This is a genomic window from Arthrobacter sp. H5 (genome assembly GCF_000520595.1).
Classification (GTDB): domain Bacteria; phylum Actinomycetota; class Actinomycetes; order Actinomycetales; family Micrococcaceae; genus Arthrobacter_D.
On sequence record NZ_KI914978.1, the window covers coordinates 184,611 to 231,958 of the forward strand.

47 protein-coding genes and 1 tRNA gene are annotated in these 47,348 nt (G+C 63.0%); 18 read left to right on the forward strand and 30 right to left on the reverse strand.

Annotated features, from left to right (window positions below):
- From dop to Y708_RS0102660, 5 genes are all read right to left on the reverse strand, one after another.
- Positions 1–1,356, reverse strand: a 1,356-nt coding sequence (gene dop / locus Y708_RS22420; RefSeq protein ID WP_035775019.1) for a depupylase/deamidase Dop, incomplete at its 3' end; no start/stop codon positions are given.
- Between the two features lie 68 nt (positions 1,357–1,424).
- Positions 1,425–3,128, reverse strand: coding sequence for a proteasome ATPase (arc, locus tag Y708_RS0102645; RefSeq protein WP_155853638.1), 1,704 nt, complete (start codon positions 3,126–3,128; stop codon positions 1,425–1,427).
- A 157-nt stretch (positions 3,129–3,285) separates the two neighbouring features.
- Complete coding sequence (locus Y708_RS22425) at positions 3,286–4,383, reverse strand: tRNA (adenine-N1)-methyltransferase (RefSeq protein WP_051478486.1); 1,098 nt, start codon at positions 4,381–4,383, stop codon at positions 3,286–3,288.
- A gap of 57 nt (positions 4,384–4,440) precedes the next feature.
- Complete coding sequence (locus Y708_RS0102655) at positions 4,441–5,598, reverse strand: site-2 protease family protein (protein WP_028278723.1); 1,158 nt, start codon at positions 5,596–5,598, stop codon at positions 4,441–4,443.
- The gene (locus Y708_RS0102660) at positions 5,595–6,347 is read right to left on the reverse strand and encodes an HAD family hydrolase (protein ID WP_028278724.1); all 753 of its coding nucleotides are present in this window, start codon (positions 6,345–6,347) and stop codon (positions 5,595–5,597) included. Before Y708_RS0102660 ends, Y708_RS0102655 begins: the two co-directional genes overlap by 4 nt.
- 106 nt (positions 6,348–6,453) lie before the next feature.
- On the opposite strand from Y708_RS0102660, the gene Y708_RS0102665 reads away from it, so the two are divergent.
- Positions 6,454–7,341 carry a proteasome assembly chaperone family protein gene (locus tag Y708_RS0102665; protein ID WP_028278725.1) on the forward strand — a complete coding sequence of 296 codons (888 nt, stop codon included), beginning with the start codon at positions 6,454–6,456 and terminating at the stop codon, positions 7,339–7,341.
- Here Y708_RS0102665 and mshC read toward each other — a convergent pair.
- Together mshC and Y708_RS0102675 are read right to left on the reverse strand one after the other, a co-directional pair.
- On the reverse strand, positions 7,338–8,609 hold the full coding sequence (gene mshC, locus Y708_RS0102670) for a cysteine--1-D-myo-inosityl 2-amino-2-deoxy-alpha-D-glucopyranoside ligase (protein ID WP_028278726.1): 1,272 nt from the start codon (positions 8,607–8,609) through the stop codon (positions 7,338–7,340). The two genes, Y708_RS0102665 and mshC, sit on opposite strands and share 4 nt — an antisense overlap.
- A gap of 69 nt (positions 8,610–8,678) precedes the next feature.
- Complete coding sequence (locus Y708_RS0102675; protein ID WP_028278727.1) at positions 8,679–9,503, reverse strand: undecaprenyl-diphosphate phosphatase; 825 nt, start codon at positions 9,501–9,503, stop codon at positions 8,679–8,681.
- Positions 9,504–9,552: 49 nt separating this feature from the next.
- Between Y708_RS0102675 and Y708_RS0102680 the strand changes: the two genes are divergently transcribed.
- A complete protein-coding gene (locus Y708_RS0102680) occupies positions 9,553–10,488 on the forward strand; it encodes an aldo/keto reductase (protein ID WP_028278728.1) in 936 nt (311 codons plus the stop codon).
- Between the two features lie 25 nt (positions 10,489–10,513).
- On the opposite strand, the gene Y708_RS0102685 is transcribed toward Y708_RS0102680, so the two are convergent.
- The gene (locus tag Y708_RS0102685) at positions 10,514–10,765 is read right to left on the reverse strand and encodes a hypothetical protein (RefSeq protein WP_028278729.1); all 252 of its coding nucleotides are present in this window, start codon (positions 10,763–10,765) and stop codon (positions 10,514–10,516) included.
- Positions 10,766–10,806: 41 nt separating this feature from the next.
- Between Y708_RS0102685 and Y708_RS0102690 the strand changes: the two genes are divergently transcribed.
- Positions 10,807–11,040, forward strand: a complete 234-nt coding sequence (locus tag Y708_RS0102690; protein WP_028278730.1) for a DUF5703 family protein — start codon at positions 10,807–10,809, stop codon at positions 11,038–11,040.
- Between the two features lie 13 nt (positions 11,041–11,053).
- Here Y708_RS0102690 and Y708_RS0102695 read toward each other — a convergent pair whose 3' ends face one another.
- A complete protein-coding gene (locus Y708_RS0102695; protein WP_028278731.1) occupies positions 11,054–12,208 on the reverse strand; it encodes an acyl-CoA dehydrogenase family protein in 1,155 nt (384 codons plus the stop codon).
- A gap of 2 nt (positions 12,209–12,210) precedes the next feature.
- Entirely contained in the window at positions 12,211–13,512 is a 1,302-nt protein-coding gene (locus tag Y708_RS0102700; protein ID WP_028278732.1) for a M20/M25/M40 family metallo-hydrolase, read from the reverse strand.
- A gap of 87 nt (positions 13,513–13,599) precedes the next feature.
- On the opposite strand from Y708_RS0102700, the gene Y708_RS0102705 reads away from it, so the two are divergent.
- The 4 genes from Y708_RS0102705 to arfB are packed head-to-tail and all read left to right on the forward strand — an operon-like array spanning position 13,600 to position 16,130.
- The gene (locus tag Y708_RS0102705) at positions 13,600–14,319 is read left to right on the forward strand and encodes a histidine phosphatase family protein (RefSeq protein ID WP_028278733.1); all 720 of its coding nucleotides are present in this window, start codon (positions 13,600–13,602) and stop codon (positions 14,317–14,319) included.
- A gap of 9 nt (positions 14,320–14,328) precedes the next feature.
- Entirely contained in the window at positions 14,329–14,895 is a 567-nt protein-coding gene (locus Y708_RS0102710; RefSeq protein ID WP_028278734.1) for a DUF3090 domain-containing protein, read from the forward strand.
- A complete protein-coding gene (locus Y708_RS0102715) occupies positions 14,895–15,662 on the forward strand; it encodes an SCO1664 family protein (RefSeq protein WP_028278735.1) in 768 nt (255 codons plus the stop codon). The genes Y708_RS0102710 and Y708_RS0102715 overlap by 1 nt, the downstream gene beginning before the upstream one ends.
- A gap of 45 nt (positions 15,663–15,707) precedes the next feature.
- The gene (arfB, locus tag Y708_RS0102720) at positions 15,708–16,130 is read left to right on the forward strand and encodes an alternative ribosome rescue aminoacyl-tRNA hydrolase ArfB (protein WP_028278736.1); all 423 of its coding nucleotides are present in this window, start codon (positions 15,708–15,710) and stop codon (positions 16,128–16,130) included.
- A gap of 94 nt (positions 16,131–16,224) precedes the next feature.
- Here arfB and Y708_RS0102725 read toward each other — a convergent pair.
- The 6 genes from Y708_RS0102725 to Y708_RS0102755 all read right to left on the reverse strand — a co-directional run bounded on the left by Y708_RS0102725 (position 16,225) and on the right by Y708_RS0102755 (position 22,401).
- Positions 16,225–16,308: transfer RNA gene (locus Y708_RS0102725), tRNA-Leu, on the reverse strand.
- An 80-nt stretch (positions 16,309–16,388) separates the two neighbouring features.
- A complete protein-coding gene (locus Y708_RS0102730; RefSeq protein WP_028278737.1) occupies positions 16,389–17,624 on the reverse strand; it encodes a kynureninase in 1,236 nt (411 codons plus the stop codon).
- 90 nt (positions 17,625–17,714) lie between these two features.
- On the reverse strand, positions 17,715–18,671 hold the full coding sequence (locus Y708_RS0102735; RefSeq protein ID WP_155853639.1) for a trypsin-like serine peptidase: 957 nt from the start codon (positions 18,669–18,671) through the stop codon (positions 17,715–17,717).
- Positions 18,672–18,800: 129 nt separating this feature from the next.
- Positions 18,801–19,733: a MaoC/PaaZ C-terminal domain-containing protein gene (locus Y708_RS22430; RefSeq protein WP_051478489.1), complete on the reverse strand. Its 933-nt coding sequence runs from the start codon at positions 19,731–19,733 to the stop codon at positions 18,801–18,803.
- Positions 19,733–21,073, reverse strand: coding sequence for a 3-oxoacyl-ACP reductase (locus Y708_RS0102750; protein WP_028278739.1), 1,341 nt, complete (start codon positions 21,071–21,073; stop codon positions 19,733–19,735). The genes Y708_RS22430 and Y708_RS0102750 overlap by 1 nt, the downstream gene beginning before the upstream one ends.
- Positions 21,074–21,075: 2 nt before the next feature.
- Positions 21,076–22,401: an acetyl-CoA C-acetyltransferase gene (locus Y708_RS0102755; protein WP_028278740.1), complete on the reverse strand. Its 1,326-nt coding sequence runs from the start codon at positions 22,399–22,401 to the stop codon at positions 21,076–21,078.
- A gap of 65 nt (positions 22,402–22,466) precedes the next feature.
- Between Y708_RS0102755 and Y708_RS22435 the strand changes: the two genes are divergently transcribed.
- Positions 22,467–23,216 (forward strand): TetR/AcrR family transcriptional regulator, encoded by a 750-nt coding sequence (locus Y708_RS22435; RefSeq protein WP_173401495.1) that lies wholly within the window; start codon positions 22,467–22,469, stop codon positions 23,214–23,216.
- A 44-nt stretch (positions 23,217–23,260) separates the two neighbouring features.
- The gene (locus tag Y708_RS0102765) at positions 23,261–25,309 is read left to right on the forward strand and encodes an acyl-CoA dehydrogenase family protein (protein ID WP_253905667.1); all 2,049 of its coding nucleotides are present in this window, start codon (positions 23,261–23,263) and stop codon (positions 25,307–25,309) included.
- Positions 25,310–25,450: 141 nt separating this feature from the next.
- Here Y708_RS0102765 and Y708_RS31395 read toward each other — a convergent pair whose 3' ends face one another.
- Both Y708_RS31395 and glgA read right to left on the reverse strand, forming a co-directional pair.
- Positions 25,451–25,585 carry a hypothetical protein gene (locus tag Y708_RS31395; protein ID WP_275451097.1) on the reverse strand — a complete coding sequence of 45 codons (135 nt, stop codon included), beginning with the start codon at positions 25,583–25,585 and terminating at the stop codon, positions 25,451–25,453.
- Positions 25,586–25,796: 211 nt separating this feature from the next.
- The gene (gene glgA, locus Y708_RS0102775; RefSeq protein ID WP_035775102.1) at positions 25,797–26,990 is read right to left on the reverse strand and encodes a glycogen synthase; all 1,194 of its coding nucleotides are present in this window, start codon (positions 26,988–26,990) and stop codon (positions 25,797–25,799) included.
- Between the two features lie 88 nt (positions 26,991–27,078).
- Here glgA and glgC point away from each other — a divergent pair, with 88 nt between their 5' ends.
- Positions 27,079–28,323, forward strand: coding sequence for a glucose-1-phosphate adenylyltransferase (gene glgC / locus Y708_RS22440; protein WP_035775103.1), 1,245 nt, complete (start codon positions 27,079–27,081; stop codon positions 28,321–28,323).
- Here the strand turns inward: glgC and Y708_RS0102785 are convergent, their stop codons facing one another.
- From Y708_RS0102785 to Y708_RS0102795, 3 genes are read right to left on the reverse strand one after another with little or no spacing between them, the layout of a single operon-like run.
- Positions 28,324–29,175 (reverse strand): transglutaminase family protein, encoded by an 852-nt coding sequence (locus tag Y708_RS0102785; RefSeq protein ID WP_028278743.1) that lies wholly within the window; start codon positions 29,173–29,175, stop codon positions 28,324–28,326.
- On the reverse strand, positions 29,172–30,098 hold the full coding sequence (locus Y708_RS0102790; RefSeq protein WP_028278744.1) for an alpha-E domain-containing protein: 927 nt from the start codon (positions 30,096–30,098) through the stop codon (positions 29,172–29,174). The genes Y708_RS0102785 and Y708_RS0102790 overlap by 4 nt, the downstream gene beginning before the upstream one ends.
- Entirely contained in the window at positions 30,091–31,683 is a 1,593-nt protein-coding gene (locus Y708_RS0102795) for a circularly permuted type 2 ATP-grasp protein (RefSeq protein WP_028278745.1), read from the reverse strand. The genes Y708_RS0102790 and Y708_RS0102795 overlap by 8 nt, the downstream gene beginning before the upstream one ends.
- 81 nt (positions 31,684–31,764) lie before the next feature.
- On the opposite strand from Y708_RS0102795, the gene pepN reads away from it, so the two are divergent.
- Positions 31,765–34,392: an aminopeptidase N gene (pepN, locus tag Y708_RS0102800; protein ID WP_028278746.1), complete on the forward strand. Its 2,628-nt coding sequence runs from the start codon at positions 31,765–31,767 to the stop codon at positions 34,390–34,392.
- On the opposite strand, the gene Y708_RS0102805 is transcribed toward pepN, so the two are convergent.
- The 5 genes from Y708_RS0102805 to Y708_RS0102825 all read right to left on the reverse strand — a co-directional run bounded on the left by Y708_RS0102805 (position 34,377) and on the right by Y708_RS0102825 (position 38,304).
- Positions 34,377–35,453, reverse strand: a complete 1,077-nt coding sequence (locus Y708_RS0102805) for a lipoate-protein ligase LplAB (RefSeq protein WP_028278747.1) — start codon at positions 35,451–35,453, stop codon at positions 34,377–34,379. The genes pepN and Y708_RS0102805 overlap by 16 nt on opposite strands.
- 104 nt (positions 35,454–35,557) lie before the next feature.
- Positions 35,558–35,812 carry a type B 50S ribosomal protein L31 gene (locus Y708_RS0102810; protein WP_028278748.1) on the reverse strand — a complete coding sequence of 85 codons (255 nt, stop codon included), beginning with the start codon at positions 35,810–35,812 and terminating at the stop codon, positions 35,558–35,560.
- A gap of 108 nt (positions 35,813–35,920) precedes the next feature.
- Entirely contained in the window at positions 35,921–36,739 is an 819-nt protein-coding gene (locus Y708_RS0102815; protein ID WP_173401496.1) for a TrmH family RNA methyltransferase, read from the reverse strand.
- The gene (locus Y708_RS0102820; RefSeq protein WP_028278750.1) at positions 36,736–37,512 is read right to left on the reverse strand and encodes a sulfite exporter TauE/SafE family protein; all 777 of its coding nucleotides are present in this window, start codon (positions 37,510–37,512) and stop codon (positions 36,736–36,738) included. Before Y708_RS0102820 ends, Y708_RS0102815 begins: the two co-directional genes overlap by 4 nt.
- 6 nt (positions 37,513–37,518) lie before the next feature.
- Entirely contained in the window at positions 37,519–38,304 is a 786-nt protein-coding gene (locus Y708_RS0102825) for an ABC transporter ATP-binding protein (protein ID WP_028278751.1), read from the reverse strand.
- Positions 38,305–38,449: 145 nt separating this feature from the next.
- Between Y708_RS0102825 and serB the strand changes: the two genes are divergently transcribed.
- Positions 38,450–39,331 carry a phosphoserine phosphatase SerB gene (serB, locus tag Y708_RS0102830; RefSeq protein ID WP_028278752.1) on the forward strand — a complete coding sequence of 294 codons (882 nt, stop codon included), beginning with the start codon at positions 38,450–38,452 and terminating at the stop codon, positions 39,329–39,331.
- Positions 39,332–39,340: 9 nt separating this feature from the next.
- Here the strand turns inward: serB and Y708_RS0102835 are convergent, their stop codons facing one another.
- Entirely contained in the window at positions 39,341–40,084 is a 744-nt protein-coding gene (locus tag Y708_RS0102835) for an SDR family oxidoreductase (protein WP_028278753.1), read from the reverse strand.
- A 71-nt stretch (positions 40,085–40,155) separates the two neighbouring features.
- A complete protein-coding gene (gene fabG / locus Y708_RS0102840) occupies positions 40,156–40,905 on the reverse strand; it encodes a 3-oxoacyl-ACP reductase FabG (RefSeq protein WP_051478493.1) in 750 nt (249 codons plus the stop codon).
- A gap of 111 nt (positions 40,906–41,016) precedes the next feature.
- Here fabG and Y708_RS22445 point away from each other — a divergent pair, with 111 nt between their 5' ends.
- The 3 genes from Y708_RS22445 to Y708_RS0102855 are packed head-to-tail and all read left to right on the forward strand — an operon-like array spanning position 41,017 to position 42,539.
- Positions 41,017–41,460, forward strand: a complete 444-nt coding sequence (locus tag Y708_RS22445) for a DUF3099 domain-containing protein (protein ID WP_081746434.1) — start codon at positions 41,017–41,019, stop codon at positions 41,458–41,460.
- Complete coding sequence (locus Y708_RS0102850; protein ID WP_028278755.1) at positions 41,457–41,696, forward strand: hypothetical protein; 240 nt, start codon at positions 41,457–41,459, stop codon at positions 41,694–41,696. The genes Y708_RS22445 and Y708_RS0102850 overlap by 4 nt, the downstream gene beginning before the upstream one ends.
- Before the next feature lie 9 nt (positions 41,697–41,705).
- Complete coding sequence (locus Y708_RS0102855; protein ID WP_028278756.1) at positions 41,706–42,539, forward strand: SURF1 family cytochrome oxidase biogenesis protein; 834 nt, start codon at positions 41,706–41,708, stop codon at positions 42,537–42,539.
- A gap of 43 nt (positions 42,540–42,582) precedes the next feature.
- On the opposite strand, the gene Y708_RS0102860 is transcribed toward Y708_RS0102855, so the two are convergent.
- Positions 42,583–44,181: an ABC-F family ATP-binding cassette domain-containing protein gene (locus Y708_RS0102860; protein ID WP_028278757.1), complete on the reverse strand. Its 1,599-nt coding sequence runs from the start codon at positions 44,179–44,181 to the stop codon at positions 42,583–42,585.
- Positions 44,182–44,322: 141 nt separating this feature from the next.
- Between Y708_RS0102860 and Y708_RS0102865 the strand changes: the two genes are divergently transcribed.
- The 3 genes from Y708_RS0102865 to Y708_RS22455 are packed head-to-tail and all read left to right on the forward strand — an operon-like array spanning position 44,323 to position 46,363.
- Entirely contained in the window at positions 44,323–44,967 is a 645-nt protein-coding gene (locus tag Y708_RS0102865) for a biotin transporter BioY (protein ID WP_028278758.1), read from the forward strand.
- A complete protein-coding gene (locus Y708_RS22450) occupies positions 44,964–45,695 on the forward strand; it encodes an energy-coupling factor ABC transporter ATP-binding protein (protein ID WP_051478495.1) in 732 nt (243 codons plus the stop codon). Before Y708_RS0102865 ends, Y708_RS22450 begins: the two co-directional genes overlap by 4 nt.
- Positions 45,692–46,363: a CbiQ family ECF transporter T component gene (locus Y708_RS22455; RefSeq protein ID WP_051478497.1), complete on the forward strand. Its 672-nt coding sequence runs from the start codon at positions 45,692–45,694 to the stop codon at positions 46,361–46,363. The genes Y708_RS22450 and Y708_RS22455 overlap by 4 nt, the downstream gene beginning before the upstream one ends.
- A gap of 35 nt (positions 46,364–46,398) precedes the next feature.
- Here Y708_RS22455 and Y708_RS22460 read toward each other — a convergent pair.
- Positions 46,399–47,348 (reverse strand): acetyl-CoA C-acyltransferase (locus tag Y708_RS22460; protein WP_035775026.1); only part of this gene is annotated, 950 nt, incomplete at its 5' end.

Below are 47,348 nucleotides of genomic sequence, written 5' to 3' on the forward strand. Positions count from 1 at the left end.
CGCCCGCGTGTCCCGTGGCGGCTTGCCGACTGCCGCCAGCACATCGGCTTCCGGTATGAGACGCTCCATCTCCCCGCGCGCCACCAACCGGTGATGGATGCCCTTGTCCGGGCGCACATCCGAGTACTGCAGATCCACCAGGGCTAGCCGGGGATCATCCCAGTCCATGCCGTCCCGTTGCCGGTAGGCCTGAAGGACCTTGAGCTTGGCCACCCAGTCCAGCTGGCCCGCGGCCTCCATTGGGTCCCGGCGCAGGGTGGCAATGAGCTGTTCCCAGCGAAACAGCACATCGGCAGTCTGTTCGTCGACACCGCCTTGGGCAGCTGCCTGTGCTGCGACTGCCTCGAAGTAGATCTCCTGAAGGTCCAGTGCCGTGATCTGGCGGCCGTCCACCAATCGGACCAGATGGGACAGCGACGGGTCGTGGCTGATTGCCTGAAGCTCCATGACTGGTTCGTGGATTTCCGGGACGGGCGCCAGGTCGTGTTCGATCAGTGACAGCACCAGCGCCGTGATGCCCATCTTCAGGTAATTGGACACCTCGCTGAGGTTGGCGTCCCCGATGATTACGTGCAGGCGTCGATACTTCTCGGCCACGGCGTGCGGCTCATCGCGCGTGTTGATGATAGGTCGACGGACAGTGGTTTCCAGTCCTACTTCGTTCTCGAAGAAATCCGCTCTTTGGCTTAGTTGATAACCTGGGCGCTGGTTCAGCGCACCGATGCCCACACGCCCGGCGCCGCAGATCACTTGCCGGGATACGAAAAAGGGGATGAGCGCCGCTGCCAGCCTGTTGAAGGGTACGCGGCGGGGTACCAGGTAGTTCTCATGCGAGCCGTACGAGACGCTCTTGTTGTCGGTGTTGTTCTTGTAAAGGTTCACTGGGGAGAATCCCGGCGTGCCTGCTATCCGCAGCATCGCCCGGTGTACGACGACGTCGCCCGCGCGGTCCCAGCGAACAGCATCCAGCGGGTTGGTCACCTCAGGGCTCGAATACTCGGGATGGGCATGATCGACGTAGAGGCGCGCCCCGTTGCCCAGTACCAGATTCATCAGGACCGCGGGGTCATCTGCTTCAGCATGAGTTCCCCGGTCAACCATCGCGATCTGTTCCGCGTTCAAGATGGGGGCTTCGTCTGTCAGTTGGCTGGGATCCGCGGCCAGCCTACCCATCTGCCAGCCGCGGGCATCCGATAATGGCGCTTCATCGGTGTAGTCCCAGCGTGTCCCCGGCAGGTTGCCCAGTCCTTCCCGCAGCGTGGCGGCGTAGGCATTGACCACCTGCGTTGAAAGAACAGTGGCGTTGGCACTGGGCAGCCCAGGTGCGATGATCCCGTACTCGGTCTCTGTTCCCATGACCCGGCGGACGGTGAGCCAGCCCGTTCCGCCGGGGTCTGCACCGGCCGGTTCCGTAACGGGTGTGGTCACAGATACTGTCCGGTGTTTGCCGTGGTTTCGATGGTTTTGCCGGGTTCCTGGCCGGCTTTGCCCTGCACAATGGTGCGGATGTAGGTAATGCGCTCACCCTTCTTGCCCGAGATGCGTGCCCAGTCGTCGGGGTTTGTTGTGTTCGGCATGTCCTCATGCTCACGAAACTCGTCCACCACCGCCCGCAGCAGATGCTCGATGCGAAGGCCCTTCTGGCCTGCCAGGAGAAGATCCTTGATTGCGTACTTCTTCGCACGGTCCACAACATTCTGTATCACTGCGCCGGAGTTGAAGTCCTTGAAATACAGCATTTCCGTGTCGCCGTTGGCGTAGGTCACCTCAAGGTACTCATTGGACTTATCGGTCGAGTACATCATTTCCACCGTGCGGCGGATCATCGCCTGCACGGTGGAGCTGACGCTGCCGTTGTGCTCCGCCAAATCATCGGCATGGATCGGAAGGTTCTCCGTAATGTACTTCGCGAAGATCTCCCCGGCCCCCTCCGCGTCCGGCCGGTGGATCTTGATCTTCACATCGAGCCTGCCCGGGCGGAGAATTGCGGGATCGATCATGTCCTCGCGGTTGGAAGCGCCGATGACTATAACGTTTTCAAGCTTTTCCACGCCGTCGATCTCGCTCAGCAGCTGCGGCACGATGGTGGTTTCGACGTCGGAGGAAACTCCGGTTCCCCTGGTGCGGAACAACGAATCCATTTCGTCGAAGAACACCACCACAGGCGAGCCGTCCGACGCCTTCTCCCTGGCCCGGGCGAAGATCAACCGGATATGCCTCTCGGTTTCACCCACATATTTGTCCAGTAGTTCCGGACCCTTGATATTGAGGAAATAGCTCCGGGTTTCGGCTGACCCGGTGCGTTCGATTGCCCTGGCGGCGAGAGAGTTTGCAACGGCTTTTGCGATGAGGGTCTTTCCGCAACCTGGAGGACCGTACAACAGTATTCCTTTGGGAGCTTTCAGCCCGTGCTCCCGGTACAGGTCCGGGTGGAGGAAGGGCAGCTCCACAGCATCCCTGATCTGCTCGATCTGCGGACCCAGTCCGCCGATATCCTCGTACGCGATGTCCGGCACTTCTTCGAGCACCAGATTCTCGACCTCGCTTCGCGGGACCTTCTCCAACGCGTGGCCCGTCTTGTTGTCCACTGCCAACGCGTCGCCCACCCTCAGCCGCTCTGATTGAAGCGGGCCGCTCAGTCGGATGACCCGCTCTTCATCTGCGCGGCCGATCACCAGCACCCGGTCTTTACCGAGAAGTTCCTTGATCGTGACAAGTTCGCCAACCCGCTCAAATGCCAGACCCGCCACTATGGTGAGTGATTCGTTCAGCAGTACTTCCTGTCCGGGCATGAGCTGACGCACATTGATGAGGGGGCTGACCGCTACCCTGAGCTTTCGGCCAGACTGAATGATATCGGCACTGTCCTGGACGGTGGCCTGCGTGGTGCTCCCTGGAACGGCTTCCTGGTGCGTGTTGGCCTGCACCACCGTGCCGAAGCTGAAAGGAGTGGCGCCCTCCTTCTCAAGCGCCGACTTCAGCCGGACAATCTCCGTTCGCGCCGCTTCCAGCGCCGAGACCAGTTTGGAATTGTTCTGAGTAGTGGCCGCCAGCTGCTTGTCAATGTGCCGCAGCTTGTCCCGGAGCACATTGATTTGCCGCTGCGCAACGGCGAGTTGTCCGTCCACTGATGATTGAGGCCGGTCCCCGGTTGGTTGAGGCGTTCCGGACCCGTTGTCTGAAGTCACCAACTTGTATCGCCACCTTCACCGTCGCATGTTGCTTTCTTTTGACCATAGCGCAGTGGGCGGGGGAAAACCTGAAAGTAACTAACAGGTCACTTTCTTACTGGGGACCCGTATCCGGACCCGCGGATTCAATATCGTGCTGCCGTTCCTGCGATTCGCGCCGTGCCTGCGCCTCCTCAACGGGAAGGGACCCCCGCTGAATGGTGGAGCTCGCGTCACGGGCCACCCGCCTCAGCCGCTTGTCCGAGACGGCACGCTCGCCCACCGCCTGCGGAGTCCAGGCGTTCAGGTCTTCTTCGCTGAAACCTGTTTTTGACGGCCGCCGCTTGGTTGTCAGCGCCGTTACCCCGTGGGCAAGCCGACGGGTGGTGAGCAGGAAACCCGTGTGGGCAACCATGCGGTGGTCGGGGCGCACAGCCAACCCTTCCAGGTGCCAGCCCCGCACCATGGATTCCCATGCGTCGGGTTCCGTGAATCGCCCGTCTGCCCGAATGGCTTCAGCCGTCCGGGACAGCTGGGTCACGGTTGCCACGTAGCTTATCCAGACCCCGCCTGCGGCCAGCACTGTTGCCACCGCATCCAGGCACTCCCAGGGTGCAAGCATGTCCAGCACCACCCGATCAACGCTCCCGGGGCTCTCCTGTTCGAGTACCCGTTCCTGGAAGTCACCCAGCGTAATCTTCCAGGCCGGATGTGCGCCGCCAAAGATCGTTTCAACATTGCCCTTGGCAATCTCCGCGAATTCCTCGCGCCGCTCGAAAGAATGCAGGTATCCGCTGTCACCTACGGCGCGCAGCAGGGAGATGGACAGCGCTCCGGAGCCAACGCCGGCCTCCACAACCCGCGAACCCGGGTAGATATCCCCCATAGTGATGATCTGGCCCGCGTCTTTCGGATAGACCACTGCGGCGCCGCGGGGCATGGAGAGCACAAAGTCCGAAAGCAGCGGACGCAGTGCCTGATATTGCTGTCCGGTGGTGTTTTCCACGATGGTGCCTTCGCTGGCATCGATCAGGAGATCATGGGACAGGAAACCTTTATGCGTGTGGAAGGCCCCTCCGGGCGTAAGGGTGATGGTGTTCATCCTGCCCTTCTCATCGGTGAGCTGTACCCGCTCTCCGGGCCTGAGGGTTCCGCGGCGGGCGGAAGCGCCGTGGGGGGAACTGATGTTTGTGCCGTTCTCGGAACTGCTCATGCATTGATCCTTAGCAGGTATTAGGGCGGGCGGTGTGACCCGCACAGTTGTCAGGGTTCAGTTCGCCAGGCCGGGATGCGGCCTGCCGGTGATCGCCGCAACCACCACTGCCTGTTGCAGCAGGCCGGTGACCCGACCCTGCCTGTCGATGACTGCATACTCACTTCCGGCAAGCCGTGCCAGAAACTGCACGAGTTCCTGGCCTTCCGCCCATTCGGGAACGTAAGCGCCGGGTGCCAGCGCCCTTGCCACCGCGTTGGCCGGGGTAGCCTCGGCCTGCGACTCGGGCACCGACAGCAGGGCGCCGGCGTCCACCACCGCCTCCGGTTGACCGGCCGGTCCTGTCAGGACAATCGCCATTCCCGGGTGGTCTCCGAGCAGGCGGCGGGTTTGCCGCACCGTGGTGCCGGCAATGACACTCATGGCCGGCTGTTTGAGGCGCCCAGCGCTGATGGCCGGAAGACGCAGCCTCATCTGCGCATTGCGGATGGCCCCGCTTGCCCCGGCCCAGAGGAACCCTCCCATCACCACGGCGATCAGGACAGTTGTCAGGCTGGGGCTGCCACCATTGATCATCGGCAGGCCAATCACCACCGCCACAAGGGCAACAGCGATGACTCGTCCCGACCAACCGGCGGCCACAGTTCCCTTTTCCTGGCTGCCCGTTGCCCTCCACACCGCAGATTCCACGATACGTCCACCATCCAAGGGCAGTCCGGGCAGCACATTGAAAACCGCCACAAGGAAATTTGCCCAGACAAGAATATTGATCAACAGATCGGCTACCCCGCTGGGTTCGGCAAGCAGCAACAAAACCCAACCACCGAGCGCAAGGACAAAATTGGCGGCCGGTCCGGCAAGCGCAACCAACAGCGACCGCCCCGGACTTGCATTGAAGTTCTCGAATTGGGTGTGCCCGCCCCACAGGTTGAGGACAATCCGGGCGGTGGGCCAGCCAAATATCCGGGCGGAGAGCGCGTGTGCAAGCTCATGAACCAGCACCGATGCCGCGAGCAGCAGCGCGTAGGCCAGGGCCACGCCGTAGGCACCTATGCCGATGTCAGGGAACCTGGCCGCTACCTGCGGGCCAAAGACAAACACCACAAAGGCGGCGATAATAAACCACGACCAAGCGAGAACCACGGGGATTCCTGAGATGCGCCCCAGCGGAATGCCCTCGCGGCGATCCGCGCCATGCTGCGCCGGACGGCTCATGGGGTGGCTCCCTGCGTCAGCCGGGCAACCAGATCGTCGAGGTCCGCGACTGTCCGTCCTTCAAGCGTGGTCCACACATGACGTCCCGGGTCTGCCGGAATTGGGATGAAGTGGGGTACCGCAATGGTGACAACGCCGGATGCCTGTGCTGCTGTGACACCGGGAAGGGAGTCTTCGATCGCAACCACGCGGTCCTTCTGCAGTCTCCTCCCGACCGACAGCCGGTCGAATGCCATCTGGTAGGACTCGGGATCCGGTTTGCCGCGGGCCACCATGTCTCCGGTGACCAGGAATTCAAACGTGCCATCCGGCAGTTGGCCGGCAACTTCCCGTGCAAGCAGTTGCTCCGACATCGTCACCATGGCGCATGGCACACCGCACGCGTTCAGAGCCAGCAGCAGTTCCCGCGCACCCGGACGCCACGGCACTTCCACCCGGACCCTTTCCGTGACCTCGCCGATGAGGTGATCGATGATCTGGCGGACGCTCAGCGCAACGCCAGCCGCCTGCAGAACGCCGGCCGAGAACTCCAGGGACTGGCCAACGAGGGCCGATGCCTCCTCAGTGGACCAGATTCCACCGTGATGGGCCACCAGTTCCTTTTCCGCAGCAATCCAGTACGGCTCAGTATCGACAAGGGTGCCGTCCATGTCCCAGAGCACCGCCTGCAGACTGTCCGGCGCGGACCGGTGCCCGGATTCCGCCGAAGCCATTGAGGGCGCGGTGGTACGCGGAGAGTGATTAGCCATGGGTCAAGTCTAATGGGCGCTCCTGCAGCGGTGGGGCGGCTTAGCTCTGCGCGAAGCCGCCCCGCAATGACTGACATGGGGCTCTGCAGAGGTTTAGGGTGATGTGGTGAGTACCTTTGATGAAAGCCACCCGCAGGGAGTTCGCGGTCTTTTCACCGACAGTGACAGGCCAGACCAGCGGGTCACCGTTATGCTGGCTGCCTTTGAGGGCTGGAATGACGCGGGCGAAGCGGCAAGCGATGCCCTGAAGCTCCTGGGCAAGCATTGGGACAGCAAGAAGGTTTCAACAATCGACGCCGACGAGTTCTACGACTTCCAGTTCACCCGCCCAGTAATTGAGCGGAATACTTCGGGGCAGCGCCGGATAAAATGGCCCACCACGCGGATCAGCAAAGCGTCGGTGCCCGGTTCCAACCTTGACCTCATCCTGGTGCATGGAGTGGAACCGTCCTACAAGTGGCGGGCCTACACAGCCGAGCTTGTGGCTACCGCGAAGGAGTTGGAGGTGGACTGCGTGGTGCTGGTTGGTGCCCTGCTCGCGGACGTGCCCCACACCCGTCCCATTCCTGTCACGATTTCCTCTGACGACGACCTTGTCCGCACTGGTCTGAACGTCGAGACTTCAACGTACGAAGGGCCAATCGGGATTGTGGGAGTCCTTGCTGAACTTGGGCAGTTGGCGGACATTCCAACAATGTCCGTCTGGGCCGCCGTGCCGCACTATGTTGGCCAGTCGCCCTCCCCCAAGGCACAGCTCGCGTTGCTGAACAAGATCGAGGAGCTTTTGCAGGTGTCGGTGGACACACACGCGCTGGGCGAAGAATCCGAAGCATGGGAGCGCGGAGTGGACGAGCTCTCAACCGAAGACCCCGAAGTTGCGGCATACGTCCGCCAGTTGGAAGAGGCGAAGGACACAGCCGACCTTCCTGAGGCAACGGGCGAATCCATCGCCCGCGAGTTCGAGCGCTATCTCAAGAAGAGGCGCAAGGACTAATCCTTTAACCGGACGCCCAACAGGGCATCCAGTGCGTCCGTCGCCAGCCGCGCGCCGTCGTCGTCCCCTGCCATGTGCTCCACCGCACCGCACCAGCGGTCGACGGCGGCCAGAGCGCCGGGAGCGTCAAGATCGTTGGCGAGGGCGCCCCTGATGTCGGAGATGAGAGATTCCACCGACGGGACGGTCGCCGAATCGAGTGCCGCACGCCAGGCGTCCAACCTGGCTTCGGCGTCCGTCAACACGCTTGCTGTCCACGACCAGTCGCGACGATAGTGGTTGGCAAGCAGCGCAAGACGGATGGCAGCGGGATCTGTCCCGGACTCCCGGAGGGTGGAGACCAGCACGAGGTTTCCCTTGGATTTGCTCATCTTTTTGCCATCGAGACCAACCATGCCCGCGTGCACATAGTGCCGTGCCAGTGGAATGCCGGCTACGGCCTGTGCATGCGCCGCACTCATCTCATGATGGGGGTAAACGAGGTCCGCTCCCCCGGCCTGGACGGTCATCGGCATGGACAGGTACTTTTGCGCAATCACCGAACACTCAATGTGCCACCCGGGGCGTCCCCGCCCAAGGGAGCCGCCCTCCCAATCGGGTTCACCGGCGCGCGCGATCCTCCAGACGAGCGGATCGAGGCTGTTCCGCTTGCCCGGCCGTTCGGGGTCGCCGCCGCGCTCGGCAAACAGCGGCAGCATCTGCTCCTCCGTGAGGTGCGAAATGCTGCCTGAAGTCCAGGCATCTTCGCCCCTCCTGCGGGCGGCATCGAGGGAGAAGTAGATGTCGCCCTCCGGCTCTCCGCCGGTCCCCGCCACGCGATACGCTGCCCCGCGCTCGATGAACGACTCAATCACCGGAACAATCCACCCAATTGACTCAACAGCACCCACGTAGTGATCCGGTGGGAGTACGTTGAGAGCCTCCATATCTTTTCGAAAGAGAGCCGTCTGCGACTCCGCGAGATCCCGCCAGTCGACTCCCGTTTCGGTGGCGCGTATCAGCAGGGGATCGTCGATATCCGTCACGTTCTGTACGTAGGAAACAGCTGCGCCGGCATCACGCCAAATGCGATTGAGCAGGTCGAATGCCACGTAGGTGGCAGCGTGGCCCAGATGCGTCGCGTCGTAGGGAGTGATCCCGCACACGTACAGGCCCGGCTGGGAAGTGAAAGGGACTTCGACGACACGACCCGCGGCCGTGTCGTGCAGATAAGTGCTGCGGGAAGTGGCGGAAAGACGCGGGACAGGGCGGGAGTTCCAAGCAATCACTGTTCTACCTTACGGTCTTGCCGCGCCCCACAAGACCGTAAGGTCGAACCGCGTCAGGCAGGACTACGATCACGCGCTGATGACGTTGAAACCCAGCAGAACGTAGAGTACAAGGCCCAGCAGGATTCGATACCAGACAAACAATCCGTAGCTGCGGGTGGAGACGAACTTCAGGAACCAGCCGATAATGACGTATCCCACCACCATGGCGATGACGGTGGCCAGGAGAGTTTCAAGGGGCCCGTAAGGTCCGGGGGAACCCGCACTCTTTAATAACTGATAGAGCCCGCTGCCAAACACAGCCGGAATGGCAAGCAGGAAAGAATAGCGGGCCGCGGCCTCTCTGGTGTATCCCATCAGGAGACCGGCGGTGATGGTGCCGCCGGAACGGGATACCCCCGGAATGAGGGCGAGAGCCTGCGCCAATCCATAGAGGATGCCGTGCCGGTAGGTCAGACGGTCCAGTGTGAGCTTCTGCCGACCGACCGCATCGGCCACCGCCAGCAGCAGCCCGAACACGACCAACATGGTTGCGACCAGCCACAGGCTCCGGAAGGTGCTCTCGATCTGTTCCTGGAACAGCAAGCCAAGGATAACGATCGGGACTGTGCCGATGATGACCAGCCATCCCATTCGGGCATCGGGGTCGTTGCGGGCAACCCTGCCGGTCAAGGACCCAAACCACGACTTGACGATTCTCACGATGTCACGCCAGAAGTACACGATGACGGCGGTCTCTGTGCCGAGCTGGGTGATCGCGGTGAATGCGGCTCCGGGATCCTGCGCATTGGGGAGAATCTCGCCGACCACCCGCAGATGCGCACTCGATGATATTGGCAGAAACTCTGTCAGACCCTGGACAAGGCCCAGGATGGCCGCTTCGATCCAATTCACACTTACGACCCTAAGGCACCGTCCCGCTCGAAGGCCTTAGGCTTACCTTATGCAGTGGCGAAACGTTGGGGACAGCGGACAACAGGTTTCCGCTCTCGGTCTTGGCACCATGGCTTGGGGGATGGACGTTGAAGATGAATCCGCGCGGGAGCAGCTCCGGATGTTCATCGAAGCGGGTGGGAACCTGCTGTGTACTGCACCCCGGTATTCCGATGGACAAGCCGAAGCGATGCTCGGCGCCCTCCTTGGTGACGCCGTGGCACGCTCCGAGGTTGTTCTGGCAGTGCAGGGAGGGAGCACACGGCACTGGGGCGGACGCAGGCTTGATGTCTCGCGCAAGGGCCTGCTCGACTCTCTCGATGCGTCCCTGTCGAGACTCGGGACTGAGAGCGTGGACTTCTGGCTGGCGCCGTCAACCGGCGGCGATGTTCCCATTGAGGAGACCCTGGGAGCTCTGGAGACCGCTCACCGCACCGGCCGTGCACGCTACGTTGGTGTGGCCAACAACACGGGGTGGGAACTGGCCCGTGCATGCGCCACAGCAGGATTCCCTGTCACAGCCCACGAATCCGAGTATTCGCTGCTGAACCGAACAGCGGAGCGCGAAGCCATCCCGGCGGCCAAAGCGCTGGGCGTTGGAATTTTCGCCTGGGGCCCGCTGGGCCGCGGTGTCCTTACCGGCAAGTACCGGAGCCAGACACCAGCGGATTCCCGGGCGGCTTCCGATGTCTGGGCGCCTTACGTTGAGCCGTATCTCTCGGGTCGCCCCGTGCGGGTAACCGAAGCCGTCTGCACGGCGGCCAAGGGACTTGAGCTTCCACCACAGGACGTGGCGCTGAGATGGTTAATCCATCGCCCGGTCGTGGCCGCAGCCGTGGTGGGGGTACGCACCAGTCATCAGCTCAAGGAGCTGCTGGATTCCTCCGACAACCCTCTGCCGGCACAAATCGCCGAAGTACTCGATGAAGTATCTGCGCCAGGCTAAGGACACTCAGCGAAACTGGTTTTCCCTAACGCCTTCCGCCTCGTACCTCCGCCGCGTCTTCGTCTTCGTCGTCGGAATCCTCATAGATGACTAATGGTGTGACTTCGCCATGCGCGTCGTAGAGCGCTTCTTCGTATGCCTCAAACGAATCGGCGATCGAAAGGTAGGCGGATTCCACAGCAGGATCGTCTTCGCCCCGCCGTGACGCGGCCGCAGCCAAATGCTCCTCAAGCGCGGAAACGAGCGACTGCAGCGCGACACGCGGATCTATGCTCATGAGTTAGACGTTATCGGTAAAGTGGAAGGAATTGGAGGGATATGCGAGAACAATTTCTGAACGCCACCGTCACACGAAAGCGGGATTACGGCCGCCAGTACGAGTATCTGGTACTCACGGTCAACGCTGGTGAACCACTGCCGGCGGCGCGCCAGCTCATCACCGAACACGCCGAGTACGGCAAGTGGGAACTTGAGCGAAGTTGTATCTACATCGGTGGGAATCGACGCTTCTGGCTGCGCCGGAAAGTGCTTCGGGTGGAGCGCACCGCCTGAAACGAGTCGGCACTCAGTCCGTTTCCGGGACCGGCCCAAGCCAGGCCGTCGCGACGGTGCGCCGGGCGGAATTCTCGCTTGAGGGATGAAACCGCCCGGCAAGCGCGTCGCGGTACAGACGGCTGATTTCGCTGCTGTTGAAGTATCCCCCACCGCCGGACACCTGAAGAGCTGCATCTGCCGTCTCCCTGGCCACCCGGGTGGCCTGCACCTTGAGTCCAACCAGCTTGGCGAACCAACGGCCCCCGTGGTCCACCTCCTGGTCAAGATCGAGGCAAACTGTCCTGAGCCGGGCATCGAGTGAATCAACCGCCATCGCGGACTCCGCGACGTGCGTGCGGATGTCCGGATCCAAGTGCGCCGGGGTGCCGTTCATTCCCAGCCTTCGTCGATTCGCCGCTTCAACCGCCAACTCCAGTGAGCGGTCGGCAATTCCTGCGTAGACAGCTGAGACAAGCGTTTCGAAGACCGCAAAAACGGCAAACACCATTGGGTCCCGGTTGGGCCCCACCGGCAGATGGCGGAATATCCGTTCAGGCGGGACGACGACGCCGGCAAGCCGGGTGGTGTTCGACTGGCTGGCCCGCATGCCAAGAGTGTCCCAATCCTCTACGACCTCGACGCCGGCGCTGCCCCGCGTCACAAACCCGTGGACAAGTTCCCCGCCATCAGGTCCCTGGTACTTGCCAAAGACTCCCAGCCGGGTCCACACGGGCGAAAGACTGGTGAAAATCTTGGTTCCGGTGAACGTGTAACCTCCACCCGGGTTTCGCACCGCCGAGGTGTTCGAATCGAACAGCACGGTGTCATTGCCGGGTTCGGAAAGACCAAAGGCGTAGATCTCTCCGGCGGCAGCCTCCCGAAGCACGTAGCTGAGTGAATCGTCACCCTGCCGGTGCAGGAGGTGGGCAATGCCTGCCCACACCAGATGCATGTTAATCGCCAGCGCGGTGGCCGGAGCAGCCGTTGCCAGCCTCCGCTGGCAACGGGCAACCGCTTCGATGCCCAGCCCACTGCCGCCGTCGTCCGTGGACGTGAACAGGCCGAGATAACCGAGTTCAACGAGCTCCGCGAGGTCCTCATGAAAGAAGGAATTGTTGGCGTCGTAGTCGGCTGCGCGCTTCCTGAAGCGGGCCAGTAGCGAGCCGGTCAGATCATCGGGATTCATGGTTAATAGGTGGTCAGCAACCGCGTGAGCACGCGTGAACCGAACTTCAAGGACTCGGTGGGCACACGCTCATCCACGCCATGGAACATGCCGGTGAAGTCCAGGTCATCCGGCAACTGGAGTGGGGCAAAGCCGTAACCGGTGATCCCGAGACGGCTCAACGACTTATTGTCGGTCCCCCCGGACAGCGTGTATGGGAGCACCTTGGCCCCGGGATCCTCACTGTGCAGGGCATCGATCATTGAATCGACCAGATTTCCGGCAAACGGCACCTCAAGCGAGACATCCTTGTGCTCATAGCTGACATCCACTCCGTCGCCGGCGATTTCCTTGATGGTGGCCAGCACCTGCTCCTCCTGCCCCGGAAGGGTTCGGACGTCCACCAATGCTTCGGCACTTCCGGGGATGACGTTGTGCTTGTACCCGCTCTTGAGCATCGTGGGGTTGGAGGTGTTCTGCAGGGTTGCCCCGACAAAGCGTGCCACCGTACCGAGCTCGGCGAGCAGGGTATCCGGATTATCCGGGTTGAATTCAACGCCGGTAAGTTCAGTCACACCATCAAGAAACTGCCGGGTGGTGGGCGTCAGCTCGATCGGCCACTGGTATTCCCCCACGCGCGTCACCGCCCGCGCAAGCCTGGTGACCGCGTTGTCGGTGTTAATCTGGGAGCCGTGACCCGCCCGGCCGTGTGCGACCAGGCGCAGCCAGGAGATGCCCTTCTCCGCCGTCTGCAGCAGGTAGGTCCGCTGGCCTCCGATGGTGGTGGAGAATCCGCCCACTTCCGAGATGGCCTCGGTTGCGCCGTCGAACAGTTCCGGCTTGTTGTCCACCAGCCAGGATGCTCCGTAGGTTCCGCCGGCTTCCTCGTCCGCGAAGAACGCAAAGATGAGATCCCTCTTCGGCTTGATGCCGTCGCGCTGCAGATGACGCAGGACCGAAAGGATCATGGCATCCATGTCCTTCATATCAACCGCGCCGCGGCCCCACACCAGGCCGTCCCGCTCCTCCCCGCTGAACGGGTCCACGGACCAATCCTCTTTTTGGGCGGGCACCACATCGAGGTGGCCGTGGACAACGAGCGCCGGCAGCGCCGGATCGGAGCCGGCCATGCGGGCAATCACCGAGGCCCGCCCGGAAACGGATTCAAACAGTTGGGTCGCAAGTCCGGCCTCTTCGATCAGACCTGCAGTGTATTCGGCCGCAGCCCGCTCTCCGGGCCCCTCGTTATTGCCAAAGTTTGACGTGTCGATGCGGATAAGCTCCTGGCAGATCCGTACTACTTCGTCTTCGGGTGTGATGCCCATGCTTCATACCTCCATGTGGTGGATGGCTTCGGACCAAGCCTACCCACAGTAAGGACAGCCGGGACCTCGGGTGGTTAGGCTGGGTGGATGGCGACAGTTATCCTCGTGCGGCACGGCCGCACCACAGCGAATGCGACCGGGCTGCTGGCAGGGCGGGCCGTGGGCGTCAGCCTTGACCAGACCGGGCGCGACCAAGCGGCCATGGCCGGTGACCGGCTCGCAGCCGTGCCCCTGGTCGGGGTGGTGTCGAGCCCCCTCGAACGTTGTCAGCAGACCGCCCAGCTCATCCTCGATCGCCAGGCCGGCACCCCGCTCGCGCCGGTCGATATCAATCTCGACTCTTGTCTTACGGAGTGCGATTACGGCCAGTGGCAGGGCCGCACGCTCAGTGACCTCGCGACCGAAGAATTGTGGTCGGTTGTGCAGTCGCAACCGTCCGCCGTCATCTTTCCCGGTGGCGAATCCATGGCCGGGATGCAGGCTAGGTCGGTGGCAGCGATTCGACGCCACGATGCAGCCTTTGAAGCCGAGCACGGGCCGGGGTCCGTGTGGGTGGCGGTGAGTCACGGTGACATCATCAAGTCGATCCTCGCCGATGCGCTCGGCATGCACCTTGACTTGTTCCAGCGCATCAATGTGAGCCCCGCCTCGGTATCGATCGTGCGCTACGGCATGAGTCGGCCGAGTGTCTTCGCTACCAACACCGACGCCGGGGATCTGTCGTGGTTATCCAACAGCGTCCACTCTGGCGATGCGCCGGTGGGTGGTGGTGCAGGGCAACAGGCGCCACGAACCGCATGCGCCTAAAATACTCATATGCCTACAAATGTTCACGAATTTACCTGGCCTGATCGGATCGTCGTTGGCACCATTGGCGATCCGGGGGAACGCACGTTCTACCTGCAGGTGCGCGCGGGGACGCGGATTGTGAGTATTGCCCTCGAGAAGCAGCAGTCGGCTCAGCTCGCCGAAAAGATCGACGAGATTCTCGACCAGCTCATCACCCTTGAGGGCAATCCCTTCAGCATTCCGACGAGTACTCCCATTGAACTTGTCGACAATGACCAGCTCGATCCCGTTCAGGAGCAGTTCCGAACCGGCGCCATGAGCCTGGGGTGGGACCCAACGACGGTTCAGGTCGTCATCGAGGCCTACCCGATCAGCGATATCGATGCTAATAACGACGGTGGTGACAATGACGAATCCCATGATGAAGATGCGGTTGTCGCGCCCGAAATGCTGCTGGTGAGAATGCCCGTCGGCACCGCCCGCGCATTCTCCAAGCGCACCCGGGAGATTGTAGGCGCCGGGCGCCCGACGTGCCCGCTCTGCGGTTACCCCGTTGACGCTGAAGGGCACATCTGTACCCTTCCCGAGGCCTGATGCCAGCGCCCGGCCTTGTGACCTCCGAGCTGACGCTCACCGGTCGCATCACAACGGCTTCAAACGCCACATTTCTCGGTAGCATCGACGGAGCGTTAGTCGTCTACAAGCCGATAGCGGGGGAACATCCGCTGTGGGATTTCCCGGGTGGCACCCTGGCCCACCGGGAGGTGGCCGCCTACCTGGTTTCTCAGGCCTTCGGCTGGAATGTGGTGCCGCACACCTGGCTGCGCGACGGTCCGATGGGTAGGGGAATGGTGCAGCTCTGGCAGGAGCAGGACTTCGCCCAGAACGCTGTAGACCTGGTCGCGACCGACGACGTGCCCGAGACCGGCTGGAAACACGTTTTCGAGGGGCGGGACGAGAACGAACGGAGGGTCACCCTCATTCACGAAGACTCGCTATCGCTACGACGCATGGCCGTGTTCGACGTGATCGTCAACAACGCCGACCGCAAAGGCGACCACATTCTTGCGATGGGCGACGGACGCCGGCACGGCGTGGACCATGGGCTGACCTTTCACAGTGAACATAAGCTGCGCACGGTGCTGTGGGGGTGGCTCGGCGACGAGATGACCGCCGACGAACTCGACGGCCTCGACCGTGTCAGCGCAGGACTGCGTGGCGAGCTGGGGCGCAACCTGGCTGGCCTGCTCAGCGCCGAAGAAATTGCTTCGCTGGGTGCACGCTGCACCCGGTTGCGCTTTGCTGAGCGGTTTCCGGCTCCGAGCGGTGAGATGCCGGCGGTCCCCTGGCCGCTGTTCTAGAGGGATTGCGGCCACTGGCTCCGCAGGTTGTGTCACGCTGGTCGCATGGATCTTGAGGTGTCATCGGAGCTCATCATTCCTGAGCGCGAACTCGGCTGGCGATTCTCCAAGTCGTCAGGGCCGGGCGGGCAACACGTAAATACCTCCGACAGCCGCGTCGAGCTGTCCTGGAATGTCGCCGGTTCGACCGTGCTCTCCGATGACCAGCGGATGCTGCTGCTCACCCGACTTGGTCGCCGCCTCATCGCCGGAACGATAACCGTCGCGGCCTCCGAGCAGCGTTCCCAGCTGCGCAATCGCGAAACGGCGTTGCGTAAGCTTGCGGACCTGGTGACCGCGGGACTGTCCTCCGACGCACAGCAGCGTCGCGCGACCAAACCCACGCGCGGCTCCGCCCGGCGGCACCTCGCCGCCAAGCAGCAACGCTCCGCCACGAAACGCAACCGGCAGCGTCCATCGGAGGAGTAGCACCTCAGTTGCTAGAGCGCTTCAGGAAATCCTCCGGGCCGTCCCCTGGCGGTTGAGGGCACAAAAAAACCCCGGCGAACCGGGGTTTTTATTGTGCGCGGAGGGGGACTTGAACCCCCACCCTCAATAAGAGGACTAGCACCTCAAGCTAGCGCGTCTGCCATTCCGCCACCCGCGCGGGTGGTGCTTTCAGAGGAGTAAAACCTCGAAAAGCAGCGAAAAAAACTCTAACACGACCCAAGCCCAACAGTTTAATCGTCAGTCGCCTCGGGGAAGGCGGTCCGCGATCGCGCGGATACCAGTATAGGTCTCCTCGAAGGACGTCGACAACGGCGAAAGACCCAGGCGCAAGCCGTTGGGGTTCCGGTAGTCGGGGATAATCCCCTCAGCCCAGAGACCGGGGAGCAGACCGGCGAATGCAGGGTGGTCAATGGTGATGTGACTGCCCCGCAGGTCCGGGTCACGCGGCGAAGCGATGACGACGCCGGCCTCCCCCATCAGCGACTCCACCGCGTCCACGGCAAAAGCGGTCAATGCCATCGATTTGCGGCGGACAGCGTCGAGCCCAACCTCAGCCAGCAGTCCCAGCATGTCCTGCACCGCGAGCATGCCCACTATGGGCGGCGTTCCCGATACGATCCGCCGGATCCCTTCCGCGGGCTCGTAGGCCGCACCCATGGCAAACGGGTTGGCGCTGCCCAGCCACCCGTGGATCGGTTGCTCAAAGCCGGCCAGGTGCCGCTCCGCAACGTACGCCCAGGCCGGGGCTCCCGGCCCGCCGTTGAGGTATTTATAGCTGCAGCCCACCGCGTAGTCCACATCCCAGTCGTCCAACTCCACTGGAACCGAACCAACCGAGTGACTCAGGTCCCACAGTGCCAGCGCACCGGATTGGTGGACCACCTCGGTGATTCGCTGGACATCTGCAATATGGGCGGACCGGTACGCCACATGGCTCAGCACCACGAGCGCGGTATCCGGCCCCACTGCAGCCGCGACCCCGGCAGCTGTGGCCCCGCCGTCGTAGGCCACATCTATCCACCGCAGCCGCAATCCACGGTCGCGGGCAATGCCCTCCATGATGAAGCGGTCGGTGGGGAAATTGTCCCGGTCCAGCACTATTTCGGTGCGGCCCGGACGGGCTTCCAGTGCAGCCCTGCCCAGCTTGTACAGCAACACGCTGGTGGAGTCAGCGATGATGCACTGCCCTGGAGCAGCGCCGAGTGCAACGCGCCCCAACGTGTCACCGACCTGGCCGGGCAGCTCCAGCCAGCCGTCATCCCAGCCGCGGATCAGCTTCCCCGCCCATTCCTCCCTGACGAAGGTGGTCAGCCGCTCCATTGTTGCCGTCAGCGGCCGTCCGAGGGAATTTCCATCGAGGTAGGCAGGTATCGCTGGGTTGTCGTGACCTTCAAAGCGCTGCCGATAGCCTGCCAGCGGGTCGGTGGCATCAAGGTGGCGTGCGCGCAGCAGCCAGGGATCGTCGTCGTTCATTGCTCCATTCTAGGGTGGCGCCAGCAGCAAAAAGGTGCCGCCTCCCGCTGCTGGACGGGAGGCGGCACCTGGTGGCAACCGGAGGCGGACCTACCGGTTGGACGCGCTGGTGTACGCCTGCTGGATGGACGAACCGAAGTACGGCCCGTACATGACGTTCTTCTGCGAGGTGTAACCAAAGCTGTTGACGGAGTTCTGGGTTCCACCCGAACCTGATCCAACAAACCATGGGCCGCCGGAGGATCCACCGGTCATGTCGCACGGGATTCCCTGCGACTGGGTGCCACCGAGATTGTCCCTGGATGCGGTGCCGTAGCAGCTCTTCAGCGACTCCCCATTGAACGGCGACGCTGCCGGATACCCATAGGCCTTGTAGGTGAGGTTGCGTGCCATGTTGAAGCCGATGTTGGAGGCACCCACGGTTGCGGCAAGTGTGCGCCCGTTGAGCGGCGCGACCACCGCGAACGCGCCGTCGTAACTGATGTCGTTGCGTGAGACCCATTCGCTCGTGGAGTGGAGCGACGTGGCGGACCACATCCCGTACGGGGAATTACCATTTTGGTAGCCCGGGACGAAGACGAATTTGGTGGCCCATCCTGCGCTCAGGTCATGCGTGCAGTGTCCAGCCGTTGCAACGGTGTTCTGGTTGTTGCTGCCCACCGAGTTTGCCGAGCATACGTAGTTCTGGCCGCCAAGGGTGAAGAAGACCTTGCCGATATGGGAGACGGGCGCTTCGCTCGCTGCGCGGAGAGAGGGCTTGTTCTGCGGCGCTTTGACAACTTTTTCAGCTCCGCCCTTGGGCATAATCGTGCGGCCTTGGTCCGCCCAGCCCTGCGAATTGATCGAATTGGCGGGCTTCGCGTTCTTCATCCGCTCGGGTGTCCAGTACGCCTCCAGCGATGCCTGGGACTCGACCTGGGCATGCGACACCGTGGATCCCGCAGCCGGTGCGTCAGGTGCTGCCTGTGCGGCGCCGCCGGTCATGAGCGCGGATGCCAGCAGCGTGGATGCTGCGAAGACGGCTGCCTTCAAACCTTTTGAGTTCACGAAACTCCTCATTCCATTCAGTAAAGGAAACGCCAGTGGTAACTGACTTCATGGAGTGTGCACTGTTTGCGGGCTGGTTCACAGTGAAAACGGCCAATTCGCCGAAAACAGTCTGAAAATAGCCTGGACCTATGGACAAGCTGAAGGCGCTATGGAATTATTTCCGTTTTCCAGCATTTCGAGGCGGCCGGTGAAGCAGGTACGACGACGACGCGGGTCCCAGGCAATCACGTCGGTACCGCGCCAACTGTCCCCGCTGCGGTGTTCGGAGACGGCAAGCGAGATCCTGCCCGGCAGTGGAACAGGAGAAACAAAGTCAATAGACCAGCGCAGCCCTTCCACGCCCCGTCCGGCAACCTCCGCGACCATCCGGGATGCGAGGTACATCCCGTGTGCTATGGGTTGCTTCAGTCCGAGAGCCCTCGCGGGCAGGGTGCCCAGGTGAATGGGATTGTAATCGCCTGACACTCCAGCGTAGCGGCGGCCGGTGTCCGCTGATAAATTCCAAACCGCGGTCGGATGGGGCGGATTGAAGCCCGGTTTTTCATTCGATGCCGGTTGAACTGGATTCTCCCCCAGCCGCACGCCCCTGGCCAAATAGGTGGAGCGCCCAATCCAGGCTGGCGTTCCGACTGATGCCACGCTTGTCAGCAGGTCGACTTGGGTACCGGCCCGGTGGGGGCGCAGATTTTCAGCCCAGGCACTGATCTCCAACGGTTGTCCGGCCGGGATGGCACAAAGATGATCCACCTCGTTTCCCACGTGAACCATTCCGAGCAGCGGCAGGGGGAAGTCCGTCCGCGCCATAATGCTCATAGCCAGGGGAAAGGCCACAGTGTGCACAAATCCGGAGGGTAGGTTGTCCACGGACGGAGGCTGGCCCAGCATACGCTGGAAGTCACCCAGGGCGGTGTCTGCCGGCTTCACTCCCGCGGCGCTGAGTACCGTGTCCGGCAGCTCTGCCGCCTGGCGTCTTCGCCCGAGCCTCGAACGGGCACCACGTACCAGGGCCTGACCGTACACGGCGGGCAGCGATGGCATCCGGCCGGCCTGCAAGGCCATCAGGCACCCACCAGGCTTTGTCCGCAGACGCGTAGTACCTGGCCGTTGATTCCGCCAGCCGCATCGGTGGCGAGGAACGCAATGGTTTCCGCCACGTCGACGGGCAGTCCGCCCTGCTGCAGACTGCTCAGGCGCCGCGCCACCTCGCGCGTCCCGAACGGAATTCTCGCCGTCATCTCGGTTTCGATGAATCCAGGTGCGACGGCGTTGATGGTGCGGTTCCCGCCGTCCAGGACACGGGCCGTACATTCCACCATGCCGATGACACCGGCCTTGGAAGCCGCGTAGTTGCTTTGCCCCCTGTTGCCTGCGATCCCGCTGGTGGAGGCCAGGCATACTATTTTTCCGATATCGGAGAAGACAGTGGATTCCAGCAATTCGGCGTTGATTGCCAATTGTGCAGCAAGGTTGACGGCAATGACCTGGTTCCACTTTGCCTCGTCCATATTGGCGAGCAGCTTGTCCCGGGTAATGCCCGCATTGTGCACAAGAATGTCCAGTTGGCCATGGCGGTCACGTACGTGGTCGATAATCCGCTGCGCCGCTTCGGGCCGCGTGATGTCGAGCTGCAGCGCGGTGGCACCGGTCTGGTTGGCGACCTTCATCAACTGCTCGCCGGCGGCGGGTACATCCACCACGACGATCTGCGCGCCGTCCCTCCTGAGGACGGAAGCGATTTCCGCGCCGATCCCGCGGGCCGCACCGGTAACAACTGCAATTTTGCCTGCCAGGGGCTTTGCCACAACTGCCGGAAGCTCTCCCCGGTCCGATGTCACGGAAATGAATTGTCCATTGACAAAAGCGCTCCTGCCGGACAGGAGAAAGCGCAGGGCCCCCACCGCACTCGTGGTATCAATACCAACACCGTCGCCAAGGACGATTCCGTTGGCGGTCGCACCCCCGCGCAGCTCGCGCGCGATCGACCGTACCGCCCCATCCACCGCACGTCTGGCGGCAGCTTCAGCAGGATCCACTGTGCCCGCCACCGTTCTGGACACACTGACAACCCTGGCACCTCGAGCGAGCTGGCGGATGGACTGACCAAGTTCCAGCATGACCGCCGAGAGCGCATCGGGATGAGTGACCGAGTCCAGGACCGCGATGACAGCGCCGATCCTCTCCTTCGGCTGTGCATGGCGCCGAACGTCCTGGTTCCATCCCAGCAGCACCTCGGCTACTGTGTCGGCTCCGGCGCCGTTTCCCAGCACCAGCACTGGGCCGGGTATCAGCGGCGCGCCGGACTGGTAGCGGCGTAGGGGCACTGGGAGAGGCAATCCCAGCGCCTTGGCGACTCTGCCGGCGGGCACTGAATTGACAAGCTGAAGGTAGGAGTCCGACATGGCTACCGCGCCTCCAGGATGGCAACGACGCCCTGTCCGCCTGCTGCGCACACCGAGATCAGGCCGCGGCCTGAGCCCTTTTCCGCCAGTGTTTTTGCAAGTGATGCGACAATCCGGCCACCTGTGGCCGCGAAGGGATGGCCGGCGGCAAGTGATGAGCCGTTGACATTGAGCCTGTTGCGGTCAACGCTTCCCAGCGCACCGTCCAGGCCAAGCTGGCTTCGGCAGAAATCCTCGTCCTCCCAGGCTGCGAGGGCGCTGAGGACAGTCCCGGCAAACGCTTCATGGATCTCAAAGAAATCGAAATCAGCAAACGTCAGGTTGTTGCGCTGAAGCAGGCGGGGCATCGCGTAAACCGGCGCCATGAGCAACCCTTCCGCCCCGTGGACAAAGTCGACAGCTGCCGCTTCTGCATCGACCACGTTCGCCAGCATGGGCAGATTGTGGGAGCGGGCGTACTCCTCAGACCCGAGCAGCACGGTTGACGCGCCATCAGTGAGCGGCGTGGAGTTACCGGCGGTCATGGTTGGTTCGGCCGTGAGGTTCTTGCCAAAGACCGGCTTCAGCGAGCCCAGTTTCTCCAGCGATGTATCCGCCCTGAGGTTGGCGTCACGCGTCAGGCCGCGGTGGGGAGTGATGAGATCGGAGAAGAAATCCCGCTCGTAGGCTGCAGCCAGATTATGGTGGCTGGCCAGCGCGAGTTCGTCCTGGGATGTGCGGCTGATGTTCCAGCGGGCGGTGGTGATGGCCTGATGTTCTCCCATCGACAGCCCCGTGCGCGGCTCTGCGGTGTTGGGCGCGTCGGGTGCAAGATCCGCTGGCCTCAGCCTGCTGATTGCGACAAGTTTCTGTCTGGTGGTCTTGGCGCGGGAGAGGTCCAGCAGCACGCGCCGCAGTCCCTCGCTGACCGCAATGGGTGCGTCGGACGCGGAGTCGACTCCGCCCGCGATCCCCGATTCGATCTGCCCGAGCTTAATCTTGTTAGCCAGCCCAACGACGGTTTCGAGGCCGGTGGCGCATGCCTGCTGCAGGTCATAGACCGGTGTATCCGGCGCGAGGGCCGATCCCAGCACCGCTTCACGGGTCAGGTTGAAATCGCGGGAATGTTTCAGGACGGCGCCGGCAGCAACCTGTCCCACCCGTTCCCCCTGCAGGCCGAATCGTGCCACCAAACCGTCGATCGCCGCCGTCAGCATGTCCTTGTTGGAGGAGTATGCATAAGCTCCCCCCGACCGTGCGAACGGGATTCTGTTGCCCCCAATGACCACTGCGCTGCGGATGGGACTGCCGGGCTGCGCGGCTCGCGTGCCTTCTGCCTGTTCGGACATGCGGAGATGCTCCTGCTCTGTGGGGATAATTACCGATACCAAGCGTACCTGATACGCTCGGTATCGTGAACGAAACCGCACGAACCAATTCCGCAGCCGCGTCCGACGGACGCTCAAGCCGCTGGGCAGCGCACCGCGCCACCCGTCGTCGTGCGTTGATCAAAGCCGCCCGGCGCGCCGTCCACAGGCTCGGCCACGGCGCATCCATGGAGGACATCGCGATGGCCGCGGAAACCTCGAAGTCCGTGTATTACAGGTACTTCGGCGACAAGGCAGGGCTTCAGCAGGCCATGGGTGAGGTGGTGATCGGCCAGATGCAGGCACATCTGCTGGATGCCGCCCGACAGGCAGCCACACCGAGGGACGGCCTCCGGGCTATGGTATCCGCATACCTGCAGATGGCTGAGACGTCACCCAACGTGTACACGTTCGTCACCAGGATCGGTCCGGCGGACGCACTGACCACCGCGGAGGATCCCTCGTCCGAGACGCTCACGCACTTCTTCGACGCAATCTCCGCCATGCTGGCCAGGCCCATGCAGCGGTACCTTTCCTCGGCCGGTGAAGCATCGCGGATCGCGCCGCCGTCGCTGCAATTCTGGCCGCGGGCCGCAATCGGGATGGTCCGCGCGGCCGGCGAGCTGTGGTTGGCTACCCCACCCGGGCCTTACCGGCCCACCGAAGAACAAATGACTGACCAGCTGACCGGCTGGCTGTGTGAGGGAATCACACCCCAGGTATCGCCGGCAGCAGCCGGCCAACCCGCTGAGCACACCGCTCAGCGAACTATTCCGGATCCGAAGGACAACCAATGACCCAGACCTCCATGACCCCTCCGGAACTCGAAGTTCCGGCAACAATGACCATTGCGGACAATGATCAGGCAGTGGTGAATGTTGCCGCCCTTGGCGAGCAGCTCCTGGGCCGCTGGGCGGCCACGAGGAGGACAGCCCGCGAGCTGGCCGGCCGGCCGGAAGTACACCGGATTGAGGGACTCTCCCCAGCCGAGCACCGGGTACGGTGCTTTGACCAGCTCCATTACCTGGTGGAGCATCAGGCCGTCCACCGGGCATTTCCCGCTGCACTCGGAGGATCGGACGACCATGGCGGCAACATCGCCGGGTTCGAGGAACTTGTGGTCGCTGATCCGTCGCTGCAGATCAAGGCGGGCGTGCAGTGGGGCCTATTTGGGGCAGCCGTGCTGCACCTGGGCACGGCAGAGCATCACCAGGCCTGGCTGCCGGGAATCATGAACATGGAAATACCCGGCTGTTTTGCGATGACTGAAACCGGCCATGGGTCCGACGTCGCCAGCATCGCCACAACCGCTGTCTTCGACCCGCACACCCAGGAATTCGTCATCCACACACCGTTCCGTGCAGCCTGGAAGGATTACATCGGCAACGCGGCAGTCGATGGCAGGGCCGCCGTGGTGTTCGCGCAACTGATCACCCAGGGCGTCAATCACGGTGTGCACGCCTTCTATGTGGAACTGCGGGAGCGCTCCGGCGACTTCCTCCCGGGCATCGGCGGTGAGGACAACGGACTCAAGGGCGGACTGAACGGCATCGACAACGGCCGGCTGCACTTCACACAGGTACGCATTCCGCGCACCAATCTGCTCAACCGTTACGGAAACGTGGACGACGACGGCACTTACACTTCCACGATCGCCTCACCCGGGCGGAGGTTCTTCACGATGCTCGGGACCCTGGTCCAGGGACGCGTGTCCCTCGACGGCGCAGCGGTGGCGGTGAGCAAACTCGCACTCAAGACAGCGGTTCAGTACGCAACCGAACGCCGGCAGTTCAACGCTGCCTCAGACCTCACGGAGGAAGTGCTGATGGATTACCAGCGGCACCAGCGCCGCCTCCTGCCACTCGTCGCCGCGACCTATGCGACATCCTTCGCCCATGAAGAACTGCTCGAGAAGCTCAACGGCGTCTTCTCCGGCGAACATGACTCCGATGAAGACCGGCAGGACCTTGAAACCCTCGCGGCCGCGCTGAAGCCCCTCTCCACCTGGCACGCCCTCAACACCCTTCAGGAATGCCGCGAAGCCTGCGGCGGGGCAGGATTCCTGACCGAAAACCGGTTTACCTCGCTGCGGGCGGATCTGGATATCTACACGACGTTTGAGGGCGATAACAACGTCCTGCTTCAACTTGTGGCCAAGCGGCTGCTCGCGGACTTCGCCAATGAGTTCCGCGGCGTGGACTTTGGCGTGCTTGCCCGTTACGTGGTCACGCAGGCCGCGGAAAGAACCATTCACCGGACCGGGCTTCGCCGGGTGCTGCAATCCGTGGTCGACACAGGTTCCGAGAAGAAATCAGCGATAGCGCTGCGGGATGAGAATACCCAGCATGAGCTATTGTGCGGACGTGTTGAATCCATGGTCAGTGAACTGGCGGGTGAACTGCGCGGTGCCCGCAGGATGCCCCAGGCGAAGGCGGCCGCACTGTTCAACGAACACCAGAATGAGTTGATTGATACGGCGCGGGCGCACGCTGAACTTCTGCAGTGGGAAGCGTTCACCGCGGCGCTCAAGCAGACCGGGGATCCGGGCACCAAGCAGGTACTTACCTGGCTGCGGGACCTGTTCGGGTTGACCCTGATCGAGAACAACCTCGCCTGGTATTTGATGCACGGCAGGCTGTCTGCACAGCGCGCACGCACACTTGGCCCGTACATTAATCGTTTGCTCGCCAAGCTGCGCCCGCACTCTGTCGATCTGGTGGACGCTTTCGGGTATGGTCCCGAGCACATCCGGATGGCGATTGGAACGGGCGCGGAGAAGGAGCGCCAGGATGAGGCAATGGCGTATGCACGACGCCAGCGCGCCAGCGGCGATTCACCTATCGACGAGAAGACGCTTATTGCCCGTCGTGAGAAGGCTGACGCCTCCTGAAGTGAATCACCGGGTCTCCACGAACGCCCCAGCGGGTGTTTGGACGACCACCGGGGTGTTTACAGCAGCGGGCGTCCTGTCGAGGGCCGGGAACCAACCCGCATGTTCCGCCGACCGCCTGGCTGGTCTCGGCGCACCACCCTAGTTTCCGTCGTCATCATCCCTTTCCTCGTCGACCGGCGTAATTACCCTGCCTTCGGTTAGAGCAGGATCTCCCTCGGACTGCTCGGCGGGATCCTCGGCGTCTGATGCGTTGTCCTGCGGATTCTCGGTCATTTTTCAAGCTCCTTGATTGGCGGTGGCCTGCTGGGGGTGGTGAGTCAGCCTACTGCTCCGAAAGGGCACAGTCCATATCGCAGATCGAATTTGGACCGGCAGGAGGCAGTCGCAAACCCAGTAGGCTGGACCCTGCAGCAAACCCAAAGGATGAGGATGACCCGGTGGGCGCGTGACCGTTTACCCAATGACCTACCGGACCGAGTTCCCGCTACAGCACCGAACGGTAGACCTGCAGGGTGGACTCGGCGATAGAGCCCCAGGAGAAATGCTCCTCCACCCTTCGGCGTCCCGCCTCACCCATGAGACGGGCACGCGGCGGGTCTGCCACCAGCGAGTTGACGGCCGACGCGAAGTCATCAACAAACTTCTGCGGATCAATCGGCGTCCCTGTTCCGTCGGTGACCTGTTCCAGCCCCACCAAGGTTCCAGTGACGCCGTCGTCCACCACTTCCGGAATGCCGCCCGTAGCGCTGGCAACCACCGCCGCGCCACAGGCCATCGCCTCCAGATTGACGATGCCGAGCGGCTCGTAGATGGAGGGGCACGCAAATACCGTGGCGTGACTGAGCACCTGGATCAGCTCATGCCTGGGAAGCATGCGCTCGATGAGGACAACCGAGCCGCGTTGGGCCCGCAGGTCGTTGATCAGTTGCGCGGTCTCAGCCGCCAGTTCGGGCGTGTCCGCCGCACCCAGACACAAAACCAGCTGGACATCCGTGGGCAGCTGGGCCGCCGCGCGCAGCAGGTAGGGGACGCCCTTTTGCCGGGTGTTCCTCCCGACAAAAACCACTGAAGGACGTGAGGGATCGATGCCAAGCGCTGTGACGGCGTCGTCGTTTGTGTTGCGTTCCCACTCACTGACATCAATTCCGTTGTGCACCACATGCACCTTGTCCGGATCGACGACCGGGTAGCAGCGCAGGATGTCACGGCGCATCCCGGCAGACACGGCAATCACGGCGGCTGCCGCCTCGTACGAGGTTTGCTCCGCCCACGAGGACAGGGCGTAGCCGCCGCCCAGCTGCTCCGCTTTCCAAGGACGCAGTGGTTCCAGGCTGTGGGCGCTGAGGACATGCGGGACGCCGTGGAGCAGCGACGCGAGATGGCCCGCCATGTTGGCATACCAGGTGTGTGAGTGCACGACGTCGGCACCGGCCGTATTGCCCAGAATGGACAGATCCGTGCCTAAAGTCTGAACCGCCGCGTTCGCCTCCTCAAGACCGGGCGGTACGCCATAGGCACGAACCCTCGCACCATGGAATTCTTCCGGACGCGCCGCGCCGAAGCAGTGAACCCGCAGATCCACGTGCCCGGCCAACACCCGGCTCAGTTCGGCTACGTGGACTCCTGCCCCGCCATAGATCTCCGGGGGAAATTCTTTTGTCACAATGTCTACTCGCACGTTTCCAACGTAGTGCAGACGGTGCCCTTCATCTAGTGTGAGTCCCACGGGGGTAACACTCAACGACGAGACAGCAGGGGGCTACGCGATGGCGCTGAAGAAAGTATTGGCTGTGGTTCTGGCAGGCGGCGAAGGCAAGCGGCTGATGCCATTGACTGCAGACCGGGCAAAACCGGCTGTACCCTTCGCGGGCAGCTACCGGCTGATCGACTTCGCTCTCTCCAACGTGGTGAACTCCGGCTATCTTCAGATCGTGGTGCTCACGCAGTACAAATCACACAGCCTCGACCGGCACATTTCGGAAACCTGGCGGATGTCCACCCAGCTGCAGCAGTACATCGCTTCGGTTCCCGCGCAGCAGCGGCGCGGGAAGAGCTGGTTCCTGGGCAGCGCCAACGCCATCTACCAGTCGTTGAATTTGATCCACGATGCGCGTCCCGACATTGTGGTGGTGATCGGCGCCGACCACGTGTACCGGATGGACTTCGAGCAAATGGTGCAGGCCCACATCGAAAGCGGCGCCCCGGTAAGCGTCGCCGCCGTGAGGCAGCCCCTGCACCTCGCTGATCAGTTCGGCGTGATCGAAGTGGACCCTGCCCACCCGGGACGGATTGCGGCGTTCGTCGAGAAACCGGAGTCCACACCGGGCCTCCCCGACGATCCGGGCAGCTTCCTGGCCTCAATGGGCAACTATGTGTTCACCACCGATGCCCTGATCAACGCGCTTGAAGTCGACGCGGAACGCTTGGACACCAAGCACGATATGGGCGGCGACATCATCCCCTACTTCGTCGAGCGCGGAGACGCGGCGGTTTATGACTTCACCACCAACGTGATCCCGGGTGCAACCGAGCGTGACGGCCAGTACTGGCGCGACGTCGGCACCCTCGACTCCTACTACGACGCCAACATGGACCTCATCTCCCCACTCCCCCTGTTCAACCTCTACAACCTCCGGTGGCCCATCTACACCCGGCAGAGCATTTCACCACCCGCCAAGTTTGTCCGCAGTGCGTCCGGCGGCGCAGGCGTGGCCCATGATTCCATCGTGTCGAGCGGCGTGGTGGTCTCGGGAGGCAGCATCCAGCAATCAATACTCGCGACGGATGTTTTCGTGGACGAGGGCGCCGACATATCGGGATCAGTTCTCCTGGACAACGTCACCGTTGGGCCCGGAGCGGTGGTGCGCAAGGCCATCATTGACAAGAACGTGCGCATACCCGCCGGGGCGACCGTAGGCGTGGACCGCGACCTGGACATCAGCCGCGGTTACACCGTGACGGAGTCCGGACTCACCATTCTCAGCAAGGGCCAGTCGGTCCAGGGCGGTTAGCTACGCCACACGGGTAATGTCCACAGTCACGTTCAGCGCGGAACCGCCGCCTCCGGAGAGGATCCCCTTCAGCGGCGATACGTCCCGGTAGTCCCTGCCGCGGGCAACCGACACGTGAAAGTCGCTGACGGGACCGCTGTTGGTGGGGTCCCAGCCCCGCCATTCGCCGTCCCACCACTCAACCCAGGCATGGGACTGGCCGGCGACGGATTCGCCGATGTCAGCTCCGCGGCGGGGGTGCAGATAGCCGGAGATGTAGCGTGCCGGCAGGCCAAGGCTGCGCAATGCCCCCACGGCAAGGTGCGCAAGATCCTGACAGACCCCCTGACGCTCCTGCCAGGCGTCGCGCGCATTGGATTGCACGCCGGTGACGCCCTGAACATACTGCATTTCGGTCTTCAGCCATTCGAAGACCGCGTGCGCGGCCTCGTGCGGATTCCGTCCATCCACGAGGTCCCGAACCTGTCCACGGACTTCCGCGCCTGGTTCACTCAGAGCGGTTTGGGGCAGCCAGTCGGCGTATTCGTTTGTGACCTCGCCCGATTGGAGACGGTCCCAGCCCGCAATCTCATCTTCGGAAGGGATGCGGTCCATGCGGCTGACCTCCACGGTGGTGAGCGCCGTGACTTCCAGCCGGTCGTGGGGCACCTGCACGTCGAAGGACGTCACCCTGGTTCCCCAATAGTCCCGGTAGGTGGCCACGGCCGCACTTGTCGGGCTGACTGAAACGGTTGATTCCAGGACAACCTGCTGCGAGTCCGTCAGCGGGGTCATCCGTGCTTCGTTATATGACAGAGAAACGCGCCGAAGGTAGTCGTAGCCGGTGCGGTGACTAATGAGCAGCCTGGTCATGAGACCTCTCCAACCCAGGACAGTTCATCCGCCTGCGAGAAATATGTTCGGGAGATGGCGTCCGACGCCCTGGCGCAGGCTTTCTGCACCCTCTCCATGTGTTCGGGAAGTTCGGACATCAGGTCAGTGGTCTGGTGGAATTCAAGGAAGGTGCGTGCCTGCCCGACGATCCGGCTGGCGTCGTTGATGAACCCGACCCGGCGGTATGCGGGATTGAGGTTGGTCAGGCACTTTTCGGCGTCGCCCAGCGCGTACACGATGGACCGCGGGAACAACCTGTCCAGCAGCAGAAATTCCGCTGCCTGCTGATCTCCAAAGGACGCCCGCCGGGTCCGCAGAAAAGACTCATAGGCACCGGCACACCGCAACATGTTCACCCAGGACAATCCCGCGGCATGCACATCGTGGGTGGAGAGCATGCGGGCCGTCATGTCAGCGCGCTCCAGGCTTCGACCAAGGACAAGGAACTGCCAACTCTCGTCGTGACTCATGGTTGTGTCCGAAAGTCCACGAACCATTGCTGTGCGCTCAACCACCCAGTGACAAAACCGGTAGGTGCCCACCACATCCTTGCGGTGCTGGGTGAGTCCGTACCAGGTGGTGTTCAATCCTTCCCAGACGCTCCCGGAAACAGTCTCACGCGCACGCCGCGCATTCTCGCGCGCAGCGCCCAGGGCGCCCGCAATGGACGTGGGGCTGGTGCGGTCATAGGCCAGGGCATGAAGCAGGTCGGAAAGCTCGAACTCGCCGGCCGGTGGTCGGGTGCCCATGACGCCAAGGAGTTGGCGGGAGACCTCCCGCTGTTCACCCCGCGGCATTTGGTTCAACCTCTCAAGGTGGACGTCGAGGATTCTTGCGGTGCCATCCGCCCGCTCAACGTAGCGTCCAATCCAGAACAATGATTCGGCAATCCGGCTAAGCATTCCCTGATCCTTCCCGGCCATCCAACTGTTGTTGCTGTTGTTCCGGCTGCCTGTCCTGCCATCCGGTCTCAATCGGCCACACACTCACTCTTTCGCGAACCGTCACCGGTGGTCCCTCAGGCACCGTCACGGGTCCGTTCACCTGCCCGTCCACCACCCAGGTGTCCTTGGAACCGCCCCCCTGGCTGGAATTGACGATGAGCGATCCCTCCTTCATGGCCACCCGGGTCAGTCCGCCCGGGAGCACCCAGACGTTCTCGCCGTCGTTCACTGCGAACGGACGAAGGTCCACGTGGCGTGGACTGAACTGACCACCTGACATGGTGGGCACCGTGGAAAGCTGCAGGACCGGCTGGGCGATCCAGCCGCGCGGATCCTGCAGCACGCGTGTGCGCAGGGCGCTCAATTCCTCCGCCGAGGCGTCCGGGCCGATCACCAGACCCTTGCCGCCCGAGCCGTCCACGGGCTTGACCACCAGTTCGTCGAGGCGGTCCAGCACCTCTTCGCGTGCGTCCGCGTCCTCAAGCCGGTAGGTGTCGACGTTGGCGATGATCGGCTCCTCACTGAGGTAGTAACGAATCAGGTCCGGGACGTAGGTGTAGACCAGCTTGTCATCCGCAACTCCGTTCCCGAGGGCGTTGGCGATCGTCACCATTCCAGCCCGCGCGGCGTTGACGATCCCCGGGCAGCCGAGCACCGAATCCGCACGGAACTGCAGGGGGTCGAGGAATTCGTCGTCGATACGCTTGTAGATCACATCAACCCGCTGCTCCCCAGCGGTGGTCCGCATGTACACGCGGTTGCCGCGGCAGATAAGGTCCCGTCCCTCAACCAGTTCGACACCCATCAGCCCGGCCAGCAGCGTGTGCTCAAAGTAAGCGGAGTTGAAAACTCCGGGCGTGAGCACGACGACGGTGGGATCCTCTGCGCCCGGCGGCGCCGTCTTGCGCAGAGCGGCCAACAGACGGCGTGGATACTCCTCGACCGGGCGGATGTGCTGCTGGCCAAATGCCTCGGGAAGACCCTTTGCCATGGCCCGTCGGTTCTCCAGTACGTAGCTCACCCCGCTGGGAACTCGCACGTTGTCTTCGAGCACCCGGAAGGTCCCCTGCTGGTCCCGTACGACGTCGATGCCGGAGATGTGGACCCGCACGCCTCCGGCAGGGTCAAAGCCGGAGACTTCGCGGTGAAAATGGGCGCTGGAGGTGATCAGGCGGCGCGGGATCACCCCATCGGCCACAACCGACATCTTGTCGTACACGTCGTTGAGAAAGGCCTCCAGCGCCCGGACCCGTTGAGCAACTCCCTGCTCCAGGACCTGCCAGTCGGTGCCCGCGATCACCCGCGGAACAATATCGAGCGGGAAGGGCCTCTCCTCACCCGCAAAGTCGAACGTGACGCCACGGTCCAGAAACGTGCGCGCCATGGAATCGGCGCGCGCGGTTACATCGGCCAGATTTAGTTCACTGAGCGCTGCCGCCACCTGACTGTACTCGGCGCGCGGCAGTTGATCGCCGTCGAACATTTCATCGAAGGCCGGCGTGCGGCGGGCAGCGGTTGCATAGTCTTCAAAGAGCTCGGACATGGCTCCACATTGCCACGTCTACGCCCTGAAAACATCTTGGCCCGTTGGGACTGTGCAGCGGACGCGTGGTTGAATGGCCCGGTGAAGAACGAGAATCTGCGTCGCGACGAAGCGGCCCAACGGTCCCGGATCATCCAGGTTGAAGGCTACGACGTGGTCCTCGACCTGTCGCAGGCACAGCGGCCGGAGGTACCGGGATTCCCGTCCCGCTCCACCATCACCTTCACCTGCAGCGAACCCGGCGCTGAAACGTTTGTGGACTTCATCCATGGCGGCATTCACGCCATTACCCTCAACGGGGATCCCTTGGATCCGGCAGGGGTTGCGGATGGTTCACGCATCAGGCTTCCCAACCTGGTGGCACGAAACGTCGTCGTCATTGAGGGTACGGCCCTCTACAGCCGCAGCGGCGAAGGAATGCACCGTTTCATCGACCCGGCCGATTCCGAAACCTACCTCTACACCCAGTACGAGCCGGCGGATGCAAGGCGCGTTTTCGCCAACTTTGAACAGCCGGACCTGAAAGCCGCTTTTACATTCCGGGTGGCGGCGCCCGCTGGCTGGACGGTCGCTTCAAACGCAGTGGAACTGCACCGCACCGAGCACGGCGGCGGCGCTCACATGTGGACCTTCGCTCCGACCGAGCGCATCTCCACCTACATCACCACAGTGCTCGCCGGGCCGTATCATTCCATCTCCGACCATTGGTCCGGCGCGGCGCCCGACGGCGCCCAGCTGGAGATTCCGTTGACGGCCTATTGCCGTCGCTCCTTGGCGGAACACTTCGATACCGACCGGATTTTCGAAACCACCAAACAGGGCCTGGCGTGGTTTCATGAGCTTTTTGAATACCCCTATCCCTTTGGGAAGTATGACCAGGCTTTTGTCCCGGAGTACAACCTCGGAGCCATGGAGAATCCAGGCCTTGTCACGTTCACCGAAGGATACATTTTCCGGTCCCGGGCCACGGCAGCGCAATACGAGGGCCGCGACAACACCATCCTGCACGAGATGGCGCACATGTGGTTCGGCGATCTCGTCACCATGACGTGGTGGGACGATCTCTGGCTCAAGGAATCGTTTGCCGACTACATGGGAGCCCTCGGCGCTGCTGAAGCCACCGGCTCCACCACCTCTTGGGTGAGCTTCGCCAACCGCCGCAAGGCCTGGGCATACATGCAGGACCAGCTGCCGTCCACCCACCCGATTGTCGCGGACATAGTCGACCTTGAGGCAGCAAAACTCAATTTTGATGGCATCACCTACGCCAAGGGCGCCTCGGTTCTCAAACAACTGGTGGCTTTCGCGGGCTTCGATGCGTTCAAGACCGCCGCCCGGGAATACTTCCGTGATCATGCGTTCGGCAACACCACGCTGTCCGATTTTCTCTCGGCGCTCAGCACGGCGTCTGGAAGGGACATGACCCACTGGTCCCGCCAGTGGCTGCAGACGTCGGGCGTCCCGCAGTTGGCTGCGGAGGTTGAAACGAACGACGACGGCGCCTACACCTCCGTGGCCATTGTCCAGGATGCCGTGGACCCACTCACCGGACGGCCCGAACCTCGTCCACACAGCATCCGTCTGGGTCTCTATTCCTTTAACGCAGAGGGGCGCCTGACACGCACGGGCGTCCAGGAGATACAGGTCGACGGCGCCCGGACCGAAGTGCCTGCTCTCGCCGGCCGTCAGCAGCCTGACCTCCTGCTGATCAACGATGAGGACCTGACCTATGCCAAGCTCGTCTTTGACGCGCGGTCCGTCCATACACTGCTGACCGCTGTGGACCGGCTTGAGGATCCACTCGCCAGAGCTGTCTGCCTCGCCGCCCTGTGGTCCAATACCCGCGACGCCCTGCTTTCGGCGGAGGACTACGCCGCCGCCGTCGAACTCGCCGCTCCCGGCGAGACCGGTGTCGGGGTGCTGCAGCAGCTCCTGCAGAACGCGCGCCACGCCGTCGAGCATTATGCACCGGCTGCTGAACGGGACAGCCTGAGGGAACGACTCTTTGCCTTTGTGGTGGATGGTCTGCACACAGCCGAACCCGGTTCGGATCATCAGCTGGTCTGGGCGCGTGCAGCGACTGCGATTGGGCGACGGAGCGGGACGCACGCACCGCTGCTGCGCGGCCTGTTGGACGGCGGCGCGCAGATCCCCGGCCTCGAAGTGGACAACGAGTTGAGATGGTTGCTGTGGCAGGCACTGGCCGCGCAGGATCTCGCCGGGGCCCCCGACCTTGAAGCCGAACTCAGCCGCGACAATACGGCGGCCGGCAAGACAGGATTCACCACCGCCTGCACCGCGGTTCCAAAGGAAGCCATCAAGAAGAAGGCGTGGGAGGAGGCGGTCTTTGGTGACCGGCTGTCCAATGAGTTACTCAGTGCAACCGTCGCTGGATTCAACGAGGGGCCGGCAGAGCTGCGCCTCCCGTTCCGGGATGCGTACTTCGCTGAGATCGGGCGGATTTGGGCCGATAGGCCGATCGAAATGTCGGCCCGGATTGTGCGCGAACTCTATCCGGGCAACCAGGATCTCCAGGAAGGATCCGAGCCGGAGGACCATCCGGTGGTGGCCCTGACCGACGCGTGGCTTGCCGCCAACGAGGAGTCACCGGGATCGCTGCGACGGATTGTCGTGGAGGAGCGTGATCACCTGCTCCGGTCCCTGAGGGCACAGGCGGCGGCAGCGCGGGTCGCTCAGGGTACGCGGTAGAGCCACTCATCGGTGCCGAACTTTGTCCGCACCAGTTCCGCTGCCAGTTCCAGCTCTTCCGGAGTGATACCTGCTTCCACTGCGCCGTGCCGCTCCCGGAAGGTATCCATCATGACCTTGATGATTTCCATTCGGGTCTGCCCCGTCTGGCGGCGCAGCGGATCAACCCGTTTCTTTGCGCTGGCGATTCCCTTGTCGGAGAGCTTCTCCCGGCCGATCCGCAGGACCTCCTGCATCTTGTCCGCATCAATGTCGTAGGACATGGTGACGTGATGGAGCATGCCGCCGTTTCCCAGCCGCTTCTGGGCCGCGCCGCCAATCTTTCCCACCTCGGTGGCAATGTCATTAAGCGGCTGGTACCGCGCCGTGATCCCGAGCCTGCCCAGGGCCTCCATCACCCACCCGTCTAGGAACGGGTAGGAATCAGCGAAGCTTAGCCCGTCCACCAGGGTCTGCGGCAGGTACAGCGAGTAGGTGATGGCGTTGCCGTGTTCCATGAACATGGCACCTCCGCCACTGATCCTGCGTACCACCCTGATCCCATGCTTTTCCACACCGGCGGGATTAACCTCGTTGCGCATTGACTGGAAACTACCGATCACTACCGACGGACTCTCCCATTCCCAGAATCTCAACGTCGGGTTTCTGGTGCCGTCACCGACTTCACGGGTCAGGACCTCGTCCATTGCCACGTGCATCTCGGTGCATAGCGGTGTGGGTCCGATGGCCTCCCAGGTGTGATCCACCCACGAGGTCGCCCTGCCCAGGCCGCGGCGGACCGCAGTGGCGATGGCCTCCGGGGAAAATCCGATCAGCTGTGCTCCGGCGTCCAGGCTGTTGCGCACTGCCGCGGCTATGTCCCCGGGCAGGGTTTGCGCGGGCATACCTTCGAGCGCGCCGTTGATGTCGGCAAGGGCCTCATCAGGTTCCAGAAAGAAGTCACCGTTAATGGAGACGTTTCTCAGGATGCCGCCCGTTTCATCGAAATCGGCGACCACCAGCTTGCCGCCGGGAACCTTGAATTCCCCGTGCCGTGAGGTAATTCCGTTGTACTGACCCATGCGAAGTAGTCCCCTGTGCCGTTAAATTTCTGTGCCGTTAAAATGTTGATGGGTCCCGCCGGCGAACCGGTGGGACCCATCAACAGTAAACCAGGTGCTGCGGACTACTTCTTGCCGAAGCCCTTGAAGCGTGCGTTGAAGCGCTCGACGCGTCCAGCGGAGTCCATAATGCGCTGCTTGCCCGTGTAGAACGGGTGCGACTCGGAGGAAATTTCTACCTCAACCAGTGGGTAGGTATTTCCGTCTTCCCATTCGATGGTCTTTTTGGAGCTCACGGTGGACTTGGTCAGAAACGAAGTTTCCGACGCGAGATCGCGGAATACAACCGCAGAATACTTTGGGTGGATGTCAGACTTCACAGTATTACCTTCAGATAGTTGCCTGGATTTTGCCAGACACCGGTTTGGGAAAGCTATTTGGGCTCAACGAGGCCAGCACCCAACTCTACCGCAATCAACCCGGTTGCGCTAAAGCGGGCGCTGCCTGCATTCCCAGAATGCCACGGCCCCCGCCGCGGCCACATTGAGGGAATCAACCGCCGGGTTCATGGGAATCTTCACTTTGCAGTCGGCGAGGTCCAGCGTCCGCGCATCCAGTCCCCCGCCTTCAGTCCCCAGAACCATGGCCAGCCGTTCCGGGTTGTCTGCGGCAAGGTCCTGCAGGTCTACCGCGTCATCGGTGAGGGCAAGCGCTGCCACGGTGAAGCCATGGTCCTGGAGGGTCCTCACGGATTCGGGCCAGCTTGTGAGCCGGATCCATGGAACCTGGAACACAGCGCCCATGCTGACCCGGATGGATCTGCGGTACAGCGGGTCGGCGCAGCGGGGAGTCACCAGCACCGCATCAATTCCGAGGGCAGCGGCCGAGCGGAACACGGCACCAAGATTGGTGTGGTCGACGATGTCCTCGAGCACGGCGATCCGCCGCGCGGAGTGAAGCACGTCGTCGAGCTCCAAGGACGCTGGCCGGTTCATTGCGGCCAGTGCACCGCGGTGCAGGTGAAAGCCGGTAATGGCCTCCAGCATGTCTACCGAACCCACAAACGCCGGTGTCTCAGGAAATGTTTCGATGATGTCCTGAAGGTCCGGCAGCCACTTATCGGTCAGGAAGAAGGACCGTGGGGTGTGGCCGGCTTCGATCGCCCGTCTCAGCACCTTGGTGCTCTCAGCGATGTACAGTCCTTCCGCGGGCTCTCTGCGCCGCCTCAACTGTGTGTCGGTCAAGCCCGCGTAGTCAGCCACCCGCGGATCTGCGGAGTCGGTCAGCCGGACGATTGATTTTGTCACGTCACCAGCCGGACAATCATGGTGTAAAGCGCCACCAGACCCAGCACCACTATCACCGACCGGAGAACGATCGGCGGCAGGCGCCGCCCCACGAGTGCACCGATGAAACCGCCAATCAACGAACTGACCGCGATCAGCAGGACCACCCACCACTGGATCCGGTCGAAGGCGAACAGCATGTAGGAAATCGCCGCAACCACGTTTACCGCAAGAACCAGAATGTTCTTCATGGCATTGGCATGCTGCATTGTCCCGTGCAGGAAGACGCCCAGGATTCCCACCAAGAGGATCCCTTGAGCCGCAACAAAATAGCCACCGTAGACGCCGGCAAGATAGACCAGAACCAGGAGCGCCCAGGGATGGGACTTTCCGGACGGTTTCTCCTCCGCACGGCGCCGCACCCAGCCCTGGAGCTTCGGCTGGAAAACCACAAACAAGAGCGCCACCACAATGAGGAACGGCGCAGCCACCTCGAAAACAGCTTCGGGCAGGTTCAGCAGCAGTGCGGCCCCAGTGATACCGCCAAGGACGGAGGCGGGCAGGAGAGTAACAATAGCCCTGCCCAGACCTTTGAGCTCGCGACGGTAACCCCAGGCTCCGGATACGTTGCCGGCAATGAGCCCCATGGCATTGCTGATTGTGGCAGTCACGGGGGCGTACCCGAGCGCAACGAGGATGGGGAAGGTAACCAGGGTCCCCGAGCCAACAATGGTGTTGATGGTCCCGGCCCACAAACCGCCAAAGAAGATCAGTGCATCGCGGAGCAGATCCACGGGTGGTCAGGTGCGGGCGACGGCGCTGTATCGCCCGTCCCGGTTGGTCACTTCCAGCGGCAGGTCAAACGCATTACTGAGATGTTCCTCCACCAGCACATCGGCGATCGCGCCTGCGGAAACCACCCCACCGTCCCGCATCAGCATTGCGTGGGTGAATCCCGGAGGCACCTCCTCGAGATGGTGGGTCACCAGCACAATTGCCGGCGATTCCTCATCTGCGGCAAGCTCGCTCAGCCGGCGGATCAGGTCCTCGCGGCCGGCAAGATCAAGGCCGGCAGCCGGTTCATCCAACAGCAGCAGTTCCGGATCGGTCATCAGAGCACGGGCAATCTGCACCCGTTTCCGCTCGCCCTCGCTGAGTGTTGCGAAGGGCCGGTTCATGAACGTTGACATGCCCCAGGCATCGAGGAGGTGGAACGCCCGCCTCACATCGAGTTTCTCGTACTGCTCGCGCCAGCGCCCGGTCACTCCGTAGGAGGCGGTCACCACCACGTTCAGCACGGTTTCGTGTTCTGGAATCTGCGCGGCCAGGGATGCCGAGGCGAGGCCGATCCGCGGGCGCAGTTCAAAGACATCCACCGCACCCATTACCTCGTCCAGAATTCCCGCAACGCCGCGGGTGGGATGCATGCGGGCTCCCGCGATCTGCAGGAGAGTGGTCTTCCCTGCGCCGTTGGGGCCCATGATCACCCAGCGCTCGCCCTCTTTGACCTGCCAGTCCACGCCGTCGAGCAGGGTTTTGCTGCCCCGGACAACGCTCACTCCGGCCAATTCAAGAACATCATTCATAGCAGTAGACACTAGGCTAAATGGTGCGCCGAGCGCTAAACGAACCCGGCCGGGGTCAAAGGTGTCGCCGCGTTTCACCAGTGCCACTGCACCCAGCCATAATGGCAGATGGACCAGTCCAGCCGCCAGGGGAAGCCGAGGAACAGTGGCCGCAGTATTCAGGGTTGTCACGTTTGGAACCGGCCTGCAGGAGGGGCACACCGCAGAGGTGCGCGGCGCCCTTGAGTCCGCTGGTGCGACGGTCATCCAGTCAACCGGGGACGACGACGGCCGCTACCGGTTCTGGACCTTCACCGTCCAATTCGGCGGCAGTGCTGCCGACTTGAGAAAGGCGGTCGCGGAGCTGGTGACTGAAGCCGCCGGCGTCGTCGTGGTTCCTTCCGCCCTACTGGACGAAGGAACCAAACTGCTGATCATGGATGTCGATTCGACGTTGATCAAGCAGGAAGTGATCGAACTGCTCGCGTCCCACGCCGGCAAGGAGGCGGAGGTGGCAGCCGTCACCGAATCCGCGATGCGCGGGGAACTGGATTTTGCACAAAGCCTGCACGCCCGGGTGGCGGTATTGAAGGGCCTGCGGGAGGGCGTCATCGCCGAAGTAGGAACACGCATCGAACTCAGTGAGGGCGCCGAAACCCTGGTGGGTTCCTTCCTGTCCGCCGGACACCTTGTGGCGGTGGTTTCCGGCGGGTTCAGCCAGATTCTTGAACCGCTGGCTGCCCGCCTTGGTCTCACCCACGCGAAAGCCAATCTGCTCGGGGTTGCTGCCGGCGCCCTCACCGGGACCGTGGTGGGACCCATGATCGACCGCGCTGAGAAGGAGAAGTCCCTACGGACCTGGGCTGAAGCAGCCGGCATTCCGATGGAGCGAACCATCGCGGTGGGCGACGGCGCCAATGACCTCGACATGCTCGCTGCGGCCGGCCTCGGAGTGGCGTTCAATGCCAAGCCGGCGGTGCGGGCGGCTGCCGACGCGGCGGTGGACTTCCCTTACCTCGACGTCGTGAGGCACTTTGTGCGCCTCTAGCGCACCGCCCTACTTGGTGAAGTGATCCGCCCCGCCCACATACTCCGTGTGGCCGGTTGGCACTTTGGCTGCTGCCATCCGGACAATTTCAGCGGCGAATTCCGCCACCGAATAGAGCCGGCCCGCTTCCTGCCTGCGCGCCTCGATGGCTCCCGGCGCGGCACGGTCCAGCAGCGTGGCTGTCACCGTTCCCTCAATCATGTCCCCGGAGACAACCACCAGGCTGATTCCTTTTTCGGTAAGTTCCGGCAGCATGCCGCGGAGGGCATCCTCGCCGGCCCGCTTACTTCGGGCAACGGGCTCGTAGGCTTCCATGGTATCCACCGAGTTGATGAAGTGCGCCTGGTGGCTGGTGACAAAAACCACCCTGGATCCTGCCGGCATCGCCTGCAACGCGGCTTCCAGCATGTTCACCTGGGCATCGCGGTTGAGCTTCAAAGCATAGTCAACGCCCGCGCCGGACTCCATGCCGCCGGACGCATTGAGCACCAGCAAGTTCAGCCCGCCATAGTTCTGCATGGCTGCCTCCACCAGGGATGCCGGCCCCTCTGCCGTTGTCAGGTCCGCGCCCACGGCCACGGCCCTGCCGCCATTTGCCTCAATACCGGCAACCACCTTGTTGGCGCGGGGCGCTTTCTGCCGGTAATTGACGACGACGGCGGCTCCTTCCTTTGCGAGGAGCGTTGCGACATCCGCCCCGATCCCCCGGGACGAACCGGTGACAATTGCTGTTGTGCCGTCCAATGCACCCATGAAGACTCCTCTTTGTACAGTGTGGGGTGAAGTTTTTACAGTGTGGGAAGTGACGTTGGCCGTGACGTGGGTCAGTGCCCCATGCCCAGCCCGCCGTCAACAGGAATGACTGCTCCGGAAATGTAGGCTGCCTCGTCGCTGGCGATCCAGCGGACCACCTTGGCAACTTCGTCGCTTTCGGCGAACCGGCCGGCCGGGATGGATGCCAGGTAGCTTTTCTGCCTCTCGGCGGGGAGCGCAGCGGTCATGTCGGTGTTGACGAACCCGGGGGCCACTACGTTGGCGGTAATGTTTCGTGAACCGAGCTCGCGGGTAATGGAGCGCGCCAGGCCAACCAGGCCGGCCTTTGACGCGGAATAGTTGATCTGCCCGGGCGCGCCGTAGAGCCCTGAGACGGATGAGATGAGGACAATCCTGCCCTTGCGCACGCGGAGCATTCCCCGGGAAGCGCGCTTGATGACCCGGAAGGCACCGGTCAGGTTGGTGTTCACGACGTCGGTGAAGTCAGTTTCGCTCATTCTCAGCAACAGCGTGTCGCGGGTGATGCCCGCGTTTGCGACTAATACCTCAACCGGACCGTGGGCGTCCTCTACCTCACGGAAAGCGGCATCGATCTGCTCCTCGCTGGTGACATCGGCCTTCACACCAAGGACACCGTCCGGCACGTCGCCACTGCGGTACGTAATAGCCACACGATCACCGCTGGCCACAAAGGCCCGGGCAATGGCCAGTCCGATTCCGCGGTTGCCGCCCGTCACCAGAACACTGCGTCCAGTGGTGGTGGCCTGCTCCGCGTCAGTTTTCGATTCCTGCACCGGCAAGGTCCTATCTATGATGAGTGGTCAAACCGTCCCGTCGATCCTATCGGTGCACGCTGAGAACTTTAACAACAGCGTGCGCAGTGAGACAATAGAAGGGTCCCTTGGAGTGTGATGATCAACCAGCCGCACAGCAGTGCCCACGACAGCAGCGCAGAACACGGCAGTACGCACCGTAGCCGCGCGGAAGTGCACAACATCAGTGACGCCCGCGAGGCGCACAGCGATGAAATGCGCGGGCGGATGATCAAGTACTCGGTATCGATGGGCATCCGGCTGGTCTGTCTGATTCTGGTTTTTGTTGTCGAGGGATGGCTTCAGTGGGTGATGATTGCGGGCGCGGTTTTCCTGCCGTATTTCGCGGTGATCATCGCAAACGGCGGGAGCGACACCAGCAATCTGCAGCATAGCGACGCACTGCTGGAAAGGGCACCGTCCCCGGAATTGGGCACCGGCCCGGTTGCCGCACCGGTGGCCGATGACGAGCCGCTGCAGGGGGAAATAGTTCCAGAGGAATCAGTTGCACCGGATGCCGGGGAAGGGAAAGGGCAGGAATGAGTATTTTCGACCAGTTGGGCGTCGGCCCCCCGTCCGTCCCTGAAGCGGAAGTTTGTGCGCGGAAGGCGTGCCGTTCAGCCGCGCACTGGCAGCTGCTCTGGAACAACCCGAAGATCCATACGCCTGAGCGACGCAAAATCTGGTTGGCCTGCGGCGAGCACCGCGACTGGTTGCAGGACTACCTGAGCACCCGCGGTCTGTGGAAACAGACACTCCCCATGGATCACCGGCATTAAGGCGTGGATTTGCTGAAGCTTTTGGTGTCTCCACGATGGCTGGGCTGGCTTGCCCTGGTCATGGTGCTTGCCGCTGCCTGCGGTGCCCTCGGACTGTGGCAAATGGACCGTCGGGACCAACTGGTTTCCACCATGGACACTGTGCGGGCCAACTACGATGAGCCCGCCGTCCCCTACTCCACTTCCCTGTTCAGCACCTTTGATCCCGCGTCGGAGTGGTCCAGCGTTGAGCTCACCGGCGTCTACGACGCAGCAAACACCCGCGTTGTGCGCAACCGCCCTCTGAACGGCCGGCCGGGCTACGAAGTTCTGGTCCCCCTTCGGATGGACGATGGCTCTTCCGTGATCATCAACCGCGGCTGGCTGCCCATCGGAAATGACAACGCCGGCCGTCCCGACACGGTGCCTGCGGCCCCTGACGGCGAGGTGACTGTAGTGGCTCGGATCAAACCCGGAGAGCCCGTCCTCGACCGCGGGGCGCCGGAGGGTCAACTGGCCTCCATCAACCTGCCTGCCTACCAGGAGGAACTCGGATATCCGGCTCACACGGCGGCCTATGGGCTGATGTCTTCCGAAACGCCGTCACCCGTGTCCGCGCCCGTTGCCCTTCCCAAGCCTGCACTGGATCTGGGGCCCCACCTGTCCTACTCAATGCAGTGGTTCGCCTTCGGTGTACTGCTCTTCGTTGGCTTTGGCTACGCCGCCCGACAACAACGCCACCTTGAGTACGAGGAATCGGAACTCGCGGCCGGTAGAACGCCGCAGCCCCGTGCCGCGAAGGGACGCCGGCGTCCCACTGCGGAGCAGGAGGAAGACGCAATCCTCGACGCACAGGGCTACTGAGCCGCGCCCAGGCCGGTGGTCGAGCTCAGGCAAGCGATCGAGCTCAGGCGAGTGTGACCAGTTCCAGGTAGTCGTCGTTCCACAGGTCCTCCACGCCGTCAGGCAGCAGGACCACGCGCTCAGGATTCAACGCGTCAACTGCGCCTTCATCATGGCTGACCAGAACGACGGCGCCGGAATAGTTCCGCAGCGCACCAAGGATTTCGGCGCGGCTTGCCGGATCGAGGTTGTTGGTTGGCTCGTCGAGGAGCAGCACGTTGGCTGAGGACGCGACAATGGTGGCCAGCGCCAGCCGGGTCTTCTCCCCGCCGGACAACACGCCGGCAGGCTTGTCCACGTCGTCACCCGAAAAAAGGAAGGAGCCCAGCACCCCGCGGACCTCGGCGTCCTTCATATCGGGCGCCGCAGAACGCATGTTCTCCAGTACCGTCCGTTCGGTGTCGAGCGTCTCGTGCTCTTGGGCGTAGTAGCCCACCTTCAGCCCGTGCCCTGGAATAACCTCACCGGTGTCGGGTGTGTCCACACCCGCCAGCATGCGCAGCAGGGTGGTCTTGCCTGCACCATTCAGCCCAAGGATCACCACTTTCGACCCGCGGTCGATGGCCAGGTCCACGTCCGTGAAGATCTCCAGCGACCCGTAGGACTTGCTCAGTCCCTCCGCCGTCATCGGTGTCTTGCCGCAGGGCGACGGCTCGGGGAACCGCAGCGCTGCAACCCTGTCCTGTGCGCGGACGGCGTCGAGTCCACCGAGCAGGCGTTCGGCCCGCTTGGCCATGTTCTGCGCGGCGACGGCCTTGGTGGCCTTGGCGCGCATCTTGTTGGCCTGATCCATGAGGACCTGGGCCTTCTTCTCGGTGTTGGCGCGTTCACGCTTACGGGCCTTTTCATCGGTCTCGCGCTGTTGCAGATACCGCTTCCAGCCGATGTTATAGATGTCGATGGTGGCCCGGTTGGCGTCCAGATGGAACACCTTGTTTACTGTGGCTTCCAGCAGCTCGACATCGTGACTGATCACGATCAGTCCGCCCTGGTGATTCTTCAGGAAGTCCCGCAACCAGGTGATCGAGTCTGCGTCGAGGTGGTTGGTCGGCTCATCAAGCAGCATCGTCTCCGCGCCGGAATAGAGAATCCTTGCGAGCTCCACGCGCCGACGCTGCCCACCGGAGAGGGTGCTCAGCGACTGATTGAGGATGCGTTCGGGCAGTGCAAGATTGGAGGAGATAGCGGCTGCTTCGGCCTCCGCCGCATAGCCGCCGTGTGCCAGGAACTCGGCTTCGATCCGGTCGTAGCGGGACATGGCCTTATCCCGTACCGCGTGGTCGTCACTGGCCATGTCGTCCTGGGCAGCCTTGAGCTTGGTCACAACGACATCGAGGTTTCGTGCCGACAGGATGCGGTCCCGTGCCAGCTGCTCCATGTTAGGCGTCCGCGGGTCCTGTGGCAGGTAGCCGATTTCCCCCTTCCGGGTGACCGTGCCGCCAGCTGGAAGACCCTCGCCTGCCATCACCCGTGTCAGGGTGGTCTTGCCCGCACCGTTCCGCCCGACCAGGCCGATCTTGTCGCCACGGTCCACACGGAACGAAACATCGTCCATGAGGAGCCTCGCTCCCGCACGTAGTTCCAAGTTCGAAACGCTGATCAATTCATTGGCCTCTCATAGTTCGCGGTGCGGCTTTGCGCACGCCCATTGTTGTAGGAAACCTACAACCGAAATGGATTTCCGCCGCACTATTCTCAGTTAGTGACAGCAGACTGTTGTCCAGAACCGACAGGAAGTGTCACGATGCAACTGACAAACCAGAATCCGGGGACGCAGTCCACCGGGAGTCCCGCTCCCGCCCGGCGCCGCTGGAACGCCACCGATCTTTCACTGATTGCGGTGTTCGCGGCCCTCGTGGCCGCTTTTGCAATCCTACCCGCAATACCTGTAGGCGGCGTCGGAGTGCCCATTACCCTGCAAACTCTCGCGGTGATGGTGACGGGCGTCATCCTCGGCCCGTGGCGCGGCGGCGCGGCAGTTGGTTTGTACGTGGCCGTCGGTTTGGCCGGGCTGCCTGTCTTCAGCCAGTTCCGCGGAGGTATTGGCGTCCTGTTTGGTCCATCGGCAGGCTACATTATCGCTTTCCCGCTGGCAGCCATCCTGGTCGGAGTCCTCGCCCGGGTGGTCATCCGCCGAGTAACGCGGTTCCGTTACCTCGCCCTGTTCGGTGCATGCCTGTTGACCAGCCTGATCGTCATCCACCCGTTGGGCATCAGCGGCATGATGCTCAACGCGAAGCTGGATCTGGGGGCGGCCATCGCCGCCGATGCTGTGTTCCTCCCGGGTGATGTTGTCAAGAACCTGCTGGCCGCCGCCGTCGGGCTCAGCGTACTGAAGGCCTTTCCGCGCCTGCAGGGACGCCGACGGACACCCAGCCCACAGCTGTGATCCACTTTGCCGGCGCCTCCGTCAGTACTGATGATCCGCAGTACCGGACCATCCTGCACCCCTTTGACCTCACCCTCAGTGAGCAGCGCGTATCCATCATTGGTGCCAACGGATCCGGCAAGTCCACCCTGCTCAAGCTGATCAACGGATTGGTGCTGCCGGACGCCGGCAGGGTCCAGGTGGGCGGCCTTGATACCTCACGGCACGGTGGCAGGGTCCGGCAGCGTGTTGGGTTTGTCTTCACTGATCCGCTTGCTCAGCTGGTGATGCCCACCGGACGGGAGGACGTGGAATTGTCGCTGCGCAGGCAGGTCAAAAGTGGCGCCGAGAGGCGGCATAGAGCCGAGGCCGTGCTGGATCGGTTTGGCCTGCTGCACCTGGCCGATCAGAGCATCTATGACCTCTCCGGCGGTGAGCGGCAGTTGCTTGCGCTGGCGACAGTCCTTGCCGTCGGCCCCACCGTACTGGTGGCCGACGAACCCACCACCCTCCTGGACCTGAGGAACGAGGAACGCATCCGCGCGCTTCTGCGCTGCCTTGACCAGCAGGTGGTCTTCACCACCCACAACCTGGACTTTGCGCTGGACAGTGACCGCACCCTCGTGATCGACGGAGGCAAGCTGGTCTTCGATGGAAAGCCCCGGGACGCCGTGGACGCGTACTGCGCCCTCAGCAGCGAAGGCGGCCGCGCGCCAGCATCCCCCGCTGCGGGTCAGGCCTTCCCATGAGAGGCCACATCAGCCTGCTCGGCACCTACGTGCATCGGGACTCGCTCCTGCACCGGGCCCCCCTGTGGGTTAAGGCCGGCGGGATGGTTGCGGTGTCCAGCTCCGTGCTGCTCGTCAACACGCTTCCGGCAACGGCCGCCGCGCTGATTCTCATCGGTGCCGCCTACCTCGCCGGGGCAGCGCTGGGACTCAGACACGTCGCTGGACCGTTGCGTCCGCTGTGGCCCATCGCGCTGATCCTCGGCGGCTACCAGTGGCTGATCAACGGCCCGGCCTTTGCGCTGCTGGTGGTCGGCAACATCGTCGTCTGCCTTCTGGCCGCCCGCCTGCTGACCCTGACCACCGAGGGCCAGCGTCTGTTGGACGGGCTGGTGTCACTTGCCAAGCCATTGCGTTGTGCCGGAGCGGACCCCGAACGCTTCGGCTTGACGCTGGCACTGATGCTTCGCAGCGTTCCGTATCTCATTGGATCGGTGCAGGATGTCCGGGACGCAGCCAAAGCCCGTGGCCTTGAGCGAAATCCACGGGCACTGGTGGTTCCGGTCTTCATCGGGGCGGTCGCATACGCCCACCAGACCGGCGAGGCGCTGGCCGCGCGTGGACTGGGCGACCCTCCGGATTCGCCGAGGTCACCCCGCAGGGCCGACGTCACCCCGCATGAAGGGTGACCTCATCCGGCAGGGGTGACTTCGGCCGGTAGCGGTCAGCCAAGTTCGACGCTTCGGAACGCCGCGGCGGTTCCCAATCCGCCGGCCGCGCTGAGCGCGGCAACCGACCACCCGCCGTCGTGCCCGTTCAGTTCTTCCTGACGCAGGAGGTTCGCCACCAGCATCGCGCCCGACGCGCCATACGGATGTCCGTACGCCAATGCGCCTCCGTGGAGGTTAATTTTCTCCTGCGCCACACCGATCAGGTCTGCGGATGCCAGAACCTGTGCCGCAAAGGCCTCGTTGTATTCCCAGCGGGAGATCCGGTCCGCTGTCAGGTGCAAGGAGTCCAACAGCATATTCACGGCGTGGGCTCCGGCGACACCCAGGAGCGCCGGCTCACCGCCGGTGACTGCCGAACCGTGGAACTCCAATGCCTGCCGGAACCCTGCCGCTCGGGCTTCCGCCAGGCTCGTCACGACGGCGACGACGGCGGCATCGGCATCAGCGCAGGAGTTGCCGGCCGTGACCGTGCCGTCCGGGTGGAAGGCAGGAGCGAACCTTGCCAGGAGCGCCGGTGACATCCTCTGGCGCAGGGTCTCGTCCGCCATGCGGCCGCCCACGGACACGATGTCCGACGCCATCAATCCCGCAGCCCGGGCGGCCCGGCGATGGCTTTGCAGGGCGTAGCCGTCCTGCCGGGAGCGTTCGATGCCGTAGTAGTCCGCCACATTCTCCGCGGCGGTTCCGGCGTCCGGGTCACCGCTGGAATCGGGTGCGAACCGGGCCCGTGAGTAGAAGTCCGGCGCTCCGGGAGTAGATGTCAGTCTGTGCGCCCTCAAGGGTGCGGTGCTGCAGCTTTCCACTCCCCCGGCGAGGAACCAGGAACCTGCACCGGACTGCACCAGCCTGCAGGCAAGTACCACCGCGTCCAGTCCGGACGCGCACTGACGGTCGATTGTCAGGCCGGGCACGCTCATCGGCAGGCCGGCGGTCAACGCTGCAA

Coding starts and splice junctions, on each gene's coding strand:
- Y708_RS0102835 (WP_028278753.1), bottom strand. CDS start 40,084: ATGGGTGCATTGGACGGCACAACAGCAATTGTCACCGGTTCGTCCCGG.
- Y708_RS0102660 (WP_028278724.1), bottom strand. CDS start 6,347: ATGGCTAATCACTCTCCGCGTACCACCGCGCCCTCAATGGCTTCGGCG.
- Y708_RS22430 (WP_051478489.1), bottom strand. CDS start 19,733: ATGGCCTTGCAGGCCGGCCGGATGCCATCGCTGCCCGCCGTGTACGGT.
- Y708_RS0102695 (WP_028278731.1), bottom strand. CDS start 12,208: ATGAATCCCGATGATCTGACCGGCTCGCTACTGGCCCGCTTCAGGAAG.
- Y708_RS0102805 (WP_028278747.1), bottom strand. CDS start 35,453: ATGGGTCAGTACAACGGAATTACCTCACGGCACGGGGAATTCAAGGTT.
- Y708_RS0102825 (WP_028278751.1), bottom strand. CDS start 38,304: ATGAATGATGTTCTTGAATTGGCCGGAGTGAGCGTTGTCCGGGGCAGC.
- Y708_RS0102700 (WP_028278732.1), bottom strand. CDS start 13,512: ATGGGCATCACACCCGAAGACGAAGTAGTACGGATCTGCCAGGAGCTT.
- Y708_RS0102785 (WP_028278743.1), bottom strand. CDS start 29,175: ATGACCAGGCTGCTCATTAGTCACCGCACCGGCTACGACTACCTTCGG.
- Y708_RS0102680 (WP_028278728.1), top strand. CDS start 9,553: ATGCAGTGGCGAAACGTTGGGGACAGCGGACAACAGGTTTCCGCTCTC.
- Y708_RS0102865 (WP_028278758.1), top strand. CDS start 44,323: ATGCAACTGACAAACCAGAATCCGGGGACGCAGTCCACCGGGAGTCCC.
- Y708_RS0102730 (WP_028278737.1), bottom strand. CDS start 17,624: ATGAACGACGACGATCCCTGGCTGCTGCGCGCACGCCACCTTGATGCC.
- Y708_RS0102710 (WP_028278734.1), top strand. CDS start 14,329: ATGCCTACAAATGTTCACGAATTTACCTGGCCTGATCGGATCGTCGTT.
- Y708_RS0102790 (WP_028278744.1), bottom strand. CDS start 30,098: ATGCTTAGCCGGATTGCCGAATCATTGTTCTGGATTGGACGCTACGTT.
- Y708_RS0102750 (WP_028278739.1), bottom strand. CDS start 21,073: ATGTCGGACTCCTACCTTCAGCTTGTCAATTCAGTGCCCGCCGGCAGA.
- Y708_RS0102705 (WP_028278733.1), top strand. CDS start 13,600: ATGGCGACAGTTATCCTCGTGCGGCACGGCCGCACCACAGCGAATGCG.
- Y708_RS22425 (WP_051478486.1), bottom strand. CDS start 4,383: ATGAGCAGTTCCGAGAACGGCACAAACATCAGTTCCCCCCACGGCGCT.
- Y708_RS0102765 (WP_253905667.1), top strand. CDS start 23,261: ATGACCATTGCGGACAATGATCAGGCAGTGGTGAATGTTGCCGCCCTT.
- arfB (WP_028278736.1), top strand. CDS start 15,708: ATGGATCTTGAGGTGTCATCGGAGCTCATCATTCCTGAGCGCGAACTC.
- Y708_RS0102655 (WP_028278723.1), bottom strand. CDS start 5,598: ATGAGCCGTCCGGCGCAGCATGGCGCGGATCGCCGCGAGGGCATTCCG.
- Y708_RS0102685 (WP_028278729.1), bottom strand. CDS start 10,765: ATGAGCATAGATCCGCGTGTCGCGCTGCAGTCGCTCGTTTCCGCGCTT.
- Y708_RS0102795 (WP_028278745.1), bottom strand. CDS start 31,683: ATGTCCGAGCTCTTTGAAGACTATGCAACCGCTGCCCGCCGCACGCCG.
- Y708_RS31395 (WP_275451097.1), bottom strand. CDS start 25,585: ATGACCGAGAATCCGCAGGACAACGCATCAGACGCCGAGGATCCCGCC.
- Y708_RS0102755 (WP_028278740.1), bottom strand. CDS start 22,401: ATGTCCGAACAGGCAGAAGGCACGCGAGCCGCGCAGCCCGGCAGTCCC.
- Y708_RS0102690 (WP_028278730.1), top strand. CDS start 10,807: ATGCGAGAACAATTTCTGAACGCCACCGTCACACGAAAGCGGGATTAC.
- Y708_RS22455 (WP_051478497.1), top strand. CDS start 45,692: ATGAGAGGCCACATCAGCCTGCTCGGCACCTACGTGCATCGGGACTCG.
- glgC (WP_035775103.1), top strand. CDS start 27,079: ATGGCGCTGAAGAAAGTATTGGCTGTGGTTCTGGCAGGCGGCGAAGGC.
- Y708_RS0102715 (WP_028278735.1), top strand. CDS start 14,895: ATGCCAGCGCCCGGCCTTGTGACCTCCGAGCTGACGCTCACCGGTCGC.
- Y708_RS22445 (WP_081746434.1), top strand. CDS start 41,017: ATGATCAACCAGCCGCACAGCAGTGCCCACGACAGCAGCGCAGAACAC.
- Y708_RS0102850 (WP_028278755.1), top strand. CDS start 41,457: ATGAGTATTTTCGACCAGTTGGGCGTCGGCCCCCCGTCCGTCCCTGAA.